We start from the raw sequence: 57,671 nt of genomic DNA on the forward strand, positions 1-57,671 counted from the left end.
AATAAATGACCTTAATCCCGGGATATGAAGGTTCTTATAACTATAAACTCCTAGGGCTCCACACATTACAGCCGAAAAAATAAGTGGGACAACAAATGGGGAGTTTTGGAAAATCATGATTGGCCTGTCCCTCACATCCTGTGAAGTACTTGGAAATTGTACCCTAATTCAGGAGATTATATTGAAAAATATTGCTTTACATTTCTGCAAGTTATTTTACGATTTCTTAAATTGTAGGGCATCTTTTCTGTATTGCTTCAGATGAATACGATTTTTTAATTCATACTGAAAGTATGTCTTCTAAATTTTGATTTTGTTCTTGATCTTTATTTGATGCATTAAAACAGTATTAAAGTTTCCAGGGTCATGACCCTGTTTTTGTTTAAATAAGAACGTCTCAAACGAATGAGATAATAAACTAAAAAAAAGAGGGTTTGAATAAGATTATCCGTTAAGCCTGGATACTGATTCATTAATCCTTGTAGCAACTGTTGAGAGATCGCTGATAATCGTAGAGACCTGGTTGAGTGCAGCCGAAGTCTCTTCTGTTGCAGCAGACGATCCTACTGCTTCCTCGGCAGTCTCGGTTGTCATGTTCTTGACTTCTGTGACACTGGCAGTGATCTCTTCAACTGATGCTGCTTCTTCCTCTGAAAGACCAGCAACTTCAGTCATATTGCTTGAGATATCTTCTATCTGTTCAGCAATTGTGTGGAAGAACTTGATCGTGTCAGTTATCGCCACAGATCCTTTTGAAACTTCACTGGTTGCAAGGTTCATCGCAGTTGCGGCACGCTCTGATTGTTGCTGCAATGATCTGATAATCTTAGCGATATTTTCTGCAGAACCCTGGGATTCCTGTGCAAGGGTCTTGACTTCGTCTGCTACTACCGCAAAACCCATACCCGCTTCTCCGGCACGAGCTGCCTCGATTGCAGCATTGAGTGCCAGAAGGTTGGTCTGATCTGCTATATCACTTATTATAACGACTATCTTATTGATCTCATTCATCTGGCTGCGAATTTCTGATATAATCGTTCCGACATCATTGACAGCACCATTTATTGCCGTTATTCCATTCTCTGCTACTGCAGCCTGGGCAACTCCTCTTGATGATGTTTCGTTTGCCTGTTGAGATAGTCTGCTTACTGCCTCAACTTTAGAAGCGACGACTGTCACTGATGTTGAGAGTTCTTCCATAGCTATCAGAACCTGTTCTATAGCTTTGACACTACTCTCGGCATTTGAACTTACTACACCTGAACTCTGTGCTACTGATGCAGATCCTGCGGTGATCTCTTCGACACTTGCTGCTGCTTCTTCAGAAGAGGCTGTCAGATTTCCTATCTGAATTGAAATTTCTGATATAGCCTTTGAAAGTTCCTCTCCTATGGTGTTCAGTCCGGTTTTCAGAGCGATAAGATCTCCTTTTACTGAAACGTTTTCATCGAACCTTGCACTGAATTTTGCATGTGAATAGAGGTTTGATACCCTTAATGCTTCATTGAGAGGAGTGGTTATTGCGTCAAGCATATTGTTGATGCCCACAATGATATTCTGGTATGCACCAGAGAACTGGGAAGTATCACCTCGTTTCTGCAGTCTTCCTTCTTCTGCCTCTGTGATAAGAAATCCGACTTCATCAACTATTCCATTGATAGCAGATGTCAGTTGATTTAATGCCGGTCCTATCTCATCCTTGTCATCATGGGCAGCAACAGAGAGTGAAATGTCACCGGATGCAATCTGTTTCAGTCCTGAAACAACTACAAATTGCAGATCATCCGAAAAATTGTCCATTGCACCTGCAAGAACTCCGATTTCATCTTTCCGATCCAACCTGAGTCTGTTGCTTAAATGACCCAGACTCATCTCTTGCATTACATGAGCACCCTTTGAAAGTGGCACGGTAATGCTTCTGCCGATGATGGTTGCCAGAGATACTGCAAGAATAATTCCGATAAGGATGGCAAAAATAATTATCAGGATAATGCTTGATACCGTTTTAACTCCTTCTTCTTTTAACGATTTAGCCTGGTTATGATTAATTAAGACGAGTTTATCTACTGCTGCAGTGAATGCTTTCCTTTCGGTTACAAGATCTCCTGTTGTTAATGCAGCGACTGCAGCCTTGGTATCTCCAGTGTCAACGATTGTATTGAAATTAGCGAAAGCAGCTTTATAACCATTCCAGGATTTGACTGCATTATTATATATTGCACGTTCATCATCAGATGCCAGATACGCTTCGTATCCCGAGAGGTTCGCATCAATGGATTTCATGAGATCATCACTTTCGGCCCTGCTTGCCGCCAGGGTTTCAGGGATGAGAACAAATCCGGGTGGATTTCCACGAAGATGCCAGATATTAGTCTGCATTGAATCCAGCATTTCAGTAGGAACGAGTTGCTGACTGTACATCTGTTCAAGGTAATTATCAGTTGTTGTCACCCCAACATAGCCGGTAATTCCGACTAGGGCCATAATAATTACCACAGCAAGAAATGAACCTCCCAGTTTCCTGCCGATAGATATATCATCTAATTTTTTCATAAAAAACCCCCTCCGATTTAGGTTAAACATATTTCTTTGAGCTGTGGTGATATTTATTTCACGTGCTCTGTATCTTAAAAATAAAAAGTGGGTTATACTAAAAATTGAAAATGAATTAAATTTTATCTTGAAATAATTGTGCTTTTTTAAGGATGTTCTATATTGGTTTTTCTCCTGTCATTAGTATTTTTGGAACATATTGATTGAAAGTTGAATCGTATTAATAGTACTCTGGAAATATTTATAAAAACGGAGTCCTGTGAATTATTTGATGTAGATTCTTTTATAAAATGAATATTTATTAAAATTAGGTCTCAATTCTGTGTTTTTTCTCATTGAGATCGATGCACCTATATAGGAACAGTTTAATAATCGAGGAGATGAAATCCAAAGTTGCTCTGTTTTTTGTATTCTTACTATTTGTTTGTGTTTTGATCATTCCGGTCAATGTTTCAGCCGAAGATAAGGCTTACAACATTCTGAATATCAACTCCTATCATCTGGGATGGGGCTGGTCTGACAGAATCACAAATGCTATCAGAAGTGAGGTTGCAACCCGGCTTCCTGGATCTGAAGTGTATGTTGAGTATCTGAATACCCGGACGATCCCATTAAATGAGACCAGAATTGCTGATCTGCAATCATATATGAAACAAAAATATGCATCAAAGCACTTTGATGCTATTATTGTCTCTGATGATGATGCGTATCAGTATATATTGAAAAGCCGGGACTTGTTATTTCCTGGGACCCCGGTTGTCTTTTGCGGAGTGAATAACTTTGATGATTCACAGCTTAAGGGAATATCTGGGTTTACAGGGATTGTAGAAAAAGCCTCTTTTAAAGATAATATTGATTTGATCTTGAAAAACCATCCACAAGCCAAAACGATCTATATCATCAACGAGGAATGGACTTCTACAGGGAAAGCATTCAGGTCGCAACTGGATGCCATCCTTCCTGAGTATAAAAATAAAGCAGAATTTAAAATCCTGAATAATCTCACAGTTGATGAACTGACAGATCAGGTCTCTAAAATTCCGTCAACAGATGCTATTCTCCTGGTAAACTTTGCCAAAGATAAGAATGGTAAAGTTTTAACATATGAAGAAGATGCTGACCTGGTCCGCAGATATCGTAGTGCCCCGGTATATGGTGTTCTGGATTCCACTCTTGGGAATGGTGTTATTGGCGGAAAGATGAACAGTGGGACTCAACATGGTAACACAGCAACCGATATGGCAATCAGGATTCTGAAAGGAGAAAAACCAGAAAATATCCCGGTGATGAAAGAAAGCCCTAATGTTTATATGTTTGACAATGTTGAGATGCGTCGCTTTAATATTGAACCTGGTATGCTTCCGGCAGGAAGTACCATTGAAAACAGACCTTTCAACTTCTTAGAAGCATACTGGCTGTATATTGTCGTTACAATCGTAATCTTCGTTATTTTTATTATTTTTATCCTCTATCTCATGCGAAATATCAAGAAGATCAAGAAATCTGAAATGGAAGTAAAAGAATCATCAGAGAAGATATCTGGTCTGATAAACAAAACCGAGACACTTATTCAAAAAAGCCCTATAGCAATTGTTACCTACAACCCTGAATTGAAAACAGTAGCGGTTAATGATGTCTGGATACAGATATCGGGATATAAACGAGAAGAACTCCTTACGATGAGTTTAAAAGACTACATGATTGAAACACGTGATGGAGGGAGTGCCGAAGATGCCATACAAACCTCAACAATTCAAAGAGGAAAGGTCAGTATTAAAACTCCTCTAGGTGTCCGGCATCTTGATTTTTATTATATTCCGATAACAGATGGAAATAATATTGTTATCGAACTGGTTGGGATGTATGATGACTTTACAGATCAGAAAAACCTGGCACTTAGTTTAGAAAAGAGTATTGCTGAACTATCCACGAATCTGTCTGCTGTTGCACATAGTGATCTGACTTCTTCTGCACCCATTTTTGAAGGAGATCCTCTTGTCTCAATTAAGCGTGATCTGAATACATCTCTTGAGTCACTTCGAAATGCACTGACCAGTATCAATGCAAAGATGGAACTGCTTGATGCATCCTCCGGTCATGTGGCCGAAGGGGCATTGAATCTCACCGGGCTTGCTGCCCATGTTGCGAATATTAGTGATGAGACCTCAAAAACCGTATACCGTCAGGTCGATCAGCTCGGTAAAGTAACTGAGGATATCACTCATTTATCAGCATCTATTGAAGAAATTGCCGGGAGCTCAAGAGAGATTTGTGATGTTTCTGCAGGAGTTGCAAAAGCCGGGGAAGAAGCTGTCTCGCTTGGTCAGGATGCCAGTTCGAAAATGAAATCTGTAGAAGTGATATCCCGGCAGGCTGTCGAGGAGATGAAGGCATTTAATCAGGATATCCTTGAGATTTCCAGTATTTTAAAAATCATCACTGATATTTCAGAACAGACAAATCTGCTGGCATTAAATGCAGCAATTGAGGCAGCGAGAGCAGGTGAATCTGGTAGAGGTTTTGCTGTCGTTGCAGATGAAGTTAAAACACTTGCCGGAAGATCGCAGGAAGCAGCAGGAAATATTGATCAGTTGATCACAAAAATTACCCGTAACAGTGTTACCACAAGCACTGCAATGCAAAACGCATATAATGAAATTCTTATCGGTATTGAAAGCGTAAATCAGACATTAGCCTCATTAAATGTCATTGTATCAGATGTCAATGGAGTAATCAGTAGTATTTCAGATATCACGAGAACTACAGAAAACCAGGCTGATGTTACTAACCAGATCAATACTGAAATTCAACTCATCGACGATGCTATGAATCCAATTAAAAAGGCCATTGCAGATCTTTCTGATCTTGCGAAAGAGACAGATCAGGCAACAGGAAAGGTTGCTGATGAGGCTTCACTTATGAAGACAATGGTTGAGGAGACCCAGAAATTAATCCATGTGTTTAAAACCGGATAACATTCTCCTATTTTTGAAATGACATGATTTGATAACATTATCCTGATATGTTATATATCTTCATGGGATGGATGATGTTTTGAAAGATGATCAACTCTGGTAATGGATGAAATGAAAACATCCCGATAAAGGGCATAAATGGATCACTCGATGGCACTGGTCAAGGTTGGAAACAGAAACTTGGTTTTGTGTAGAAAGGAAAACAAACTACGTGTGTATTCTGGAACACCAGTCCGAGAAATTTTATGGTTAAACTAGAAATGAATCCATATCTTGATCATGAGTACTTAATTACCCGCATGGATAGGATGTATCAAGAACTCCAGATGTCTAAGTGTAGCGTACTTACTTTCCTTATATCTGCCCGAAATTTGGGTTTCATGATGTATGAACCGCATAAATAAAAAGGGTCACGTATGGTTCTTAAAAGGGGGAGATGGACCGATCCATTTTTCCTATTTGATTGTAACTAAAGACACACCAAAAATTGCTTGTTATTGAGTAATATGGTTCTGATTTTCTTAATAATGCTCCTAATAAAACCTCGGATTTGGCACTGTCTTCAATCAAGTTATAATACCCAAATTGATTCGATAGAACCTATGACGTTTGATTCCGTATCATACAGTGGAGCAGCTTTTATCCGTATTGTTTTTAATTCACCTTTTATTAGTATTGAGGACTTTTCTGCAGTTATCACGAGTCCTTTTCGATGAATATTATGATAATTATTTTTTATTACGATAGACTCAGCAAAAAGGTAATCGATCAGAAAGGGATTTTTTTTTTTGTAAATAATAAAAGAGCATTCATCTTTATGTTTTCCAATTATATCTGATGCATCAAAGCCGCTCAGTTCTTCGATAGCATAGTTCCATGCTATCACAATCCCTTTAGAATCAACAACAAATGTTGCATCCGGAGAAAAATTTATGATATCAAGGAGCACTTGATTCATCTCCCGCAAAGATATTTCAGTCTGTTTTCTGATTGTTATCTCTTTACGAAGAGCCAGAGTTCTCTCCCAAATTGTTGATTCGAGAGTATTTCGGTACTTATCCAATTCATCAAGGAAAAGTTTTCTATCTGTTATGTTTCTGTTTACACCAACGATTTCAGATGGATTTCCTAGATCATCACACATATATTGGGCTACAATCTCAGTCCATACATTGGAACCATTTTTATGTGAGAGCCTGATCTCTACCCTATCAATAAGAGGTTTTTTGGTCCTTCTCACAGTTTCAATATTTTCCTGGATCATGTTCAGAATATACGGACAATATTTAGGGTGAACAATTTCGGGGATTGTCTTTGTTAACATTTCATCCTGATGATATCCAAGGAATTGAAGAACTGAAGGACTGATATAGGTAAATTTACCATTTAAATTCATCACCCAGATAACATCCTGAACATTATCAGCAATCATTCGGTATTTTTTTTCACTTTCCTTAAGATCCTTTTCCATCTGCTGATGTTCAAGTGCGATACCAATAAAATATGAAATACCTTCAAAGAAACTGAGTATGTCATTTGAAAAAATATTTTTCCTTTTATCGAATAATTGAAGCAGACCAATAACTCCCCTTTGGGATGTAATGGGAATAATGGCCAACGATTCATATTTGTCGTGGCTTTTCTGGTTCAGAATAGTATCCTGAAGATCAGGTCCCTTGAATGATATTATCAAATCATTCAACGAATTAATGTAAAAACTACCGCCGTTTGTAAAAAATGGATCCTCGATATCGGTTTCACCTCTACAAATACAGGCATACAACTCTGCTGCTATTCTCTCACCCAAAACCGATTTGAGATATTTATATGCTATCGTATTGGATGTGCCCTGATTGATATCTCCCAAAAAAAAGGGTAATTCTCTGGAATCGCTTAAAGGAGATCCATTATTTATTAATTCTATTTCTACTATTTCTACCAAAGAAGATTGCAGGATACTGAGCCGAATATTTTGTATAGCACTATTGCCCTCACTAAACCTGGAGTTTAGAATTTGGAGTACGGATATCATAAGTTCCTGACATTTCTGACCTATTTTTTGTGACGTGATATCTTCAGCGATAATGGCTATAGACATTGTGCCTGGTTTTAAGTAAAGACTGACAATCGATATTGAATACCAAAGCGATTTTTCATTCCATGTATATGGGATTTCTATACGGGATATTTTCTCAGGTGTAAACGATTTTAGACCTTCGAGAATCTCCCGGGAAGAAAAAAGATCAAGATTTAATGATTCCAACCGTACTCCTGCAATCTTTTGTTCTTCGATTCCGAGTTTTTTTTTGCTGAATGGTTAATGTATTCAATCCTGTGTTGGCAATTTATGATGAGGATAAGATCTGATGTAACATCTATCAATCCTAAAGCCGGAATAGAATTTATCAGATAATACTTTTTAGATCTGCCGATCTCGATTTTCCTGACTTGTCCTAATAGTTCTAGTATATCTAAATTCCTGGCAGTGGTGTGAGGATTCAGGTTACAGACTTCTGATATTTCTCTGATATTTAGCCCCTTTTTGTGTCCTGAAAGTGCATTCAGGATTGATTTGTGGATTGTGTCCATACCTTAGTTGGTTTTTATAAACCTTGTTAAATGTATGGAAATCAGCGCCGATACCCTCCTGCTAAAATAGGGGTACGGCCGATTGAAGGTTATCATGAGTATTGCGGGTGAGGTATGTATTCGAGTCTTTTGATAGAGAATGCGATTGACTTTAAAAAAATGGAATCTGGTTCATTTTTTTATTGTGATGGTTTTCTGGATCTGATCAACGTAAAATTCAGGATGGTTGTTTAAACAGGCGTTCAGATCCAGTTTTTGATAGATTATTGAATTTGTTAAATTAGATTTGGGATATATTTGGTGTAAAAATGATTAATTTTGACAATATCACGTTAAGTAAGAAATTGTACACTCTTGTAACGATTGGAATTATTGCTATTATTGTTGTCGGTTTGAGTGGGATGTATACGGCAAATCTCATCAATTCACAGTTAAATGAGATGTATGAGATAAAATACATTCATACAATGCAGGCAGAAGAAGCAAATTCAAATCTATTATATTTTGCAAATGGGGTTTCAGAGTACATACTTGAAGAAGATAAAACCAAGATGGACTCAATAAAAAACCAAAGCATCGATAAATCACTGGATTCCTTCAACAAAAAGATTTCAGAGTATGAAGCCATGAAGATGACTGATGAAGGAAAGGCTGCAATTCAGGAAATAAAGCAGACAATGCCCGAATATGTTCAGTCAATAGAGAAGGTTCTTGCATTAAGTTATGAAGGAAAGAATGATGAAGCCCGTACACTTCGTGCACAAGAAGCTGTGCCGAAACGGCAAGCGATTGAAAAGAAATTACAAAACCTCGTAGATATCAATAACCAATCTGCGTATCAGTTCTACAAAGATACTGATAGCCTGTATAATCAGATGCTGACATTATCAATAATCATTATCATTGTCAGTTTGGTGGCCCTTCTTGGCTTTGCATGGTTTATAATAAAGAATCTTACCCGTAGGTTTAACCTCCTCCTTAAAGGCATGGAATCTGTCGGATCCGGTGATCTGTCATACCGGATTAATATGATCGGTACCGATGAACTCAGTAAAGTTGGAAGTTCATTTGATTCTATGACAATAAATCTTGAAAACCAGAATCGGAAGATTAATGAAAATCTTGAAAAATCCAAAGCCACAAATGCTGCAATACTGGCAACTGCGGAGAAGATCAAAGATGGCAATCTGGATGTTCATCTTGATGCATCCCAATATGATGGTGAATTCAGGGTTATGGTACAGGGCACCAATGATCTGGTAGAGGCATTTGTCAACCCGAACCTGGAAGCAATGAGAATCGCCAATGAATTTGCGAGTGGAAATTTCTCGGTTAGATATGACGAAAAGGCAAATGTTAAGGGTGATTTCAAACGATTCAAAGATGCCCTTAATAATAGTGGTAAATCGGTATCTGATGCCATTTTTATAATTAAGCAACAGATGGCTGAACTTACAGCAAATGCTGAAGAAGCTAATGCAAGTTCAGAGGAGGTTGCTGCAAGTGTGAAATCAGTTTCTGATTCATCAATGAATGTAAGTGAAAATGCTGATAAATGCAACAATGGGGTAACACAGATCCTTAAGGCAATGGAAGATCTCAATACTACCGTAAACCAGGTTGCAATCAAGAGCGAACAGGTGAGTAAACTTACCAATGAAGCAGATAAATATTCAAAAGAAGGTGTCACTCTTGCCAGTATTGCTGAAAGGGGAATGGGTGGAATAACCACATCCACGAATGAAAGTAAGGAGATTATTGAAGATATCAGGGAACAGATGGAAGAGATTGGAAAAATTGTTGGCCTTATCCGGGACATTTCTGATCAGACAAGCCTTCTCGCTCTCAATGCTGCAATAGAAGCTGCACGGGCAGGGGAAGCAGGACTTGGGTTTGCTGTTGTGGCTGATGAGGTCAAATCACTTGCACAGGAGACCCAGACCTCTGCCGAAAACATTGCAACCATTATTGAGAATCTTCAGAAACGTTCTATTCAGGCATCGGATGCAATGGAAAAGACATCGAAGGATGTCGAAGACGGAGGAAAGGCACTTCAGGATACCCTGCAGGCTTTTACTCGGATTGTTGATCTCATTAGTAATATCAACCAGAATGTAACGGATGTTGCTGCAGCAACTGAAGAACAGGCTGCATCAGTTCAGGAGATTACTGCTAGTGTAACTGAGGTTGGTGGTCTTGTATCAGATACATCAAAAGAGGCTGACATGTCTGCCAATTCAACAAATGATGTTGCAGCAGCAGTAAATCAGATCTCTCAGGTGATAGGAAACCTGAATGGCATTGTCGAGAATGTACAGAACCAGGTGAATTTCTTTAAGATTTGACGGTGATTGTTGCATGCAGGAAAGTGTCATCACTAGTCAGAATGAATCTGGTTATCAAAGTTCGAACATTCATCAGGCAACAGGATCGAGAGACATCAAAGTAATTGAATTTATTATTGAGTCCCAACCTTTTGCAATCAATTTATTTGATACAAAAGAAGTTATAAATTGCCAGGAGATAACATTAATTCCAAATTCTCCTTCATATATCCGTGGAATCACTAATCTCCGGGGGGTTATTACTTCTGTAATTGATATCAAAAATTTATTATCAATTAATTCAGAGAAAACAGATCAGAAGAAAAAAGACAGAATTATCATTCTCGATCCCTCTATTTGTCAGAAACCAATTGGAATTCTGGTTGATGATGTTCGGTCAGTTCAGAATTATTCTCCACATGAGATCGATATTCATGAATCTTCTTCTGATCATTATCAGAAGGGTGTAATAAAGAGGTCATATCAGGATTTAATGGGGAAAGATATATCTGAATTGATACTTCTTCTGGATGTAAAAAAGATTGTACAGAATATTAATCTGGATTGGTAATATTATATTCATTAATTATCTTTTATGCTTAGACAATTTTATTGGAGATTAATTGTTTAAAATAATCTCATCACCGAAAAGTATGTGGAAGTCATTCTTTCTCGAATCGATATTTGAAGTCTGTCATTGAGGAAGTAATTCAAATTTTACACTGATCTAGTGGAGAAGAGAAGGATGCAACGAGTAGATAAAACCGTAGAAGCGGGTATGATATTTTCTTTCAATATTGGATACTATCTCTTTTAATTTTACAAATTGTTACATTACAGATTCTTTTTTTCATCGAACTTCTTATCAACTCATAGGTATCATTTGACGTAACGTGTAATGGTGGCATCTGCCAGATTCTGCAACCAGGATATCATAAAGCGGTGAGATAGACGATGGCAACAAACCAGAGTCGTAAAAATTGGTGTCAATCATGACTATCTTCGAAATTGACGATGTCAGGGGTCTTTCCAGTGAGCAGGTAACTGAGAAGATCAGAACTGAAGGATATAATGAACTCCCGGAAACAAAAAAACGTGGTATTCCCGGAATCATCCTCGAGGTTGTCAAAGAACCGATGTTCATCCTCCTGGTAGCAAGTGGGCTGATCTACTTCTTCCTCGGCGATATTACTGAAGGTATCATGCTGATGAGCTTCGTGGTTGTCATCATCGGGATCACGGTGTACCAGGAGCAGAAGACAGAAAAAGCCCTGGAAGCTTTACGAAACCTTTCAAGTCCACGTGCTCTGGTAATCAGAGACGGAGAACAGAAACGAATCGCAGGAAGGGAAGTGGTAACCGGTGATATTCTCATCCTTTCAGAAGGAGACCGGGTGCCTGCAGATGGTATTCTTCTTTCATCAAATCATATATCAGTGGATGAATCACTTCTGACCGGAGAATCAGTCCCGGTCAGAAAAATCCCCTGGACAGAAGGACAATCTGAACAGCATCCCGGAGGAGATGATTTGCCCTTCATTTATTCCGGTACTATGGTTGTTCAGGGGCAGGGTCTTGCGGAGGTCAAATCCACCGGTTCCCGGACAGAGATGGGCAAGATTGGCTCTGTTTTACAGACCGTCGACAGGGATGATACCAGGCTTAAAACAGAGATCTCCTGGATGGTCAAGACCATTGCAACTGTCGGGCTCTTTCTCTGCCTGATCATCGTGGTAGTGTATGGGTTTACACAGGGAGACTGGATATCAGGTCTTCTTGCCGGGATTACACTGGCTATGGCTATTCTCCCTGAAGAGTTCCCGGTTGTCCTTACAATATTTCTCGCTCTTGGTGCATGGAGAATATCACAAAAACAGGTATTGACACGCCATGTTCCGGCAATTGAAACCCTTGGTTCAGCCACCGTACTTTGTGTAGATAAAACCGGTACCCTCACCCTGAACAAAATGACAGTTCAGACCTTTTTTGCCGGTGGGGTGATCTGTGATCATGATCCAACCGGTGCAAATTCAGTTCCAGATATCTGTCATGAATTATCTGAGTACGCTATCCTTGCCTGCAAAAAAGATCCCTTTGATCCGATGGAGAAGGCACTCTTCCACCTGTCAGATGGCGATTTTGGGAAGACAGAACATATCCACACCGGCTGGAACCTGATTGTAGAATATCCCCTTTCAGCCGAACTCCTGGCTATGTCTAACGTCTGGAGATCCCCTGATGGAAATGAGTTCATTATTGCATCAAAAGGAGCACCCGAGGCAATAGCTGACCTCTGTCATCTTCCTGAACCTGACCGTGAAATGCTGGCCGAACATATCAACACGCTTGCATCCAAAGGACTTCGTATTCTTGGGGTTGCGAAAGCTTCGTTTGTTCTTCCTGAACTTCCTGAAATACAGCATGATTTTGAGTTTGAATTCCTGGGACTGATTGGATTCGCAGACCCGATCCGGCCTGGAATTCCTGAGGCCGTGGAAGAATGTCATTCAGCCGGAATACGGGTTATCATGATCACCGGAGACTATCCGTTGACTGCACGAAGCATTGCACAACAGATCGGTCTTCATCATGCTGATGAATGTATTACCGGATCAGAACTTGAACAGATACCGGAACCAGAATTAAAAGACAAAATCAGAACTGCCACCCTGTTTGCACGGGCTGTCCCTGAGCAAAAATTGCGGATTGTCAATGCCCTTAAAGCCAATCATGAAGTTGTTGCTATGACCGGTGACGGGGTAAACGACGCTCCTGCATTAAAATCTGCTGACATCGGTATCGCGATGGGAGGAAGGGGAACCGATGTCGCAAGGGAATCTTCGTCACTTGTTTTGCTTGACGACAACTTCACCTCGATTGTATCTGCGGTCAGGTTAGGAAGGAGAATCTATGATAATCTGAAGAAAGCCATGGCATATATCTTCTCCATTCATGTTCCAATTGCCGGAATGTCCCTCATACCTGTGCTTTTTAATCTCCCTCTCATTCTTATGCCAGTTCATATCGTCTTTCTTGAATTGATCATTGATCCAGCCTGTTCAATTGTGTTCGAATCTGAAAAAGAAGAATCAAATGTCATGAATCGTCCTCCTCGTCAGAAAGATGAACGACTTTTTACCAGGAAGACACTCTTTCTCAGTCTTCTCCAGGGGTTCGTAGTTCTTACAATTGTCTTTCTGGTGTATCTTTCTGCGATAAACAGGGGTCTTAATGAAGCAGAAGTGAGAACACTCACCTTTACAACGATTGTTATAGCTAATCTGCTCCTGATCCTGACAAATCGTTCATGGTCAGAGACGATGGTTCAGACAATCCAGACTCCGAACAAAGCGATGGGGTGGGTATTTGCCGGAACACTCATTGGTCTCACTCTGATTCTCATAATTCCTTCACTTCAGAATCTCTTCAGGTTTGCTCCGATATCTTTCGAAGAATTTATTACCTGTGTGCTTGCCGGAGTTGTGAGTGTCCTCTGGTTTGAGGTGTATAAGATCTGGAATTCACGGCAAAAGAGAAAAGAAGAAGCAGACCTCCTGATTCAGTAAAAAATCAGGAGATCTCCGGGTCAGAACCAGGTACATTTAGTAGAAGGTGTTCATCATGATCCTGAAATGAATCAGGAGCCATGATGGTAACCGCTGCCGGATCGATCGCAAGACGGATTGGTGTCCGTGTCATCTTTTCTCCCCCCATGATCACGTATTTCCCGGGTTTTGTCTCGATACATGCTGACTGTGCCTTAAACAACCGTGATTCAGGAAATACAAGATGCCGGCCGAGAAGGAATCCTATCCAGAACTTGAGTCCCTGCCATTCACTTTCCGAGTCCATTGCAAAAATGATGAGAGTTTTGTTATCGATATGAGCATCTGGAGTAATTTTACGAGTCCCATAAAAACTTCCGTTTGCAATGATCAATTGTCTTGTTTTGATACATTCAGTAACTCCGTCAATGGTGATAGAACAGGAAAACAGTTGTTGTGAAATGAGATAACTGGTTTCATACAATAGGTAAGATACCATTCCAAGGTATCGTTTCAGAAGTTTCGGAGTTGCCGAAACCACATCCCGGGAAAATCCTATCGTTGCGATGTTGATAAAATATTGATCATTTATCATTCCGAGGTCTACGTCAACAACTTTTCCATGAACGATAACCTCTATAGCTTTTTCAAGCGACATAGGGATCCCCATTGACCGGGCAAAATTGTTCGCCGTCCCCATTGGAAGAATGCCCAGAACAGAATCTTTGTGGACAAAAAGATCAGTAATTGTGTTAAATGTCCCGTCACCACCGCCAATGATAATGAGAGGATGTTTCTGATCCAGTACCTCGGTTACCACTTTTCTCAATCGTTCGGGTTTTCGGACAGGATATGATGCGATTACGTCAATACCCCGAAGATGGAGAAGATCAAGAGCCCTGAAAAATAACTTCTCCCCTTTACGGGAATGGGTATTGACGATGAGAACTGCCTGCCTTTTTTTCCTGATAAGATCTCCAAGTTCCCGCTTATTTGTCATGCAATTTCCTAAAAGAAGAGCGGATGAGATCTCGAATTGGATTTTGAATAAAAGAAAAGTGATTTTTCATTCTTTACCAGAAAGAGTGGACTTGAGTGCTGTATCGATTGCACTTGAAAGATAATCACCTGCAAGGTCAGGAATCACTGATTCGTTGAGTTCTGTAAGATTCTGAACTTTTTCAATGATTGTGTCCTGTTTATTAAGGGCTACGATGGCCTTTTCCCGTATTGGGATCACTTTTTCAGAAACCTGAAGCGAATTCAGATGATCAATCTCGGTCTTGATCACTCCCTGATATTCTTTCAGATCGGCTTTCACAGCATCCCACTGCTTCAGTTTTACATCAGCATTGATATGTCCTATCCTGGTTACTGACTCATTCTGAAATTCCTGAAGCGAGCTGAGGAATGTGAGATCGTTGGTGTTTATAACTGATGAACATCCGGCGACGAGAAGAGAACCGGAGATGACTGATATTAGCATAATTGATAGCCACATTTTTTTCATACAAATACCTCTGTTTTGATGAGAAAGATCATTTCTCTCTCGTACCATAGCATAATGCAAAACGTGCTGGAGCAATCCTGAATGATTGCTTCATACTATGAAGCGTATGTAGATTGCACGTTTAGAATTAATCCTGTTTCACTTCAATTATTTCAAACATTATGCTTTGTATTATGAGTGATATGATTGTGAATATGAAGTATCCGTTTTGCAATATCAATCTCCTCATGAGTGAACAGTTCTCATCATCACAAGATTAGGATCCATTATACGAAAGTAGTTGTCTGAAAGGGGAAAACGCGATTACTTGTTCAATAGCGGCAGGATAGATCAGTCTCTGTACTGTTCGGTTCGTTGGAAATGGTTTTGTTCTATTCTGGCAAAATCTCTGATGATAAGCATAATTTATGCCAGGATTACGCTTATTATGGCTATGATTAGAATGAGGAACAACATAACAAGAACCATTCTTTGATGATCTCTTCTGATGATTTTTTGTACGAAAAAATCCCTCATATTGAAGGTTTAAGAGTAATCTCACCTGTATCGAGTTTACATGAATAGAGATACTTGTCAAGTGGAATCCATGTTTCCGATTCCTTTCAGGTTAGCTCTTTTCTTTTGTAAGATCCAAAAGATGGTTATCGATTTAAAAAATTTCTATTAAGAGCCTAATTGATTCCTTTTCAATACCTGTCGGGGATGTTTTTCAGTATTCCTTATCTCTTTGTGAATCTCTTTGGAACACATTTTCAGATATCGGAAAAAAGAGAAATCCGTCAATAAAGGGGAATCATTATCCAATCTTTCTAAATTTCCCCGCAGGTACCAAAATCTCAAACCTTGCTCCATGACCCGGGACACCTGTCTCAATGATGCTTATTCCCGTGATATCAAGAATTTCTCGTGAAAGATTGAGCCCGAATCCGGTATGCTTATAGTATCCCCTGGTGAAAATTTTTGATTTATATTCAGTCGGGATTCCTACCCCGTCATCCTCAATGATGATGGAATATCCCTCTTTTCCTTCAAATCCGGAGAATCGAATCAAGGTGATAGTATCGCCATATCTCTTTGCGTTATCAACAAGGTTTAAAAAAACTTTCTCAATCAATGGGTCTGCATACACCTCAACCCCTGATATATCTATTTGAATCTGAATCGGGCTGATATCAATAGATTTGATCGAATGAGAGATCACTTTACTGACATCCTGCCAGATTGGTGAACGTACACCAATATCCTGGTAATCACGTGTGAATAATATCTGTACCTCAACATTTTTTGCAGATGCATATGCTTTTTCTAAAAACCCTTTCACCGGTTGATTCAGGTCTTCCTCCATTGCAAAATCAAGATAACCAAGAACTACCTGGAGATCATTTCCGATATCATGTCTGGTAATACTTGATAACAGGTTAAGTTTTGCATTTGCCTGAACTAACGCATCTTCAGCAAGTTTGCGTTGTGTTATATCGAGAAGCGAGATAATGACTTTTTCAAGAGTCTGTTCAAAGCCGGGTACAACGAGCATCTTCAGCAGGACCACCCTTTTATCACCGGTCATCGTCTGAAAAGGAAGTTCAGATTCAAACTCGGTTTTCCCGGATATCAGGGAAATAATCTCCTCTTTGAAGGATGTATAAGAGTCAGATTCAAAGATGGTTGAAAAGCCACTTGAAAAATCCGTTTTGGATTTAGCCTTAAATAACAGCAGTGTAGCACGGTTTATTCGGGTGACCTTTACCATCTTGGCACATAACCTGACTTCATCAGGGTGCGTTTCAAACCATCTTCTAAAATCTTCGATACCTTCTCCTTGTTTCTTATCAATCCAGTACCTGATCTTAGAAAAGTCTTCCTCCCATAGGGAAATTGGAGACTCATCAAACAAGACACGATATCGTTCCTCGCTCTCCCGTAAGGCTTTTTCTGCCCGTTTTCGTTCAGTAATGTCCCGGATCATGACAAGTGAGCCGGTCTCTCCCTGATACTCAAATGGTACTTCTTTTACCCCGACATAAACCGGGGTTCCATCCAGTTTCAGGTAAATCAGATCACGGAGTTCGACTATGACCTGGTCTTCGTTATTGTTTTGTATCCGGTCCCGAATATTCTCATGAAATGAGGGATCGATACGGTCAATAAAATCCGTTCCCAGTAGTTGATCTGCTGAAGCGGCGCCAAATAACTGCAAGGCGGCATTATTGAGGTACCTGAAACGATTATTTGTTTGTATATATATTGCATCAGGGGCGTTATCTACAAGAATTCTGAAGTTCTCCTCACTCTTTGCCTTTTCCTGATGAACTTTAACAATTTCTTCGAGTTGTGTTCGCAATTCCTCTTCACTCTGACGGAGCGCTTCCTCAGCTCGTTTTCGTTCGGTAATATCAGATGCGATTCCAATAAGACCATAGACCATTCCCTCTTCATCATAGATTGGATTGGTATAAACATCTAAAATTATGCCATCGATATTTACTTGTAATGATTGTGGTTTTCCACTCAAGGTTTCTTTACATGCAATAATGATATCGGGATATTCTGCATACAAATCATCAACCCGCTGGCCTAAAACCTGATTAGGTTCAAAATTTAAACTCCTCAAACCAAGTCCTTCAGAAAGGGTGAAACGCATCTCTTTATCCATTGCAAAGAGAACCACCGGGATATTTGCGATTATCGTTTCAAGACGGTTCTTACTCTCACGTAAATCGTCCTCTATTCTCCTGCGTTCAGTAATTTCATACGTGATTCCGAGGATGCGGTCTATATGACCGTCCCGGTTCCGAAGAGGGACCAGTGATGAATGGAAGATACGTTTTCCACTAGGCAGATCCAGTTCAATCTCATCTTCATAGGTTGTCCCTAACTCCAGACACCTGCGGTACTTGGCATTTACTGCCTGACCAACCTCCGGAGAGACTGTTTCATCAACATATTTCCCGATGAGGTCTTTTTTGGAGATTCCTACACTTTTCTCCAGGGCAGGATTAACTTCCAGGTTCTTAAAGCGGCTATCCTCTGTCACTTCCAGGAGATAGATACCTTCTGAAACGTTATCAAAAATCTCCCTGAATCGTTGTTCGCTCTTTTGCAGCGCCTCATCTGCTTTCTTGCGTTCGGTGATATCAAACGCAATGCCCATGAAATAACTAAAATTCCCGTCTATATCCCTTATAACATTTCCTCGGGAGACGTGCCAGCGCCATTCTCCAAAGGCATTACGGACACGATATTCCGTTCCTTGGGGAGTGCAGTCAACACTAATATAGCGCTGAAATACTTCCTGAAGGTTGGGAAAATCATCAGGATGGATGAGTGGCTGGAAAGAATGACCGGTAATTTCATCAGGATTGTAACCAAGAACCGTTTGAAAAGATGGAGATACATAGAGGAATTCTCCTCTGGAGTTAAGTGTGTAAATGAGGTCCTGGCTGTTTTCTACTATAAGCCGATATTTTTCTTCATTTGCCCGCAACGCCGCCTCTGCTCTTTTACGAGCAGTGATATCCCAACCTTCGGCAATGAGGAGAATAGTATTGCCCTGTGGATCTCTCACTGGTTTTAGTGAAAAATCGATATCCATCAGTTCTTTACCTAATGGATGGGTGGTTTCGAACCGTATCACCTCGCCGTTTCTGACCCGGGTGATCGCATTTTTTAATTGTTCCTGGCTGGCAGGATCGTGTGTCCACCATGAGGTAAGCCAGAGCGGTTTTCCGAGTTCTGATCGTGGATCTTTATGCTCATCCTGGAGATATTTGGTTACAACCGTGTTGAGTTCTATCAGGGTTCCCTGGGGGTCAAGGACGGCCATCAAATGAAATGTCTGATTAAAAACCGCCCGGAATTGTCCCACACTCTCCTTCAGGGCTTTTTCCTTTTCTGTTAAATCATGGAGGATGAGGTTATATGGCCTGGTCAGGCTGATGACGACAAATGCCCGGTAGAATAGATAGACTGATAAAAATCTGAAGAGGTGCCCGAGCATATTCGTGAAACCAAAAACTGAGACATAGGAGGTGAATGCCAGTTCTCCAAGAATGAGGAGTACCTGTGCAACGATGATATACTGCCAGACTTCATTATCAAAGTGTTTCCGTTTATGATACAGGATAATGATCGTGGCAATAAGGATGAGTGAAATGAGGTACTCACTTGTAATCTTAAACCGGGTGAGCCCGATACCTTCAATGTAGCAGGTTGGGAAGATTTGCCAGATGAAGATACTGGCAAATATCAATGTAATGGCTGCAGTGAAAACGGTAATGATGATATCTGCATCATACTTCCGGCCTTTTGTAATCGTTCTACCAATAAAAAGTGACCCAATAATGAATGAAATGCTCTGGAAGTATCGTGCTGCAATCCAGAGTTGGGTAGCATAATCCGCATCGGGACCGGGTACTATTCCCATCCCCTTATATGCAAGTGTATGTACAAGATCAATTCCTCCGATAAAGAGGAATGAGATCCCCAGAATGAGGAAAAATGTATCGTTGATGACACCACGGGTATTCCAGATGATGATGAAGATGGAGAATGCAACTGCAATACCGGCGAGTTCAACAACTCCATGAAAGAGAAGGTAATTTCGGAGACTTATGTAGAAGAGGACAACAAGGACAGTTGCGATGAAGGTAATCTGAAGAAAACCTGACGGGCTGGTGAGTTCTTTCAGGTCTCTTCGCAATGTGGTATAAATATCGGTCATCGTTTTTTCTTGCCTATTCCCAATATGCTTCTATAAGATTTTTACCAGATAAGGGTATTTCACTAGATCTATGGGTTGGGAAACTTCATGTTAGAGAGAGATGTTCGGGTTTTTGTTCCGCTCTCATGTACTGAATTACAGTTTTTTAAGTATATGCGTATCTTTTGGGATAAAATAAGATTGGCCAGCCTTGTGATCGGTTGAGACTGGGCACCAGGTCGTATTATAATTCCTGATATTTGAGTTTTTGATATAAATTATACTTTCATTCCACTCTTGAATTTTAATTTCCTGAGTTATGGTATCTTTTGCATGAATACGAATCAATATGATCTGTGTGGTACAAACGAGTGTGTTTAGGCATCTATAAATGTCTCCTTATGAAATATTGATCAGAAATCTCAAAGACCTGGTAATACGTGCTGCATGTTAAAAACTGTCGTAAATATTTAACATATTTCTTTCAGTTAAGGGGTTCGCTGGTATGGCATTTCAAAATTATCCGTTGTTTTACCTATTTTTTCTCTCTGCATTAATTACAGGATATCTATCCCTTTACACATGGAAGAGGAGAGAGATTCGAAGTGCAAAATCATTTAGCATTCTGATGGGTCTTATCTCTGTATGGTCTCTCTTCTATGGATTTGAGGTTATCACAGATGATCCCGCACTTCATGTCCTTTTTTTGAAACTTGAGTATCTTGCCATACCCTGGATTTCAGGTTTTCTGATTCTGTTTGCACTGGAATTTGGAGGATATACGAAATACCTGACAAATAAATTATTGTTTCTGATTTTTCTCATCCCGGTTATCGTGTTTATCGGGTATTTTACAAATGATTACCATCACCTGTATTATGAAAATTCAACATTTCTCCTGATCAATGACCTGGTGGTCATTTCCAATACTCCGGGGATGCTATACCGACTCCTCACTGTAGCCAATATTGCAGCTGCCATTTTCGGATTTTTAGTTGTTCTTCAGGTATATTATCATGCTCCGCCATTGCTCCGTCCTCAACTCAAATATACTCAATTATCCTTTATTGTGGGAATCGTGTGTGTATTATCATATTTCGTGTTTCCGAAATTGTATCCAGATTTTGATTTGTCTCCCATTTTTCTCGTGATAATTGGTGTTTTTTTACTTCATGCCATATTCAGGTACAAACTTCTCGATCTCATGTATATCCCGTACCGGAACATTTTCAGTTACCTTCATGAAGGTGTGATGGTACTGGATCCAAAAAACCGGATACTGGAGATTAATGAAGCAGCATCACTCTTCTTTGATCAAGATCAGGAAATATTGCGGGGAAGGAATCTGGAATCAATAGATTCGCCTCTCAAAGAGTATTACCCGGCCTTAACTGGAAATGACGGAACAAAGTTTACTATTCACAAGAAAAAAGACCAGACAGAATATTTTTTTCTTGTTGAGATGTATCCGGTCTATAATTTGAAAGAGATGATAACATGCAGGATGGTTATTTTACATGATATATCAGATATTACAAAGTCTAACAAGGCACTTGAAGAAGCAGGAAAAAAATTAAGTTTATTAAATTGCATTACCCGGCATGATCTTCTGAATCAAATCGCGATAGTTTCAGGATATTCAAATGTCATGATCGATTCATCATACAATCCGGACCTCTATAAACATCATTTAGAGATTATCAGGGATTCTTCTGATATGATGAAAGATTTAATTCAGTTTACCGCAGCCTATCAAAATCTTGGAGTCGGAAGTCCGGTCTGGTTATCAGTAGAAGGATTAGCAACCCGGGCATGGAAATCTCTTCCAAATGCTGATGGGATTTCGCTTGAAGTTCGCTCAAGCGTTGAAATTTTTGCTGATTTATTACTGGAAAAAGTATTTTTCAATCTTTTTGATAATTCAATCAGGCATGGAGGGGAAATACACAAAATCTCAATATTTTCATATGAACAAAATGGAATTCATTTTCTGGTATACGAGGATGATGGTATGGGAATCGAACCCGAAATTAAACCTAAAATATTCAGTCGCGGGTTTGGGAAAAATACCGGGTACGGATTGTTTCTGATTCGCGAAATCCTGTCGATTACATCTATTACTATTAATGAAACCGGGATATATGGAAAAGGTGTGAGATTTGAGATGAAAATTCCCGCCGGTGGTGTCAGGAAGAGATCAGATAATTCTGGCAGTGAGGAGAGGGAAGAGAAATAATTTTTTATATATCGTTATATTAATTGCCTTCATCTCTGGTTGTATGGAGGTTCGTGGTTTTCGAGCAGAGGGTGAGATCAAATATATTCACCCTCAAAAATGGGGTTTATTCCTGTTCTGAGTTACCTGGTGATTCCATTTTACGTCAGGTCATAATTTGGTTTTGAGAGAGTGCTATTTTTCTGATTAAACCAATTATTTGGTTAATATTGTAAATTGGAGTGAAATAATTTGATTTTGTCTTTGTAATATCTCCCAAAAAATCCTTTACATATCCTTTTTATATTGGCCTATTTATGGATGAGTTGATATAGACTATGTTGTAAATCTGGAGGGGAATTACGGGTCCTTATTGTGTGAATAGTGACACTCAAATCAAAGTTATTTTTATAAATCACGTGATTTGAGAGGGTTTTTTGTTGTGCATTGCAAAAAACCACGATATGGGGTTATTTAATGATCTCTTTGTTCATTACCTGATAAAATAAGGCTAAATTGGGCTTATTTTTACATGAAAGAAAAACAACCCATATTCTGATTACTCTCTTACAGAGGAATTAAACTACCCCGGATATCTCTATTCATATTATGATTTTTAGTCCCGAAGTCATACTCGAAAAACTAAATATTCTCCTTCCAATGTTTCAGAAAAAAAATTGAGTTGTCCGGATTGGATTATTTGGATCATCCATTCGCGGAGAGGCTTTTCCTAACAGTGACATTGACATTATTGTCGCCTTCCAGGAGAACAGGGAGATCTTTGATAATTATATGGACCTGAAGTCTTTTCTGGAGGATTAAGTCTATTTGAATTTTCTGAGTCTATAGCCTTGATAATATCTCGTAGTTTCCCGGGTGTCTATGATATATCTCTATTTTTTATAGGGGTTCGTGGCCTTGGATAGGTGAAATGAGTACGAGTGGTGTCTCTTACCCAACTTTATTCATTAATTGGTCTATCAAAAGTACTTTATAAAATTAGGTGAAAAAACACCGATAGAACCAATTTTAGAAGGAAATAAAGAAGCAAAATTCATTGCAATAAGATGTTGTCAACCTCCCGCTGGTTGTATTCGATGGACTTTCAACTCCTTTCCGAGCATATGATAGAATTTGAGATAACTGATAGTTTTTCTCTAAAAATTGTGGAAAAAGTCAAAAAAGGATCAAACCCGAATTATAAAATTCTGAGGTAATTCCTCCTCAACAGAACGCTGAATGTGTTGCTCATATTGAAGGATTGTCAATGTAAATCGGAAGAAGAAGAATCAAACTCCGTCACCTATTTTTAAAGATTGATGTGATGAGTGGCATTAGTAATTATCTGACAATCTTTAGTTTTAACAAGAAAAAACGCGTTCAATTTGACAAACCCTACCGATATTTATCCTTGTAAAGCTACCATTGATATCACCCTGCTTTGTAGGAGGTATGGGAATGGTTAAAAAAATTTTAAGCATTATTGTTGTATTAATTCTCTTTTCATGTCTGATTTCAAGTGCAGTCGCTGAAAAAAGTAGTAATGTAACAGCTTCACTTTCAGAAGCAAAAAAAGAGGTAACTCCGGCTGGTGTCTGTGATCAACCATATGCTCTCTGTGATACCGCATATTGTGTTCCTTCACAGGATGACCCCTCAAAAGTTATCTGCTCTTGTTCGGTTGAAAAAGGACCATCAATAGGAGCAAAGAATTGTTCATCCTGGGCCCCCATTGGCATGTACAAAAATGAGGATGGACAATGGATGATTAAGGCAGGATATGCTGTTGGACAGATTACATCGACGTACTCATTCCATAATGCTGCCCCTGTTGATGGGCGTGAGATCGACGCTGCTAATACATCTTCTGATTATACGGGTGATGTATATTTGAAAACCATCCAAAACGGAACCTGGGCAGATTGCTGGACTAAACCCTGTTCAGTGCTTCCACAAGATATTACAGCAGATGTTAATACAGAAAGAAAAGCATCAGACAACGCTGTATGCAATTGTGGACTGGTTGTAAATTCATCTGAATGGTATATCGGAGTTAATGGAGTAGAAAAATGTGAAAATGCTTCAGTTGGACATGATTATATCATTTCAGGAGCAGACCCGAAGACCACTGATGGCGGCATGAAAATGCTGGCAAAATACATTAAAGACCATCCTGGATCAGATCCAACCCAGCAGTATATGATGGGATACTGTGAAAATTGCACTACATCTGCAAACTCAACTTCTTGATAAGGGGATTTTTCCTCTTTTTTCTGATATTCCTAAAAAACATCTCTTCATGTCACTCAAATTTCCCGATAATTTCTGGTGCCACTCTGATCTCTCCACGAGTGTTCTGTAGCGGATTTTTTCCCTGACAGAAGAGACGTATTGTTTTTCAATAGATTTTAAGTACTTCTTGAAAGATATCTGAAGAAAATATAATGGGTGAAATTACCAGGGAGTTATATCGAGGCAAACAACCACTAATGTACTGACCAAATTTAACTCCTAAAGATCCTCTGCAATAACCATATCCCATATTGAATGGCATCCCACATCTTACCCCACTTGAAACAGCGAAGAGCCAAACTGCTTAACATGAGAATATGGCCGGGAAAAAAGAAAATGGATCATAATTCACTTTTTCCGTGCTACATAGAAGGTTACCATAGTATGAGTTCCCGAACCATCATCTGGTAACAGGTCATCACATGTGTCTTCTACAGAAAACCCCTCTTCACCAAGGATGGCAACTATACTGTTATACTGGTAATAATGGGTCCAGAAACGGTACACCGAACATTGATCCGGTTCTGAGCAGACAATATGTTGCTGGAGGATAACATTTGCTCCCTCATAATGAAATGATTCAGATAGGACAAGATATGTCCCCATTTTCCAAAACCCGTCATTTGCCATATCCCAAGATTTACCTGGAATTGTCATGACGGCGGGTGCTTTGGGATTGAGGGTATCAAAAATGAATAATCCCCCTGGTTTTAACGCTCGATAGATATTTTGCAGTAACCTGGTTCGATCATGTGGAATGAGAACATCAAAATCACAGAATATGATGATAACCAAGTCAAACTGGTTCTCAAAGGTGAGATCAAGATAATTGCTTTGAAGATATTCGATCGATAATCCTTTATGGGTGCTACTCTGGCGGGCATATTCGATTGAACGTTTCGAAAAATCTACGCCTGTCACTTGATATCCGTGTTCTGCTAGAAGTTCACAATATAAACCAGGTCCGCATCCAAGGTCAAGGATCGATTTTTGCTTGGTTTCCAGATGTCTCTCTATCCACTGAACTGTTCTTTCGATAGTAACTCGTTTTCTGCTAGCTGCATCGCAGTCCTGATTCAGGTGCAGTTGAAGTAGGTGATGGGAGATATAATCGTCTTCCCACATGCTTGCATTGCCTGGTTCATAGAGCGCCGGTTTAGTAATAGTTTTTAAAAGGCTGGATATCTGCATAGTAATCTCCAGATTTAGGATGCTTTCAAAAGACGTTTCCTGTTTTCACTTTCAGGTACCTATCCGGTAACACAATACCTCATATGAGATGTCACTAGTGATGGGCACATGAACAACTATCTATTCAGATAGTTCATATCTGGAAATTAGAGATTTCAAATCTCATTGATTTCTGCATCTAACAATAAATCCTTTCCGTTTTTCCCGTATCAACTCCAGGAGGCTGTCCTGTTAGATGATTCACGCTGGACAGCCTCCATACTGGGGATTTTTACTGTGCATATTTTTTTCCACCGAATCATCAGATAAACGAATTCATAGATGTTATTTTGGGTACCTTAAATTACGTAAATTTTTGGACTAATTTTTTTTAAAATTGGCAGTTACAGGATTCTTACTTTCTTAATCGAAAAATGCAAGAACATCAAATTTCTAGAGGAACGCTCAGCTAATAATAAGAAATTTCAGGGAGTTATGTCGAGCCATTCTACCCCTAAAGTGGTGACCGGATTGATCCGGTTCATCCGCTGAAAACAGTCCATGCATAATATCCAGAAAATTATAAACGCATTTTTCTGGCATAAGTGTTTCCTGGATCTTTATGGAAGTTAGTGGCTTTGTAGCGAAGGAGCGAAGCGATGGGGTGCAAACCGAACCAAGACACCCACGGAAGAAACGAGTTTCTCTCTCCTGGGGTTTGGCTTGGAGAGAGGGATTAGGGGTGAGAGGCAAGGTCACAGGGGTGAAATATGGAATTATTTTAATATTTTGTTAAAAGACTCAAAATCGTGATTTAAATAACATTTGGTTTTACTTTTTCATTTCTTATATATTACATTATCTTTTTCGAATCGATCTAATATCAAATCACAAATTTTTTAGTTTTCTGATATTGAGATTCTTTTTTGGTATGATAAGCGGCAAAATCCTATGATTTAAAAGTGGTTCAGCATAATTTTCATATGCGTAACATCCTCTGTCAAGTATTATACTATCGTTCTCTTTCAAAATGCTTCTTCTCATTAATTCAGCGATTATTTCAGAAAAAATTTTCGAATCATTTGGAGAACCTGAATGTAGCAAAAAAAGTTAATGGCAATAATGATTTTGAATCTATTGCCAGTGTTAGTTTATATCCGATGTAATACTCTTTTGAAGGCGAATATCCCCAGGAATAAGGTAATGAGTCAAGCTTTGATTTTGAATATTTCCTTCGAAACCAATTCAAATCAATGGATAATGCAGAACCGTCAATTATGATTGTTTGTGACTTTTTAGTTCTTTTCCTCGGTTTTATAGAATTTAATATTCCATTGGTTAATGCAATGAATTGTTCATCTGAAAATTGACTCGAAAATTGGTAAAGCCAATCGGCAGATGGAATCGCCCTAATATTTAGAAATTTTCGTTATTAGGGACGTTTCTTAATTTCACTAATGACATACATGATGTCTATAGAGAAAAACATAGCAACAAATATTATTGAAAGATAGAATCGGGCAAATGGACCCGGATTTATACCCGCTTTAGAGATTTCTTGTCCAAATCTGCGTTTATCAAAATTACAAATGACAGTTTCAAGCAATAACCATTTATGATCGTTAGGATCAACTATAAGTAGAGATTTCATTGTTATAACCAAAAATAAATGTCCTTCTTGTAGCTTAGTTCTTTCGGTTTGAGTTTCTCCTTTTATCAGAATTAAGGGACATTAGAATACACTTTTCATGAGCCAGTGATATTTGGAGTAGTTAGGGTGAATTGGGGCATATTCATCCGGCTCAACCTAATTCATTTGTAATATTGCGTGCATATGGGCGATTCACTCATCGCCATGAACATTTTTTCCTGGTTATGGCAAAGCCGAGATACAATACTCCCTACCACCCTATCGATCAGATATTCCGTAAAAAACGTTTCAATCCAATCTGGCTGATAAATATTAGGATATCCAACAATCCGATTAATGATCAACAGATCATCTTCATCAAAAAAACCGTTTCGACGGGGTAAGATCAATTTATTCGTGCAATGAGCAGAAGCTAGCCCACCGGTGCAGTGTCACAACCAGGTGTTCTATACGATAGTGACCCAACCGGCGACCGCATGGTGCGGGCTCTATTCCCGTGTAATCTGCCAAAATTCTTGAATATTTCATCTCTCATGCTTATTTGAATCTCCTCAAGAACCATATGTGGGAACAGCCATAAAATACAGCAGAATTCCGGAGCATTCTGGCCCATGACACCAACACTAATCCAAGGCGTACATAAAGGAAAAGTTTCATCAGCAGTTAATTCCATTGCTGCCAGTGAGGGTTTCTCTCCTGAATATGTTCAGGAATGTATAGGATCCGGCAGCATCGTCATCATGCAGAGAGACGGACACTACACTGGTATCGGAAAAGGGCTGCGTACAAAAATCAATGTCAATCTGGGAACCTCATCCTCGAAAGTCTGTCTTGATGATGAGATAAAAAAAGCACAAATCGCTGAAAAATTCGGGGCTGACACGATCAGCGATTTATCAATGGGTGGGGATATAGATCGAATCCGGAAGACAATCTTCTCTTCGACCAGCCTCCCCATCACCACTGTTCCCGTATATCAGACTGTTTCGGAGATTGGCCTGAAGAAGATGACCGCAGACGATATTCTTGAAACGGTCAGGTCTCATGCAGAAGAGGGTATGAGTTCACTGGTCATCCATACTGTCACTTCAGCAATGCTCGCACAGATCCGGAAAAGAAAGCGTATCCTGGGGGTAGTTTCCAAAGGAGGATCTATCACCAGTGCGTTCATGGCGATCAACGAATGTGAAAACCCATTCATTGAACATTTCGATACTATCCTCCACATCTGCCAGGACCATGATATTGTCCTCTCGCTGGGCAATACGGCACGGAGTGGCTGTATCAATGACCAGCGTGATATGCTCCAGCGGATGGAGGAGAAGAACAACGTATATCTTGCAGAAAAGGCCCATGCTGCCGGGGTTCAGGTTATTATCGAGGGTGCGGGTGGCCACATCCGCCTGGATCGGATCGCCCCGATGATCCGACGCTATAAAAAAATGGCAGACTTCCCCCTCTTTGTTGCCGGCCCACTCCCTACAGATATTGGAGTCGGGTATGATCACATCGCTGGCTGTGCCGGAGCAAGTACGGCAAGTGCTGCCGGTGCTGATTATCTCTGCTATATCACGCCGGCTGAACATCTCGGTCTTCCGACAGTGGATGCTGTAAAAGAGGGGCTGATTGCGTTCAGGATCGCTGCCCACATTGGCGATACTGTTAAGTCGGGAGTTATGGCTGAGGACCGGTCCGTCGCCATGCTCCGTTCCGTTCTTGACAGAGAGGGACAGGTAAGGTGTGCCATCGATCCTGAACGGGCCTCCTCACTTTCAGATGGTGAGCCGGAATGCACAATGTGTGGGGATTTCTGTGCGATTAAGATCATTCAGGAACTCCAGTGACGATGTTACCTGTTCCGGACAGGTATTATTTGAACCAGAATTTTGACAACTATCTTCATCATGAGTTGATTCCATCAGTTTGGTTGAAACCGTAATGGAGACAGGTAGATGGCAGGTCTGTTTATTGTGGTGGTTTTACAATATAAGATATAATCCTCCTTTAATAGGAATTAATTTGTAAACACTTCATCAATAGACTCCATTTATTATTTCATCTGTCCTAATTGGATGAGTATTCAATATCATGAGATTCATGAATCACCCCCGTATTCTCCGTACTCACTCACATTCATCCTGCCTGCTGCAACAGACCGCTCTTCCTGTGTCCAGTTCACGGTCCCGATTTTCTTACTCAGTGAAACCAGCCCGGACCCGGTGATATCAACACCTCCGGATGTCAGACCCTCTGACATTCCCCGGACTGCAGTATAATTCCCTGACTCAAGAATTCCCCGGGTCTCGATCTCGGCACAAGGGTCTCATCATCTGACCTGGCAAACATACATCGCCAGATCTCAGACTCCGGAGCACTGGTCTGTCAGAATACTCCTGGATCCCTGCCGGATCAGTTGACGAGATCCGGGTATGAGTAACAACTTGAGTTGGTAAAATCTGATTGCCATGAACCGTTTGATCGAAATATATATATATCCAATATATTTCGTTGTGTTGATTTTTACAGCATAAGAGGTAGTCTCACTGCAAAGGAAATTGAATCGTGTGCTGCCAATCCGAAGTCCTTTTTAGAGAGATGTGGATATGCTCCACTATTCACAAACAAGACTAAGAGTGTATTTCACCATGCGGTGAGTTATATTTCCGGTTTCTTGACTCTGCTATGTGGCTCATATATGAGTAGAATATTCGAGAATATTCCCGAAAGTGGAACTTCTCGAGATTTTAGCCATTTTATCTCTTCTTCTCCATGGTCTCCCGAAAAAGTGATGAAATTGACACGAACAAATATTATTCACCATTTAGAGCCTAATGGAGCCGTAATTTTTGATGAGACTGGTCAACAGAAGTATGGATCTGATTCAGTTGGAACATCACATCAATATCTGGGCACTCTTGGACACACATGTACTGCCCAAGTGGTGGTCTTTGCGTCATATTGCGTAGATAATGTCTCAAATTTGATTGATTATCGGTTATTTTTACCAGAATCATGGGTTCATAATCACTTTAAAAGTCTAAAAGCAGAAATTCCTCTTGACCGAATTGAGCACAAAACAAAGTCTGAACTAGCTTTAGAGATGTTAAACTCATTTATCTCTGAAAAAATTCCATTCTCTTACGTACAGACGGATGGGTTGTATGGCAATGATTCAAATTTCATTTCAGGCTTATATCAGAGAAAAGTCTCATTTATCTGTGATATTCTTAGCGATACACTTGTTTACATCACCGAGCCCATACAAATAATTCCGGAGCGACAAGGAAACAGAGGTCGCTTTCCTTCAAAGCCAAAGGTACTGAATAATTTTCCTATTCAAGTGAGGTGGTTAGCCGAGATTCAACAATCTTGGGTTCGGTACCTATCAGATTTACAGATAGAGAAGAATAACTAAAACCCCCTGTTTTCAGTACCGAGTTTATAAAGAGTTTTTTAACTCAAATTTTTCGAAAGGGGTTTTAACTATCCTCGAGGATAATCTCATAAAAGTATAGAATATTTGAGAGTATTTTAGAATTAAATCATTTCTCTATAAGTAGTACCTTTTACAATATTAGTTAAGATACAGAATTTTCGATTCAGTTATGGGCAAATTGGGAATTATATGAATTTATCACACTTAGGTTTGTTGGGAATTATTCTATTTTCATTAATTTTAACATTTAACACAATTTCTGCAGCAACCACGGAAAATTGGGAGGAAAACTGGGCCCCATGGGTAACAAATACCTCACTCACATCAGCTACGATAAACTGGCGGCAGGATACCACTGGTCCTGGTATTGTTCAGTATGCAAAAACAAGTTCATATGAAAAATCCAAACAATTCGATGAAGTTGTAACGGATCTAACAGAGAAATCGATGCACCATGTGCTCATATCAGGCCTTGAGCCTGAAACATCGTATACGTACAGGGTACGACCTCTGATGAAAGAAGATACCTTTTCACCCAGGAAATTCAGGACATTACCACAGAAAGGACCCTTTACGTTCATTGTTTTAAGTGATACCCAGGAAGGATCCCGATATTCTGAAGACAAACGATTTCATTTTGTTGCAGATGCAATAGCTGAGGAACCTGATGTTCTCTTTATCCTTACCGGTGGCGACCATGCAAGTTATGATGATTTTAACAGATGGGGGATTTTCTTCCATAACGCTGAAGGTGTTCTTGGGAACACAACAATCTATCCCACTATAGGAAATCATGAGTACCATGATATCAATCATGGCGATGCACCACTTTCAGCAAGCAACTATCATGATGCGTTTAATATGCCACTCACCTATAGTTTTGACTGTGCCGGTATCAGATACCTTATTCTGAATTCACAGGATCCAGAAGAGGCATTACTTGTTGGAAGCGATGATCCGCAGCCATCGATGAACACAACCTCAAGCCAGGTTCCCTGGCTCCGGGAAAAACTTACCGACCCTTCACTTAAAGGAGTGTTCACGATACAGCATTATCCAGACTGGATGAACGGGAGAAAAGAGGTAGATCCCAGACTTGCCTCATGGGATGAATTATTTAGGGAACACAATATTAGTGCATCGTTTGCCGGTCATGTCCATGCATATGAACGTTTCCTAATCAACGGGACACCATACTTTATTGTTGGAAATGCTGGTGGTCCGGCAGTTACAGTTAATCGTACCAGGACGGAAGGATACCAGTTTGGAACAACAAAAAGACTCGGGTATCTGAAGGTCACGGTTAATCCTGATGCAAATACTGCAACAGCTGAAGAGAAGGTTGTAGGATATGTAAAAGAGGATAATGACGACGAAACACCGGTAATCTATAAAAAACCAGTCGTTGATGAAACGGTAACATTTCCACTAAAACGATAACCACTTTTTTTTATTGCTGGCATAGTGAATCTCATTGTTATGTATAATTACTAATACTCAACGATGATGGAGATATCGGAAAATGATTATGGAATTTTTGAAGAAATTAAAGAAAAAGGAGGGGAATATCGTTATGTGTTTCGGGAATCAAGGATTCCTACGAAAGAAAGGTCCGTTCATCGGGACACCGGAAAGGGATTAACAAACCAGACAAAAGTATCCCTATGTATTCCCGGATACCGGCCATTCTCATACTGCTCTTTATCACGGTTCTCCTGGCTGCTGTTACCTGCCAGGGGCAGGTTGCCGGAATATTCCTTGCCGTATGGACAGCCGTTCAGAACACGGGAAACAATACCAGCACCCTGCAAGGACCGGATGTCATTCCCAGTTCTGATACCGGTTTGTGTGTCGCTCCAGGCGATGAAGAATCATCCATTTCCAAAGGGAACGCCTATATGAAACAGCAGAAGTTCAATCAGGCGTATAACGCATTCAATCAGACATTACAGTGTAATCCGGCAAGTATCGAGGCATGGTACGGGAAGGCAGCAGCATTACAAACCTTGTGGAGAATCAGCAAAAAATTCGCAGATTATGCGGGTGATGCTGATGACTATCATGGTGCCGTCCTCTGTTACCGGGAGGCGAAAACCACCCATCCTGACGATCCGTCAGCCTGGTACGCGGAAGGAAAGAAGATATGTTTCCAGTACAATCAGGATCCTGAACCCGAGGATTCCCCGTATACCCAGGGTCTTGATGCATATCTTACCGCAGCAACACAATTTCCCCAGGCAGATGAAGGGGTCTGGTATGGGAAAGGAAGGGAGATATATCGGCAGAACCTGAACGCAGAATCAGTCAGGCAGCATGAGGAACAGTTCGATGCCTATGCACAGATTATGAAGATCGATCCCAGGAATGCCGATGTGTACCGGGTGATGGGGAATGCCCTCTATGATGAGGGGAAGGACAACGAGTCCTATGATGCATACCAGCAGGCGATCAGTCGCGATCCGGAAAATGCCGGAGCATGGTATGGCCTCGGGAATGTATTGCCCTCTTTTAAGCGATATGACGAGGCCAAAATAGCACATGAAAAGGCATTAGAGCTGGATCCGGAGCTGGGAAATACCTCATGGTACCCCCGCAACGGCTGTGCGATCGACCCCCGGAACAGCAGGGCTGAAATATGTGTTTCATCGGCTAATGTGCCGGAGAGTGGGTTTCGGGTGTGAGGGGGTGAGAGAAATTCTCTAAATGATACAGCGTTCTTGAAAATACTCTTCTGAAAAATCAGCTCTGTTGAAACCTATTTGATCTGTTTTGTGTGAGAATGCGTGCAGGAGTAGGTATTCGGCGAATCTGATTTACAGCGACATTCACCGGTATTCCCGTTATAGCATCCCATACTGACCACCTCCGGGTGACAGAAAGAATGATGACCTCAGAAAATTATACGAGTAGCATACCCCCGCCTGCGTTCCGCGTCCGGCAAGATTAAGAACTGTAGTGCGGGTTTTATCTATTCTAGAGTTTAGCATGTTTCGCCTCGAATTATGAGAATATCACCAATCGATTCTGGATACTCGCCCGATTCCATGAAACCTGGTCCGGCGTTCGTATGCCTGAATGATATCTTCTGAAACGGTCCTTGGCTCTGGCATGGAAGTTGTGATATCACCCGTGGACAAAGCCATATCACAGATAAGACCGGTGATATAAAAGAGTAGTGGGAAAATATAGGTGATCTAAACTAAGTATTCTTCATCCGGATCTTCTAATAAACGTCTACAATGTTCGAATAGAGTTACATCTTCGATTTCTCTTGCAGCTTGTTCACACTTTTCGAGCCAACTAACTTGCTCTTCTCGATTACCTAACGCTTGACAAATTCTTGAAATAAATAAAAATAATTGTGGATCGACTGTTTTTGATTGAGTAAAGGTGGTATAAATTTCCTTTAAGTCATCTAATTTATGATATTTTGAGAAAATAAAAATCAAAGATTCATCTAAAAAATATGAACTAATCGGCTTTTTTTCTTTTATTTCATCTAATATCTGATCTATCTTAATTTGCTCTCCTATTTTTATACATTCTTTGGCTGCATAAATTTTATCTGAGAAACTCCAAAATTTAAAATCACTATTTGAAACTTCATGATTATTTGAAAAACCAGTAAAGTCAGGAAATAATGTTTCCTTATTAATATTGAAACAGAGATCTAATTTCTCTAAAATTGTGTTTTTAATTGAATATGGTATGATGATCTTTTTATCATATTCTAAATCGGGCTTCCCGAATAAAAAAATGGATTGTTGAATTGGTATTCTCTGATTGATGTGAGGGGCTTCCCAATACCAATTCCTTGGATAAATAGTATAATCGTATGGATTGGTACGATTATCCTTACCTTCATCATCGGTAATATATTCATCCTCTTCAGGAGGTCCCCTCTCTATTCTAGGCAATTGAACTAAAAAGGAGTCAATTTTTTTCGTGGACAGTGAATAGTAATCTAATGAAGCATATTTTATGTGATCCTTAATATTGATAGCGAAAATTGCCCCATCTTTACCCTCATTTGAACAACATGCAAAATATAATGGGGGGAGACAATTTAATGAAAAGTCAACTAAACATGTGGCTGCTCCAAAATGTTGTAGTTCAGCCAGTATTTGCAAATCGTAAGGTCCAATATTTTTATCTCTATCGAATCCTTTTAATTTGTAATCATCTAAAATAGAATGAATATATTGAATATATTTTTCCATTTGTATTGGAAAATTTAGATTTTCAGTTTTGTATAGTGTTTTTCTAATTCGACGTGCTGCTGATGATGTTAACGGGTATTTTTTATTTGATTGCCCACGAAATGCATATCTTTGTGATTTGTCAGTAGTTATTGTATTTATTAAAGATATGTAATCTGTAATATTCTCAATGGATACTTCAATTTGATTGTTTCCATTTAAAACTTCATTAGCCATTATTAAGTAAATTTCTTTAAAAAATTATAAATTAGTTCTGGTTTTCATTTGCATATCGCAAGAATTCATCATCAGACTCAATCGTTGCTTTATCCAATCCATGACCGCAAATATGGCAATGCCGGGATATCGGGCTGTTCATCTCCTTACAATGAGGGCAGATCTTCGGCTCAAGTGCATCACCGGATACCTGGGTTGTCGTTGGTTCAATTCCATACAACTTACAGATCTCCCGGTCTATATCGGCCACGGTCAGATGAGCATAACTGATGAACATCAGGGAATCTATAGACCCCCACATCATGAGTTTGATGACAGATTCCCCGACACCCTGTTGAATGAAATGGGTGATCCGGGAATGTCTGAATATATGAGGGGTGATATGTTTGGTGATACCTGATCGCTGGCAGATTCGGCCAAGTTGCCTGGCTACAGCCGGATAGGTGAGAGGGCATCTTCTCTCATTGAGAAATACGAAGGCATCATCAGTGATCTCTTCCGGGTAATCACTCTTCCATTTGATCAGGTGTTCTTTTGACATGACCAGTCTGATGTACCGGGGCTTTCCGGTCTTGAACGTGACATTCACGATTACCCCGGTCCCATCGAATTTCAAGGCTCCCCATTTCATCTCTCCGATTTCTCCAACTCGAAATCTGCCTTCATATAATGTGATGAGAAGTGCCCTGTCTCTGGGGGTCATGCAGGCGGTAAGGAGTGCCTGAAGTTCATCATTTGTCAAGAGATCTGATGCTTTTTTTGTGCTGACCTTTCTTCGAAGTTTTATTGCTCGGATTTTTTCTCAGAAATGGATATCTCTTTATTTTCGATGAGCCAGAGAAAGAACCGCTTGCAGATATGGATGATATCGACCCGTGAATTTTGAGAAAATGGACTGTCACGTGCTGATAATGCCGAATTAAGTTTGTCTATTCCCGGTATATGTCTGGAATTGTATTTTCCCGGTAGGGTTTGATGAATCGGCGAAGAGTGATAAGGTTACATGTGATCTTTTGAGCCCGTCTTATACTAATATTGTTGGTGATCTTTCGCTCAGTAATGAAGGCAGAGATGAGGAGGGCATCATCCTGGATAATATGATCTTCACGAATTACACGAGCGAGAGCCCTATCAGCATAATCTATTTTGACACAATGAAACCTGCCGTTATCAGACAGTAAACGGCGGGGTACATGAACAGGCATCTGACTGGATCGAAAAAATGATTGTTATCGCGATACACGCGAATTTATGCGATAACCGGAAACTCAAACAACGGGTTCAATACCCTTTTATGTTTTATATATGCCTGAAATCGCAGCACACCTCGTAATTATTTGAATTATTCTATATAGATATGATAATTATGGTACCCCAAGTTTTGATAAAAAGAATCTGTAGATAATTTTTTTCCAAAATTTAACTATGGTATGTATAAAAGATATTCAATCGAGGAACAATTATTTGAACGTCACTATCTCAAAAAAAAGAAACATCACTGATCACTCTTTCTTTTTATTTTCCTTACATACAGGATTTTACAGATTGAAACTGACAACCCCTTATCCTTCGACTGGGCATGAAACTTCTGAAGTTGTCTGATATCTTCTTACATCAATGAGTGTTCCCTGATGCTGTATCTCTTCAGCCATATTATAGAGCCGCTTGGCAACCTCGCCCTCTATATAATCCTCGCCACAGACCTCACAGATCTCAGCCGGCACATCACGCATAACCAGAGTAAAATCATCGCGAGTGAGAAGTACTGACGTAACTCCGGGCTTTGTCTCTCCCCGCTTACACATAATACATTTCATAGTTCCCTCCTGGTTTTCCCTGAAACAAAGTGATCGTCATCAGGTTCGTATGCGGTAATAACTATGATATCACCAGCATCACAGTTAAACGCAGCGACAACATGAAGCATCCGAGCACGGGCAAACCCACAAATCAGATAACTTGGCAAAGGATAATCATCAGGATACTGTTCAATTACCTTTCCGGTGAGGATGATCTCTTCAATATCGTCCTCCGAGATACGCCGAATATACATTTGTTCGAATGCATGCCTGCGGATAGTTATTTTGTGAAAACCAAAATCCGGAATGACTTCTGACAAAGTCCTGGATCTATTTGAAGGACTATCCATATGTTCTCCAGATTTTAATACAAACCAAGATGAACGATCTATTCATCCTATTATCCATTACTTTTCTTTTACAAGGTTTATTATTTCTGGATATCATTCCGTATTCATTTCTCCATCCTAAACATCGCCGTTTTTTTCCTCGGTCATTTATCGAGTATATTCCTCACCTGCTCTGCTATGAGCAAATATACCTGACCATCCACCGGAATCGTCACCTTCACACCCTGAGTTGCTTCCGAAAATCTGCCCGGAAATAATAATAAGATATATAAATAGGTGTATCAATCAATATATTTCTGATAATTATGGCCCATGCACCAGGTTATTCAGTTCCTTCAAAGGAGCACATAAATCAATAAATTAAAACACGTTCACGAATATCTTGTTCAGGAATACCGGATATCAGAGATTGGACTTTTTGGATCGGTAGTCAGGGGAGAAGCCACTTCACAGAGTGATCTGGATATATTAGTGTCATTTTCTGAAACCCCGGATATGTTTACCTTTATGAGACTGGAGCAATATTTAACAGATACACTTGGAATAAAAGTTGACCTCGTACTTAAAAACTCATTAAAACCCCATATCGGCAAGAATATTCTTTCTGAAGTTGTGGACGCATGAATCGGGATTACCTGGATTATCTGCTGTATATTTGTCAGATGATAGATAAATCACGAAATTTCCTCGGTCATATCTCCAGCAGATCCCTGCGGGAAGACGATCCAATTGCGGCTATCTCATGCTTTTCGGATTCATTACGGAATCATGAGTAATAAAATACGGGCTCTATCCTTTATTTGGCCCATAAATCTCTATCAAATAAGAGTATTGATCCCTCCTTGCGGACAAAAAAATTTCACATACACACACACTCGCACACCTTCACAAAGATGATATCCTGCACTATATGATTTCACATATTCCGTAATAAGTACATAAAAAATTATTATTATTACTATTATTATGATCTAGGCCCGGATATTACGTGAATTCATCACGGAAATATTCTGCATTATGTCCGAAACATTCCGAAACTTCGCATCAATACTATGTTCATCAGAATAATTGATTAGAAAGTTTTTGAAAAAAAGTAAACCGGCCAAAGGCCGTTTGTTCAATGCGATAACCGGGGATTGAACCCGGGCTAAAGGCTTGGGAAGCCTCTGTCATGCCACTAGACTATTATCGCAGATGCGATATTCTATTGGACTTTTATTCATTTAAAGATTTATTAGTCGCACCTACTTCTTCCCGGAGATTCTGGATCTCATGAAGCATCTCCCGCTGGTATGCAAGCAACATGTCAGACTGAATACCAAACATGAAAATCTGAAGCCCGGCGATGACCAGCATCATGGAGAGGATGGTGAGTGGAATATGATCGATCTTTTTGAACCACTCACTGATAATATACAGTCCCATGACCACACCGGACATGGTAATCACAGCACCAATAAGCCCGAAATAAAATATCGGATTATTCAGTTTGGCAAGCCGGTAAATTGTCCGTCCGATCTTGATACCATCATGAATGGGATCAAGTTTCGTGACAGTCCCAACCCTCACCCCGTACTTCACCGGGATGACAGCAATCCGATCTTTGTTCTTGACTGCCTCTGATGAGATCTCGGTCTCAATACCGAACCCTTCTTCATACAAATGCATTCGTTTAAGCGAAGAAAGGGTGAATGCCCGGTACCCGGAGAGAATATCATACAGGTACCGCCCGTGAGCCACCTTAAAGAGCCAGTTGAGAATGCGATTCCCGGTAAGGTTCAGCCGGTGAAATGATGAGTAATTATCCTGTACGAGCCGGTTCCCGATTGACTGATCATGCCCCATTAAAAGAGGCTTCAGAAGAAGCACTGCATCTTCAGGATCATACGTGCCATCACCATCAAGGAGCAGGATATAGGGTTTTTCCAGGACTGAGAGTGCCTGAATAAATGCATTGCCTTTTCCTTTTCCGGTCTGAACAACGACCCGGGCTCCTGCAGTTGTTGCAATCTCCCGTGTTTTATCTGAACTTTTTCCATCGATCACCAGGATGTCAGAATATCCCAGTTCAAAAAACCGATGAATCAGGCCGCCAATTGTAGGTTCTTCATTCAGAGTTGGAATGAGCACACAGACCTGATCCTTCTCGATATCCATTATGTACATATTATCGCATGGATATATGGTTCTTTCATGCAACTCCAGAAATCAGGTATCCGGGTTTTAGGGATTGCAGAGAGCTGTTCATCACGGGAGAAGTCCCATCTCTGCGGTGTCGTGATGCGTCGTGACCTCCATGTTGATGGATTTGTCTTTGGAACCGTAACCGTCGGAGGTGACGACGCAACCAAAGAGATACTCAGAATGATCAGAGAACTAAACCGCCAGGACCTGAATCTGATCATGCTCAGCGGATGTGTCATCGCCTGGTATAATATTATCAATCCGTCAGAAATTCACACATCGACAAAAATCCCGGTTATCTGTGTCTCATATGAAGAATCTGAAGGACTTGTGGATCACATCCTGCTTCATTTCCCGGGAGATGTTGACCGAGTTGCCAGGTACCAGAATCTTGGAGAACGAACTCAAGTTGCACTACCTACCGGGTATTCTCTTTTTGCCCGGGGATGGGGACTCACAGAAAAAGAGATGACAAAGGCTTGCAGACTTTTCACTCATCATGGTAAAATCCCTGAACCACTCAGGGTTGCCCGCATTGCAGCCCGGAGTATGACAGAATATCTCAGGCACGAAACTGATGCTGCGATATGATCCGGTAACCTGTATGGTCTGAATAAAAATTCTCTTTCAGCCAGTCCTGCATGTAATATGAGTGAAGAAGATTCCCGGTCAGGGGAGTCAGAGAATGATCATTGGATTTTTGAAAAATCCGGAGCTCCACAAGATCTCCAGGGCGGTAATATCCATTGGTCAGATCGATCCCGATCTCTTCATTCGGCGAGAAAAAATCACCTCTGCATCCGGTTCCTCCAATCGTTGCGACACCAAAATGCCTGGTTGGGATAAAATCCGTTCCGTGTAGCGTATAAATTTTCGCATAGAGTTTTTCGTGACCGTTATAAAACTCTGCCATCAGATCACTGTTCTTATATTCAACAGTGCCTTTATTTTGAATATTAACCCGGCTGGCATCATTCATAGTGCCCGAGGGGGTCGTATGAAGAACGGAGGTTACCTGAATTATCGGAGGTGCAAGGTGATCCTGGGAATTAAAGGATAAGAAACTCAGCAGAAAGATGAGAACAATCGCGACAAGAATGAGCGTAACTGCCACCAGGATGATTGCTCCTGTCGTAGAGGAGTCTCCTGGTTCTTTATGCATAATATAAAAACTGCACAAAGTCCTATCAAGATTACGAAATTACTTTCAGAAGTTAAAGAAAAAAAGTTAGAAGTTGTTGATGTACCGCTCGATTTCCCATGGGTGAACGGTAAGGCGGTAGTCATCAGTCTCTGCAATTGCGATCTCGGTGAGGTTATCGACAACGTGCTTTCCGAGTGCGTCACAGATGACCTTGTCCTTGAGAAGCTCGTCGTTTGCCTCTTTCAGTGAACCTGGAAGCATCTCGATACCGAGCTTGACACGCTCTTCTTCGCTCAGGTGATAGATGTTGACATCGGTTGGTGCCGGTGGCATGATCTTGTTCTTGACACCATCGATACCTGCTGCAATCATTGCTGCGAAGAGAAGGTATGGGTTACAGGTTGGGTCCGGGCTACGGAGTTCTGCACGGGTACTGTTGCCACGTGCTGCCGGGACACGGATCATTGCTGAGCGGTTTGCTGCACTCCAGGTGATGTAGACCGGTGCTTCGTATCCTGGAACCAGACGCTTGTATGAGTTAATGGTTGGGTTGCCAAGACGGGCGATTGCCTTTGCGTGCTTCATCAGACCGCCGATATAGTATAATGCAGTCTCTGAGAGCTGCTTGTCTGCCTTTGCATCAAAGAACGTGTTCTTGCCGTCTTTGCTGAGTGAACCATGGCAGTGCATACCGGTACCGTTGATTCTTGCAATCGGTTTTGGCATAAAGGTGATATGCATGTCATTGAGCAGTGCAAGGGTCTTTGCTGCAAACTTAAAGGTGATTACCTTATCTGCAACTGCGAGTGCGTCTCCGTACTTAAAGTCGATCTCGTGCTGTGAGTCTGCGACTTCGTGGTGTGATGCTTCGATCTCAAAGCCCATGTCAGTAAGGGCAAGAACGATCTCACGACGAAGGTCTTCTGCCTTGTCATTTGGAGCGAGATCAAAGTATCCACCATGGTCTACGAACTTGGTCGTCGGGTTGTCTTCCTCATCACGCTGGAAAACAAAGAATTCAAGTTCAGGACCGGTGTTAAAGGTGTATCCGAGTTTTTTGGCTTCTTCGAGATTCTTCTTAAGAACGTATCGTGGGTCACCTTCGAATGGCTTGTCACCATAGGTGTACACATCACAAATGAACCGTGCGACCTTCTTCTCTGATGGTCTCCATGGGAGGATTGCGTATGTGCTGATATCGGGCTTGAGAATCATATCTGACTCATTGATTCTGGTGAATCCCTCGATGGATGAACCATCAATCCAGATTCCCTCAGTGAGTGCCTTCTCAAGCTGGAAGGTCGGAATTGCGACGTTCTTTGGAATACCAAGAATATCGGTGAACTGAAGTCTGATGAATCCTACATCATCAGCCTTTACCCGAGCGATCATCTCGCTGACCTTTGCATCTGACATTGAAACAAGCTTCTACCTTGCAATATAAAAAAATAACTTTTGCGATAGAAATAACTAAATGGCAATAGGCAAAAAACGAGATCAGGTTGCTCAGTAATACAAGACAACCGGTTTTACCTTTCCTATACTGAGCGGTATGATGTGTATATAGTTTAGGTACATGATATTTATCAGAATCTGATAAACACTGCCGGTTATCACACACTTATTTTCTTGCCGGATGGTTTATTCCATCTACTCATGTTAATATGATCGAAGAACGTATAAAAGAGGTTACAACAAAAAAGCCTCCAGCCGGGGAATCATATCCGGATGTAAATGGCAGTATAATTGCCGACTTTTTGGTGTATGTGGTGATATGTGCGGAATAATAGGCGTGATTGATAAGACTCGCGAAACGATGGATGGGTCTGCAATCAGAGAAGCCCTCGCGATTATGGATGAACGAGGCAATGGTGAGGGCGCGGGATATGCTGCATACGGAGTATATCCGGATTACGCAGATCTGTATGCAATACATGTATTTTATGATAATATTGTCGAACCCAAGGAAAAAGTCGAGGAACTGCTTGAAACCTGGGGAATGGTTGAGCATGATGAAGAGATCCCCACCCATGAAACCGGCCGTATAAAGAAGGTCCATATCCCATGGCGATATTTCTTCAGGCCAAACCGGAAACTGATGCCACAGAGTGACACTCCTGAAGATGACATCGTCACTCAGCTGGTGATGCATGTTAATACGAAAATACCCGGGGCACTCGTCTTTTCATCAGGAAAGAATATCGGTGTCTTCAAGGCATCAGGATGGCCTGAAGAAGTTGCAGACTTTTACCGGGTTGAGGATTATGAAGGATATCTCTGGATAGCTCACAACCGGTATCCAACAAATACAGCAGGCTGGTGGGGAGGAGCTCATCCATTTAATCTTCTGAACTGGAGTGTCGTCCATAACGGTGAGATCACATCATATGGAACAAACCGGAGATATATCGAGAGCTTTGGATACATCTGCCGGATGTACACTGACACTGAAGTAGTTGCATACCTGATGGACCTGCTTGCAAGAAAGCACAGGCTCAGCCCTGAGCATGCAGTCCGTGCACTCGCCCCTCCGTTCTGGGAAGAGATCGAACGGATGGAACCCTCAGAGCAGGAACTCAATACTGCAATCCGCCTAACTTACGGCCAGGCAATGATGAATGGGCCATTTGCAATAGCAGTGGCATCCCACGACTCACTCGTAGGATTCTCAGATAGGATCAAACTGCGGCCTCTCGTCATCGGTGAACATGATCAACGTCTGTATGTCTCAAGTGAAGAGGCAGCAATCAGGACCATGGACCCTGATGTCAAGAAGATCTCAATGCCCCGTGCAGGTCAGCCTATCGTTGGGAGGGTTGTGGCATGATCATCGGATCACGCCCGCTCAAATTCCAGGTAACCCTTGATCATGATCAGTGCATGCTCTGTGGCCGGTGTGTTGATAACTGTTCTTACAATGTCTTCCGGATGGAAGATGGAAGAATAAAAGTCAACTCCCGGAATTGCGTTGCCTGTCACCGCTGTCTATCCCAGTGTCCCCGTGATGCAATCATGATCACAGAACGGCCATGTGATTATCGAAGTCACCCGGTATGGACTGACCGTGTTCGTGAAAATGTCTATAAGCAGGCTGAATCAGGAAAAATTCTCTCCGGTGGAATGGGTAACACCGGGGATTATCCTATTATATTTGATAGGATAGTTCTGGATGCCTGCCAGGTTACCAACCCAAGCATTGACCCTCTTCGCGAACCGATGGAACTCCGGACATATATTGGTAAAAAGCCACGAAAGCTCGATATTACCTATGGTCCGGGCAATGATGTCGAGTTGAAAACTAAGCTTGTGCCAAACCTCAAACTCGAAACCCCGATCATGATCGGGCATATGAGTTATGGAGCAATCTCTCTGAATGCCCAGATGGCAATGGCTAAAGCGGTTTCACGAATCGGATCATTTATGGGAACCGGTGAAGGAGGACTCCATGAGGGACTCTACCCGTATCAGAACCATATGATTGTTCAGATTGCATCTGGTCGGTTTGGTGTTGATGTTAATTACCTGAACCGGGGAGCAGCCATTGAGATCAAGATCGGACAGGGAGCAAAACCCGGTATCGGTGGACACCTTCCCGGTGAGAAAGTCTGTGCAGATGTCTCATGCACCAGGATGATTCCTGAAGGCAGTGATGCAATCAGTCCGGCTCCTCATCATGATATCTACTCAATCGAGGATCTCAAGCAGCTTGTTCTCAGTCTGAAAGAAGCAACAGAACATCAGAAACCTGTATTCGTAAAAATTGCAGCAGTTCATAACGTCGCAGCAATTGCAGCCGGTATTGCAAGGTCAGGTGCTGATGCTGTGGTTATCGATGGATTCAGGGGTGGAACCGGTGCAGCACCGGCTGTCTTCAGAGACCATGTAGGTATTCCGATTGAAGCAGCAGTGGCAGCAGTAGATACCAAACTCCGTCAGCAGGGAATCAGGAACGAAGTTTCAATCATCGCTTCCGGTGGTATCAGACACAGTGCTGATGTCACCAAGGCGATATGTCTCGGTGCAGATGCAGTATATATTGGAACGGCTGCACTGGTTGCGATGGGATGCAGGGTCTGTGGAACCTGTTACCGGAACCTCTGTGCCTGGGGAATTGCAACGCAGCAGCCTGATCTTGTTGCCCGTCTCAACACTGATGAAGCATCGAGAAATGTTGAAAACCTGATTCATGCATGGACACTTGAACTGGCAGAACTGATGGGAGCAGCCGGAATCAACAGCATTGAGTCACTTCGTGGAAACCGTGACCGGCTCAGGGGATACATGCTTGATGAGTCGATGCTGAATGTTCTTGACATTAAACCGGTGGGGGCCTGAGATGTCTGTTGTTGAGATCGATGCAAAGGGCATGCATTACACCCCTTTGAATAAACTGATCAGGCAGGCTGTCGCAGATGGTGTAGACGAGATAGTGCTGAAGAATGTGATGGGCCAGCGGTTCATCGGTGACGGACTTACCGGGAATGTCAAGATAACAGTTGAAGGCGTTCCCGGTGGCGACCTGGGCATGTTCATGAAAGGGCCCACTGTCATCGTGAAAGGCAATGCAGATCATGCTCCCGGTAACACGATGGATGAAGGTCTTATCGTCATTCACGGAAGCAGTGGTGATGCGACAGCACACAGTATGCGAGGAGGCCGTGTTTATGTCAGAGATGACATCGGATACCGTGGTGGAATCCATATGAAACAGTATATGGAGAAAAGACCGGTCCTTGTTATCGGTGGTAATGCACGGGCCTTCCTTGGTGAATTCATGGCAGGAGGACTTATCGTCCTGCTCAGACTTGGCGAAAAAGAACCTAAACCATTTGCCGAGATGAGCCTAGCAAGTGGTATCCACGGCGGGGCAATCTACATCAGGGGACCGGTAGAGAAGTGGACACTTGGGATCGGTGCATCTGCACGTGAAGCAACAACAGAGGATCTTTCTGTAATTGAACCGTTTGTCAAAGAGTTTTCTGAGCACTTCGGTTATAATCCTGCAGATATTTTATCATCTTCCTTTACAAGGATAGCACCGGTTAGTGCCAGACCATTCGCTAGTAAGTATATCTGGGAGTGAGCAGATGGCTGATACAAAGAGTTACAAGGATCTGAGCAAGGAGGTCTGGGACGCAGGTACTTGCAGCGGATGTGGAGCATGTGTGGCTGTATGTCCTGCTGATGCACTGTTTTTCATTGAAGAGCCCGGAATTAATCATCCCTCCTCATCAGGGTACTGTAAGATGGCAATTGATTCTGTCCCCTGTGGGGCATGCTATGATGCTTGTCCCCGGACACGTGAACAGAAAAAAGAAACCCTCGGTTCATACAAAAGCCTGCTCAAGGCCAAGGCAACAGGCCCTGTTCCTCACCAGCAGAACGGAGGTGCTGTAACAGCAATTCTGATGGCAGCACTGGAGAAGGGTTTGATTGATGGTGTTGTCACACTTACAGAGGACCGGTGGAGTCACCGCCCACGTTCGATCCTGATAACAAATGAAGGTGAACTGGTTGAACATGCGGGCTCACGATATAACTGGTCTGTGCCGGTTCTCCGATCACTTAAGGCAGCAGTTGTTGACAGGAAACTGAAACATATCGCCGTCGTGGGAACACCCTGTGTCGTGCAGGCAGCACGAGGCATGAAAAATTCTAAAAATGATCTTCTGGTTCCGTATGGAAGATCCATTCGTCTGATTATCGGGCTCTTTTGCACAGAGAGTTTTGATTATCATACCCTGATGGAAGACATTCTGAAACGTTCAGGTCTTGCACCTCATCAGATTGCCAAGATGGATGTCAAGGGAAAACTGGAGCTTACTCTTACAGACGGTTCATCCAGCACACTCTCACTTGATGAGGTAGCAAAAGCAGTACGGCAGGGATGCCATACATGTGGAGATTTTTCTGCCCTTGATGCAGACATTTCTGCAGGTTCAGTAGGAACTCCTGCTGGATACACTACGCTGGTGGTTAGGACTGAAGATGGTGAGGGATTTGTTGAGAACGCTGTATCGACTGGCAAACTAACTACCGAACATGAAGTCGATACCGGAATAATTGAAAAACTTGCAGCTTCAAAACAGAAGCGATTGAACTAATCTCTTTTTATACATCTTTTGATTTGATTGCGAAACGATCATGAATATATAGAACTATTAAGAGATAGATAGTAGGATACCAATATCTGATAGCCAATGGACGATAGCAGTTCTGAAGATATCCCCCCTCACAGTCGGCTCAGTGCTGGCTGCACACTCTGTTTTGAGGGGGCTAAACTGGTTCTTTTTGTTACCGGCCTCTGCCAGAGAACATGCTGGTACTGTCCGTTATCCGGGCAGCGAAAAAACAAGGACGTCATTTTTGCAAATGAGCATGCGATCACTTCTCCTGATGAGATGATTGCAGTTGCTCATAAGATGACCGCACTAGGCACCGGGATTACCGGAGGCGAGCCGTTTCAGGTTATTGATCGACTGGTCACCTATGCAACAGCGTTAAAAAATGAGTTCGGGCCTTCCCATCAGATTCATCTTTATACAGGAATTGCCCCATCTCGTGATCAACTGATGCAAATCCGGGGCCTGGTTGATGAAATAAGGCACCACCCTCCCCATGAAACCTGGTCCTCTATTAAAAACAGCGATTTTCATGAATCCATCAAAACTGCCAGGGAACTGGGATTTGATGTAGGGGTAGAAGTTCCATCCCTGCCTGGAATTGAGGCATTTCTTGCAATAATCGATGACCTTGATTTTTTGAACATCAATGAATTAGAATGGGGAGAGTCGAATGCCTCTGAAATGCGGGGTCGGGGTTTTGAACTCCGGGGCGATGTATCAAACGCTGTCAGAGGTGGAAAAGAAGCAGTCGCACCGATCCTCTTTCATTCAAAAGTTCACTGGTGCTCATCTGATTTCAAAGACCGGGTGCAGCTCCGGATGCGTCTGAAGCGGATAGCATCTAACACGGCACGGGAATTTGATGAGATCACCCCTGACGGCACAATCGTGTACGGCGTTTGTGAATGTGACGGCGGGACGTCACCGGTTCCTGATGATCTGGATACAGATCTGTATTCCCGGTTTGATGATCGGATAGAGATGGCCTGGTGGGCTCTTGAATCACTAGTTGAAGTTATGCCTGGCAAAAAATATGTTATAGAACGATACCCTGATAACGGGCTGGTTGTTGAGGTGACTCCTCTATGATACGGTCTCTCATTGAACCTCTCTATGAGTACTTCATCACTCGTCAGTGTCAGCATATTCCTACGCACATAGCAATCATCCAGGATGGTAACCGTCGTTTTGCCAAAAAGAAAGGACTGACTACATCCTATGGTCACCGGGTTGGGGCAGACCGGACTGAAGAGGTTCTTGACTGGGCACAACAACTTGGAATCCGGTATATCACGCTGTACATATTTTCAACTGAAAATTTCAATAGGACTGATTCAGAAGTCTCTGATCTTTTTACCCTGTTCAAGGAAAAACTGGCAAGCATCATCGATGATGAACGGGTTCACCGATATGGGATCAGAATCCAGATGATCGGTGATCGGGAATTGCTTCCAGAAGATCTCAGAGATGCAGTTGAGCGTGCAGAAGCAGCAACAGCTCACTATGATAATTTTTATCTGAACATGGCCCTGGCGTATGGTGGCAGAAATGAGATTCTGCAGGCTACAAAGAATATATTAGGCGATGTCAGGGATAGTAAAATAAAAACAAGTGATATATCTGAAGATCTTCTTGAAGAATATCTGTACGGTAAGAATATAACAATTCCACCAGTGGACCTGATTGTCAGAACCGGTAACGAGTGCAGGATGTCAAATTTCCTTCCATGGCTTGCAAATGGTCATGAATCGGCAGTTTATTTCTGTGCTCCGTACTGGCCGATGTTTAGAAAACTCGATATGCTCAGAGCTATCCGGGTTTATTCACAGCGAAAGGCAATGCTCAAACAAGTAGAAGCATAATGATATTTTTTTAAAATTTCGATTTAAGATATTATCACCTGATTTTTCTTTCTTATCTGAACCAGGGTAAATGTAATGATTATTTAAGAAGTTTAATACTGACTCGGATTCTACCCATCCGATATCAAGTTGGTTTACGATCTGATTGATCTTTATAATCTGGTTTTCGAATTCGGCAAATTTGTCAGGACAATAAGATTCTGTCAATAAAGCAATAATTGTGAGTGGATTTCTGATTCCATTATGAAGTATGGCGAGTTCAGCAAAATTACGCTTGATTTGAGTTAATGCTATAGTTTTCTCTACCTCAAGTTGCTTTTCCCTGGTGATATCTTTCCCTGGGTTATGACTCCAATAGGGCATCCGTTTGATCATTTATCGTTGTAGCATTCCAGATAACAGGGATTAAAACTCCGTTTGGACGGATAATTGGCATCTCTTTTTCTTATATTCTCCCATGAACCATATCAATATTAAAAAGGAATTATTTGGTGATGCTGGGTACCTTAATGGGTTAATTGTCAAAACAACCTGTGATTTGATAAACCATCCAAAAGTCCGACATAGCCGAGGGTTACAGAAATTGATGCCCAAATAATTAGGATGTATCCCTAATGTACGGCTTCTGAAGTGAAACGATAAAGGGATAATTTTAACCACTTGAAATATCTATTATCACTTCTAGGTATCACATGATTTCACATTATAAATCGATTTTTGACTTGTCTCCAGGATTTAAAGTAATAGGCAGAAAATAGGTGACGGTTCAAGAAATTTTGTCGTTTTGTATTAAATTTCCTATAAATAGCATCTCATGTTTGAGTGCCGATTATTATGCGCCAAACCGTCGTATACGAGACTGGAAATCACGAAAAGACCTTAAGATATCTACTTTTCTGAGTTCTCGCCAGTTCAGGTCCAGGAAAAATAATTCTGAGTACACTGATTGCCAGATCAGAAAGTCAACCAGGTGCGAACCCCCAGTCTTTATAACAAAGTCCGGCTGATGCTGAAAAGTCAGGTACTCTTCAAGCTTCTTCTCATCAATATCCTGTGGATCGGTGTGTTCATCTGCCATCTTCCTGATGGCATCAATGATCTCTTCACGTCCTGATTTCCCTACTGCCACTGCAATAGGTATTCCTGATCCTGAATCCTCGGTAGTTTTTCCATAATGCAGGATCAGATGTGCCTTACTTGAAATGGTTCTTATTACATTGAGATAAGGTGGATTGGGTTCAGGATCCCTGGTACTGATATGAATTGTAATACTTATAATTCCAGAATCATTTCCATAATGTCTAACAACATCTGATGATATTGAAAGACACCAATCTACCACCTGATTTATCTTTCCCGGGTCGTCCCGCATCTCCTCATCAGAGATCATAAAGCAGAGGTACCGGGGAATACGCTCCAGGTTTCGCGCGATCCACCATTCATAAAACCTGTATAACATGGGCGTATTCTCCAAATATGGGGGCAATATTATCTGATGCGAACCAAATAGCCGGAATTTGAATCATTCATCCCGCAGGTTGGTTCTTGGACCAGCCTTATTAGTTTTTTTCATGAAGTATAAAAGGATTCGATCAACCTCTTTCTTTTTTCTTTCCTTTGATCTGGCACAGTTAATATAATTGCAGGTCAACTGATAAACAGAGCGATGTACAAATACCTTACCGGTATCGATAATATTGACCAGCGGACAGGTGGTTTAAACCCGGGTACAAATCTCCTCATCCTCGCTCCAGCATTTACGAATGGTGAGCAAGTCGCAACGTACCTTGCAAAACCCAGGAAGGGGGAGTATATGATAGTCCTGACTACCGAGAATCAGGCAACAGATTTGCTTGATTTTTTCAAAGGAAATAATATAGATACAAATTATATTGGAATTATAGATGCAATCAGTAAAAGTAGTTCAGGTCCGGGGCAGGATAGTCAGAAAGTAAAATATGTGGGTAGTCCGAATGACCTTACCGGGATGGATATCAGATTCTCTCAGCTTACTGAAGAAATTATGAAAGGAGAGTTCACTGAAGATCTAAACCAACTCTTTCCTACTCCAATCAGATATTGTGTTCTCTCACTTACATCCCTTCTGATGTTCCGTAAAGTAGATGTTATCTACCAGTTTCTTCACATCATCACTTCAAAACTAAAGAAGATGGGTTCTATTGGGGTATTTCTGATAAATAGTGAGTCATTTGATCAGAAGACCATAGCTATCGTAAAACAACTGATGAATATGGTTGTTGAGATAAAGAGTGACGACAACGGTACATCAATGCGAATTCAGGGAACGATGGGAGTTGCAATGAACTGGAAACAGTTCCAGGTGGAGAATGGGTCAGTCATCTTCACGTCCTGATTTTAAACAATTAACGTTAATCTGACCCGAAATTATAACTGAAGATACTATGTTGACATTTGTAGGCCTTGGCCTCTACGATCTTGATGATGTTTCGCTTAAAGGTATGCATGCCATAGAAGAGGCTGACCATGTTTACCTTGAATCATACACGTCACGTCTGATGGGAACAGACCTGGCAGCAATGGAGAAACGGTACGGAAAACCGGTCCATATCCTAAAACGTGAGGATGTTGAGCAGCATCCTGAATCGGTTCTAGCCGCTGCAAAGACTGGCAATGTTGTATTTCTGACTGGGGGGGATCCCATGGTCTCAACAACTCATTCTGATATCAGGATACGAGCTGCAGAGCAGGGTATTTCAACCCGGATTGTCCATGGAGCATCCATTGCAAGTGCAGTATGTGGTCTTTGTGGACTGCAGAATTACCGGTTCGGTAAATCCTGTTCCGTTCCGTATCCTGCAAAGAACTGGTTTCCAAAAACTCCGTTTGAAACAATAAAGGCAAATCAGAAAGCAGATCTTCATACCATCGTCTTTCTGGATATCCAGGAAAATAGATACATGAGTATCAGTGAAGCTGTTGAGATTCTTGAGAAACTCTCTGCTGAAGATGGCACTCGAATTCACTTGTACGTGGGAATAGCACGGGCTGGATCGCCTGAACCTGTTGTGATTGCAGGATCTGCAGAAAAGATGGTAAAAGCAGACTTCGGATCTCCACTTCATATTCTGGTTATCCCGGCTCAGTTACATCCAGTTGAAGAAGAGTATCTTAGAACCTTTGCGGATCTGTGAAAGTTATGAATCCAGGATCGTTAGAGCAGTACAGATCTGATCTATCTCTGGCATATTCCAATGCAGGATCATTTCAACTACCAAAAACCCCGCTTGGTGCTGTTACTGCTGGCATCAGAGAGATGATATCTTCCTATCTCACTGATTCAGAGGTCTTTTATCAACGGGAGGACCTCGTAAATGAATACGCTGCCCTTCTCTATGCACATGGCTGGTTTGATGCGGCTATCTATCTCGGTTATCTCACTGGCCTGACTCCGCCAATCTATCTTCCTGAAGATAAATCCATCCCTTGTGATCAACATGAACGGCTTTTAGAAAAACGTAACCGGTATGAATTGATGTTACATGATGCACTTGGATCTATAGAAATTGCACCTCCATCCGGTTCACCGCTCTATACTGCGGCAGTTTATATCAGAAAAAAAGGTGAAGATGTATTTTTGAATAATCCTGTGACTGGATATATGCAGGAATTAGGACTGATTAGTTATGGCTATGGGTGGATAGATGCCGGACTCCGTGCAGGGTTATTCAACATTGTGGCAAATCCCCATCTTTTTACAACTGAAACTGATCCTGATCTGTGATCAGGGTTTTCTCCGTGATTCAAGTTCTGCATAAACCGCTGATGGGTCGACCTCTGCAGCCTTGAGAGCAAGTAGAGTGTGGTATAGCAGGTCAGCAGCTTCGCTGGCAATTGCTTTCGGTTCTTTATTTTTTATAGCGATGATAAATTCAACCGACTCTTCACCCACCTTTTCAAGAGCCTTGTCAACTCCTTTGCGGTGTGTTAAAATATGGGTTGTATATGACCCTTCAACAGGATGAGCAGCCCGATCTTCAATAATCGTCCAGAGTTCTTCAAGAATGGCTGAACTGGTCATGCGGCCTCTCCTTCCGGAAAGACCTCTCCGACCTCCATTCCAAAAAATCTTCTAACCAGAGCACGTGCTTTTTCAATTGTACATCCATTCTTTCCGATGGCGATTCCTACTTCACTACGGGTAGCCACGAATGTATTGATCTTGCTGGTGTCAGGATCGATTTCTATCCTGAGGATTTTTGCAGGTTTGAAGATATTTGCAAGAAAGTCATCAAGCTTCTCGGCATACTCAACCATCTCTACTTTTCTGCCAAGAACATTCTGAAGTCTTCTGATATTATCTCCTTTTTTACCTATTGCGTATCCCATGTCACCAGCTTTTATTACGTAAATAATGCGGTCAAATTTTTCGTCGATGACACAATCGAGTGCAGTGGATTTGGTGAGGATGCGGATCTCCTCGATATATCTACGCTCTTTAAATCCAAGTGTACGTTCCATGAATGAACAATCTCCATATTCGCTGAGAGAAGTATCCGATAGATGGCTTTCCGAAATAACAAAAGATCCATACCCTCCCCTGGCATATAGTGAAAATACAGGGGCTGGAATATATTGAACATTTCTTTTGACTGGAAGACCGTTTTAATATTGCCGATATAATACTTAATAATTACTTTTTATTCGGTTGTTACTATCTAAAATTACTACAGAAACGGAGATCTCAAGTGAGAGATTAGAAGTGAGGCAGTGCCCGCTGGCCGCTGCCTACCCGGGGGTGTGATCCGAGTGTTGTACTGATGGGGAGCCGTGCTACCGGTGCGTAGGATGATCGCCTAGAGAGTAGTGAACGAAGTGAGTCTATGGATGTAGTAAACTTGGTCCCATCTACAAATTCAAAATTCAGTGCCTTGCCTGAACTTGAAAGATATGCAATTCCTGCAAGAGCACCGACATATTGTTTCCAGTTGGTACGAAGTTTGTATGTACGGGCTGATATTGATCCACGTAGTGCCTGGACAAGTTCATCAACCTGAATACCATATCTTCTTCCTTCGATTACTACTTCTACAATCTCGGTTGGGTTTCCTGTTTCATCAATGGTTACCATGCGGCTTTTCTGAATAAATCCTGCTTTTTCCAGCATAATCTTCACGTTCCTGTCTATTGATACCATTCGGGAACGTGGTATATAAAGGCTAAAATAACAGGGTGAAAGTGTTTGGAAATATTATTGATTTAAAAAAATATTTGATATAAATTCATATTTTTAAAAAAATTACAATAATTCGAGTGAATAATGTGGGTGGTTCACTTTCGCAAAACTCAAAATTATCTTTCCCTGACTCCGGATCGAGGGGTCAGGAATGATCGTCCCATCTGTTCAAGTTCCTCCATCTCCAGAAATGACGGGATAATAAATGAGGTATTTGTCATAACTGCTTCAGCTAGTTCACGATACCTGCCTGCCTGATCAGACTCCGGCTCATATTCGATTACTGTCATGGTGTTGAGCTCAGCATGCTGGACTATTTCATCCCTAGGAATATACGTGAGGACACGTGATCCAACTGATTTTGCGAATGCCTCAACCAGTTCTTTCTCCCCCGGTGTATTACGGGCATTACAGATAATTCCTCCAAGACGACAGATTTGTCGGGAATTTTGGGATATTCTGGCGATGGCTTTACAAATATTGTTGGCTGCGTACAGTGCCATCAGTTCGCCTGAAGTCACCAGATAGATCTCCTGGGCATATCCTTTTCTCATTGGCATGGCAAACCCGCCACAGACCACATCTCCAAGAACATCGTACAGGATAACATCCCCTTTGAATGCATCAAGCCGTTCAAGGAGTTGGAATGTGGCAATTATCCCCCGACCTGCACAACCAACCCCTGGTTCCGGTCCGCCTGCCTCGACACACCGGATCCCCCTGTAGCCCTCAAAAATGACATCTGAAGAACCAAGGTTTGCTTCTCCCTTTTCTCTGATCAGGTCCAGAACTGTAGGGATCAGCCTTCCCTGCATCAGCATCCGTGTGCTGTCACGTTTAGGATCACACCCGATCTGCATCACGGCAAGGTTCCGATCTGCCAGAGCTGCAGAAAGGTTAGAAGAGGTGGTAGATTTCCCAATACCCCCTTTGCCATAGATGGCGATCTGTTTCATTGCTCATACGTGGGAGTGGGAGTGGTATAAGGATTTTAGTGTAACACGGTATGATTTGATTATGTGAAAGGAAATGTCAGGTATTCTAAAGTATACAATTGAATCTCTTTCATTTCATCAGGCATTTTTTAAAAAAGGGTTTTCTGAATCAATCAAATGTTGCCATTATCCTTTCAATTGTTTAGAATCAATGTGTATCCGGTGATTGATGATTTGCCAGGAGATGATAAGTCGCACGAGATCTGAACCTGCAATGACCTCCTTTCCTGTAAAAATATCTATCGGATGAACATCTGTCTGTTTTTCGATGTTACGTTCAATCCTGTGAATTGTCTCGTGGGAGAGTTCTCCATCTATGGTCAAAGATCTGATCCTGCGATTATCGAGATCAAGGGTCCCACATTCCAGTAAGAAATCATGGGTTGAACGGGTAAAAAGTCCGCACAGATCGATATTGAGTTCGACATCTTCAAAGCAGGTTTCGGGAGGTTTCATGCCAAGAGTAATTCGGTAGACATTACGGGAAATCCCGAGTGCTTTGCTATATCCAGAATAAGCGATTCTGATGACTGTTCCCGCTGATGCACGCTGTGGGAGGACAAACCTTCTGTAATCAGGTTCACGTTTCTGGATCTCCTCAAGGGCTGCCTCGGGAGTGTAGTTTCTTTTGCCAACATCTCGTCTTAATTTCCAGTCGTACTTTACTTCATTATCAGGATCTACGAAGATGGTGTAATCCATGTGCTGTAATAGAGCAGGTGTGGCAAAGGGATGGAGCCCCTCAAGAATAATAAATTTTGTCGGGTAAAATGTAATCGGATTTTGAAATGTTCCGGTTGCATGCGAGTACACCGGTTTTTCTATAGGTTTGCCCATTTTCAGGGTTGCAACATCACGTGCCAGACGGTCTAGATCATTTGCTACCGGATTGAGAGGAGTGATCTTCCGTTGCGCCCGTTCGTTCCGGTCATAAAGATGGTAATCATCCAATGTAATTGTTGAAACAATATCAGGTCCGAAGATTGCAGTGATAGCATCTGAAAATGTGGTCTTTCCGGATCCTGAATCACCTGCAACGCCAATGATATAGATATATGACGATGCCTGAATGCTGTCGTGAAAAGTAACCCGTGTCATTTGGTTTGTAAAAAAATGGAATATTCTGGCAGATATCTGCTTTAATAGGATTATTTTGCACTGGTCCACAGACCATGGACTGTGCAGTATTCTCTTGCAACTACGTCAGTTGTTTCACAGGGGAATTCTGCTTCTGGTTTTTCACCGGGAGAGAGTCTTTTGATGAAGTAATAGGCTCCACCATGAACCTCGATCCATTCAATGTAGTGCTTTTCTTCCATCGGATGAGGCACTTCACCACACTTGACAAGGATACCTGTTGCAGTTTTCTCAATAACTGGAACATGTTTTTCCTTTCCCTGATCTGCAGTTTTTTCTACCTGTTTTACCATATCAGCGCCGCAACAAACCAGGTTGCCGGCAGCCGGGTGAAAAACAACGGTAATATTTCCACACTTCTCACATTTGTATACTTCATAGAGTTCTGTCATGTTCTCCTCTTTGCAGACTGAAAGGATTCTGCACGTACTGTTGATTTAGCAGACTGTGAGATAATGATTGTTATCACCGAACGTTCGTAATGACAATAATAAATGAAGAGCGGAAAAGCGGGATATTGGATAGCATATTCAGAGTAAAGCGGAAGGTCCCGCCTGGAAAAAAAGGAAAATCCGGGTCTTTATAATACAAATAATAATAATTATTATATTATTATGTACTTAAAGCGGGAGCTTACGTGTATGTATTATCTTCCATACCCGTTATCCTTATACTCCATATGCATCTAACTCCCGCCTTCCCGCTCTCTTTATGTATACGAGGAATAGATCAGTTCATTATTCAAACGAAAAAAGAATTGCTGGTCGATTTCTCCCGAATATATATCCGACTTTCCGCCCTGAATATTTCACGTTGACAATGGTGGTGATATCTGAATTAAACCAAGGAAAAAACTGAGAAATATTATTTAATTACCAATGTGTCCTGACTGTGTTTTTCTGCAATACTATTAGCAAGTGCTTGTAACTCGACCTGGGCTTTCTCATTCGGTGCGCCCTGAATATATACCGGGCTTAACAGTTCTGCCTTGATATGTGAGATCATAGATGTAAGGGTATCCACTGTCTTTCCTCCCCACCCGTATGACCCGATGATTGATGCATATCTGGTTTTAGGTTTGATAAGGTTGGCAAGATAGGCAACTGAGACCATGTCAGGATGAGGACCGAAGAGAACCGTTGGTGTAGCAAAGACCACTGTTGCAGCATCGACCAGTTCCATTGCAAGCGCTCCTGTATCCGGATTTGTAACTTTGAATGGTTTCACTCCGACTCCACGCTCTAGAAGCAATTCGGTAAGGAAATTCATCATCTGGCTGGTACTTCCATGCATGGAGACATAGGGTATGAGAACAAGATTTTTCACCCGGTCACTGGTCCATTCTTCATACAGATCCAGAATCAGTGATGCCGGTTTTACCAGGGGACCATGACTCGGTGCAATGATCGAGATCTTCATCTCCTTCAGCTGGCTCATGTACTTGACGATACTTGACCTGAAGGGC

General features: G+C 41.4%; 49 protein-coding genes and 1 tRNA gene (2 of these 50 cut by a window edge). 23 read left to right on the forward strand and 27 right to left on the reverse strand.

The features are described 5' to 3' along the window. On the reverse strand, nucleotides 1-117 hold the 5' portion of the coding sequence (locus DK846_RS02000) for a histidine kinase N-terminal 7TM domain-containing protein (RefSeq protein ID WP_109967239.1). The gene continues 1,599 nt to the left of window position 1, outside the view; the window shows 117 of its 1,716 coding nt (coding positions 1-117); it begins with the start codon at nucleotides 115-117; its stop codon lies off the left edge, out of view. Between the two features lie 327 nt (nucleotides 118-444). Beyond that, nucleotides 445-2,553 (reverse strand): HAMP domain-containing methyl-accepting chemotaxis protein, encoded by a 2,109-nt coding sequence (locus DK846_RS02005; RefSeq protein ID WP_181391574.1) that lies wholly within the window; start codon nucleotides 2,551-2,553, stop codon nucleotides 445-447. Nucleotides 2,554-2,933: 380 nt separating this feature from the next. Here DK846_RS02005 and DK846_RS02010 point away from each other — a divergent pair, with 380 nt between their 5' ends. After that, on the forward strand, nucleotides 2,934-5,528 hold the full coding sequence (locus DK846_RS02010; protein ID WP_181391575.1) for an ABC transporter substrate binding protein: 2,595 nt from the start codon (nucleotides 2,934-2,936) through the stop codon (nucleotides 5,526-5,528). Nucleotides 5,529-6,099: 571 nt separating this feature from the next. Here the strand turns inward: DK846_RS02010 and DK846_RS18190 are convergent. Both DK846_RS18190 and DK846_RS18270 read right to left on the reverse strand, forming a co-directional pair. Further along, a complete protein-coding gene (locus DK846_RS18190; RefSeq protein WP_342769646.1) occupies nucleotides 6,100-7,626 on the reverse strand; it encodes a PAS domain S-box protein in 1,527 nt (508 codons plus the stop codon). Between the two features lie 152 nt (nucleotides 7,627-7,778). Next, nucleotides 7,779-8,117 carry a winged helix-turn-helix transcriptional regulator gene (locus DK846_RS18270; protein WP_109967243.1) on the reverse strand — a complete coding sequence of 113 codons (339 nt, stop codon included), beginning with the start codon at nucleotides 8,115-8,117 and terminating at the stop codon, nucleotides 7,779-7,781. A 308-nt stretch (nucleotides 8,118-8,425) separates the two neighbouring features. On the opposite strand from DK846_RS18270, the gene DK846_RS02025 reads away from it, so the two are divergent. From DK846_RS02025 to DK846_RS02035, 3 genes are all read left to right on the forward strand, one after another. Continuing rightward, a complete protein-coding gene (locus DK846_RS02025) occupies nucleotides 8,426-10,462 on the forward strand; it encodes a HAMP domain-containing methyl-accepting chemotaxis protein (RefSeq protein WP_109967244.1) in 2,037 nt (678 codons plus the stop codon). Nucleotides 10,463-10,475: 13 nt separating this feature from the next. Then, on the forward strand, nucleotides 10,476-11,012 hold the full coding sequence (locus DK846_RS02030; RefSeq protein ID WP_109967245.1) for a chemotaxis protein CheW: 537 nt from the start codon (nucleotides 10,476-10,478) through the stop codon (nucleotides 11,010-11,012). 421 nt (nucleotides 11,013-11,433) lie between these two features. Next, complete coding sequence (locus tag DK846_RS02035; RefSeq protein WP_109967246.1) at nucleotides 11,434-14,007, forward strand: cation-translocating P-type ATPase; 2,574 nt, start codon at nucleotides 11,434-11,436, stop codon at nucleotides 14,005-14,007. A 4-nt stretch (nucleotides 14,008-14,011) separates the two neighbouring features. Here DK846_RS02035 and DK846_RS02040 read toward each other — a convergent pair whose 3' ends face one another. The 3 genes from DK846_RS02040 to DK846_RS02050 all read right to left on the reverse strand — a co-directional run bounded on the left by DK846_RS02040 (nucleotide 14,012) and on the right by DK846_RS02050 (nucleotide 20,216). Continuing rightward, the gene (locus tag DK846_RS02040) at nucleotides 14,012-14,986 is read right to left on the reverse strand and encodes a diacylglycerol/lipid kinase family protein (RefSeq protein ID WP_109967247.1); all 975 of its coding nucleotides are present in this window, start codon (nucleotides 14,984-14,986) and stop codon (nucleotides 14,012-14,014) included. A 66-nt stretch (nucleotides 14,987-15,052) separates the two neighbouring features. Continuing rightward, entirely contained in the window at nucleotides 15,053-15,496 is a 444-nt protein-coding gene (locus DK846_RS02045) for a hypothetical protein (RefSeq protein WP_146201099.1), read from the reverse strand. A gap of 796 nt (nucleotides 15,497-16,292) precedes the next feature. Next, complete coding sequence (locus DK846_RS02050; protein ID WP_109967249.1) at nucleotides 16,293-20,216, reverse strand: PAS domain S-box protein; 3,924 nt, start codon at nucleotides 20,214-20,216, stop codon at nucleotides 16,293-16,295. A 484-nt stretch (nucleotides 20,217-20,700) separates the two neighbouring features. Here DK846_RS02050 and DK846_RS02055 point away from each other — a divergent pair, with 484 nt between their 5' ends. The 3 genes from DK846_RS02055 (at nucleotide 20,701) to DK846_RS02065 (ending at nucleotide 24,660) form a co-directional block, all read left to right on the forward strand. Continuing rightward, on the forward strand, nucleotides 20,701-22,431 hold the full coding sequence (locus DK846_RS02055; protein ID WP_109967250.1) for a histidine kinase N-terminal 7TM domain-containing protein: 1,731 nt from the start codon (nucleotides 20,701-20,703) through the stop codon (nucleotides 22,429-22,431). A gap of 669 nt (nucleotides 22,432-23,100) precedes the next feature. After that, complete coding sequence (locus DK846_RS18100; RefSeq protein WP_109967778.1) at nucleotides 23,101-23,232, forward strand: nucleotidyltransferase family protein; 132 nt, start codon at nucleotides 23,101-23,103, stop codon at nucleotides 23,230-23,232. Nucleotides 23,233-23,868: 636 nt separating this feature from the next. Continuing rightward, nucleotides 23,869-24,660, forward strand: coding sequence for a hypothetical protein (locus DK846_RS02065; protein ID WP_146201100.1), 792 nt, complete (start codon nucleotides 23,869-23,871; stop codon nucleotides 24,658-24,660). A gap of 390 nt (nucleotides 24,661-25,050) precedes the next feature. Here DK846_RS02065 and DK846_RS02070 read toward each other — a convergent pair whose 3' ends face one another. Both DK846_RS02070 and DK846_RS18275 read right to left on the reverse strand, forming a co-directional pair. Continuing rightward, nucleotides 25,051-25,893, reverse strand: coding sequence for a class I SAM-dependent methyltransferase (locus tag DK846_RS02070; protein ID WP_109967252.1), 843 nt, complete (start codon nucleotides 25,891-25,893; stop codon nucleotides 25,051-25,053). A gap of 867 nt (nucleotides 25,894-26,760) precedes the next feature. Then, complete coding sequence (locus DK846_RS18275) at nucleotides 26,761-26,976, reverse strand: transposase (RefSeq protein WP_109967253.1); 216 nt, start codon at nucleotides 26,974-26,976, stop codon at nucleotides 26,761-26,763. A gap of 1,158 nt (nucleotides 26,977-28,134) precedes the next feature. Here DK846_RS18275 and thiC point away from each other — a divergent pair. Beyond that, on the forward strand, nucleotides 28,135-29,367 hold the full coding sequence (gene thiC, locus DK846_RS02085; RefSeq protein ID WP_109967255.1) for a phosphomethylpyrimidine synthase ThiC: 1,233 nt from the start codon (nucleotides 28,135-28,137) through the stop codon (nucleotides 29,365-29,367). A gap of 251 nt (nucleotides 29,368-29,618) precedes the next feature. On the opposite strand, the gene DK846_RS17530 is transcribed toward thiC, so the two are convergent. After that, on the reverse strand, nucleotides 29,619-29,780 hold the full coding sequence (locus DK846_RS17530) for a hypothetical protein (protein ID WP_181391576.1): 162 nt from the start codon (nucleotides 29,778-29,780) through the stop codon (nucleotides 29,619-29,621). Nucleotides 29,781-29,969: 189 nt separating this feature from the next. Between DK846_RS17530 and DK846_RS02090 the strand changes: the two genes are divergently transcribed. The 3 genes from DK846_RS02090 to DK846_RS02100 all read left to right on the forward strand — a co-directional run bounded on the left by DK846_RS02090 (nucleotide 29,970) and on the right by DK846_RS02100 (nucleotide 33,640). Further along, nucleotides 29,970-30,938, forward strand: coding sequence for an IS701 family transposase (locus tag DK846_RS02090; protein ID WP_109967256.1), 969 nt, complete (start codon nucleotides 29,970-29,972; stop codon nucleotides 30,936-30,938). A gap of 210 nt (nucleotides 30,939-31,148) precedes the next feature. Beyond that, entirely contained in the window at nucleotides 31,149-32,399 is a 1,251-nt protein-coding gene (locus DK846_RS02095; RefSeq protein WP_109967257.1) for a purple acid phosphatase family protein, read from the forward strand. Nucleotides 32,400-32,623: 224 nt separating this feature from the next. Then, nucleotides 32,624-33,640 (forward strand): tetratricopeptide repeat protein, encoded by a 1,017-nt coding sequence (locus DK846_RS02100; RefSeq protein WP_109967258.1) that lies wholly within the window; start codon nucleotides 32,624-32,626, stop codon nucleotides 33,638-33,640. A gap of 513 nt (nucleotides 33,641-34,153) precedes the next feature. Here the strand turns inward: DK846_RS02100 and DK846_RS02105 are convergent. The 5 genes from DK846_RS02105 to DK846_RS02125 form a co-directional block, all read right to left on the reverse strand. Then, entirely contained in the window at nucleotides 34,154-35,395 is a 1,242-nt protein-coding gene (locus DK846_RS02105; RefSeq protein WP_109967259.1) for an FRG domain-containing protein, read from the reverse strand. A gap of 31 nt (nucleotides 35,396-35,426) precedes the next feature. Beyond that, nucleotides 35,427-36,137: a site-specific integrase gene (locus tag DK846_RS02110; RefSeq protein ID WP_109967260.1), complete on the reverse strand. Its 711-nt coding sequence runs from the start codon at nucleotides 36,135-36,137 to the stop codon at nucleotides 35,427-35,429. Between the two features lie 187 nt (nucleotides 36,138-36,324). After that, nucleotides 36,325-36,600 carry a hypothetical protein gene (locus DK846_RS02115; RefSeq protein WP_109967261.1) on the reverse strand — a complete coding sequence of 92 codons (276 nt, stop codon included), beginning with the start codon at nucleotides 36,598-36,600 and terminating at the stop codon, nucleotides 36,325-36,327. A 357-nt stretch (nucleotides 36,601-36,957) separates the two neighbouring features. Beyond that, nucleotides 36,958-37,212 carry a type II toxin-antitoxin system MqsA family antitoxin gene (locus DK846_RS02120; protein WP_109967262.1) on the reverse strand — a complete coding sequence of 85 codons (255 nt, stop codon included), beginning with the start codon at nucleotides 37,210-37,212 and terminating at the stop codon, nucleotides 36,958-36,960. Next, nucleotides 37,209-37,544: a DUF4258 domain-containing protein gene (locus DK846_RS02125; protein ID WP_109967263.1), complete on the reverse strand. Its 336-nt coding sequence runs from the start codon at nucleotides 37,542-37,544 to the stop codon at nucleotides 37,209-37,211. The genes DK846_RS02120 and DK846_RS02125 overlap by 4 nt, the downstream gene beginning before the upstream one ends. Before the next feature lie 351 nt (nucleotides 37,545-37,895). Between DK846_RS02125 and DK846_RS02130 the strand changes: the two genes are divergently transcribed. After that, the gene (locus DK846_RS02130; RefSeq protein ID WP_109967264.1) at nucleotides 37,896-38,168 is read left to right on the forward strand and encodes a nucleotidyltransferase family protein; all 273 of its coding nucleotides are present in this window, start codon (nucleotides 37,896-37,898) and stop codon (nucleotides 38,166-38,168) included. A 497-nt stretch (nucleotides 38,169-38,665) separates the two neighbouring features. On the opposite strand, the gene DK846_RS02135 is transcribed toward DK846_RS02130, so the two are convergent. Continuing rightward, nucleotides 38,666-38,736, reverse strand: a tRNA-Gly gene (locus DK846_RS02135). Nucleotides 38,737-38,759: 23 nt separating this feature from the next. Further along, nucleotides 38,760-39,701, reverse strand: a complete 942-nt coding sequence (aglJ, locus tag DK846_RS02140; protein ID WP_109967779.1) for an S-layer glycoprotein N-glycosyltransferase AglJ — start codon at nucleotides 39,699-39,701, stop codon at nucleotides 38,760-38,762. Between the two features lie 36 nt (nucleotides 39,702-39,737). On the opposite strand from aglJ, the gene DK846_RS02145 reads away from it, so the two are divergent. Then, entirely contained in the window at nucleotides 39,738-40,319 is a 582-nt protein-coding gene (locus tag DK846_RS02145; RefSeq protein ID WP_109967265.1) for an endonuclease dU, read from the forward strand. On the opposite strand, the gene DK846_RS02150 is transcribed toward DK846_RS02145, so the two are convergent. After that, entirely contained in the window at nucleotides 40,291-40,890 is a 600-nt protein-coding gene (locus DK846_RS02150; RefSeq protein WP_109967266.1) for a type IV pilin, read from the reverse strand. The two genes, DK846_RS02145 and DK846_RS02150, sit on opposite strands and share 29 nt — an antisense overlap. 66 nt (nucleotides 40,891-40,956) lie before the next feature. Further along, on the reverse strand, nucleotides 40,957-42,288 hold the full coding sequence (glnA, locus tag DK846_RS02155; RefSeq protein WP_109967267.1) for a type I glutamate--ammonia ligase: 1,332 nt from the start codon (nucleotides 42,286-42,288) through the stop codon (nucleotides 40,957-40,959). 248 nt (nucleotides 42,289-42,536) lie between these two features. Here glnA and DK846_RS18105 point away from each other — a divergent pair, with 248 nt between their 5' ends. The 7 genes from DK846_RS18105 to uppS all read left to right on the forward strand — a co-directional run bounded on the left by DK846_RS18105 (nucleotide 42,537) and on the right by uppS (nucleotide 48,859). Then, nucleotides 42,537-42,659, forward strand: a complete 123-nt coding sequence (locus DK846_RS18105; protein ID WP_281269807.1) for a hypothetical protein — start codon at nucleotides 42,537-42,539, stop codon at nucleotides 42,657-42,659. Further along, a complete protein-coding gene (locus DK846_RS02160) occupies nucleotides 42,647-43,699 on the forward strand; it encodes a class II glutamine amidotransferase (protein ID WP_109967268.1) in 1,053 nt (350 codons plus the stop codon). Before DK846_RS18105 ends, DK846_RS02160 begins: the two co-directional genes overlap by 13 nt. Further along, complete coding sequence (locus DK846_RS02165) at nucleotides 43,696-45,207, forward strand: glutamate synthase-related protein (RefSeq protein ID WP_109967269.1); 1,512 nt, start codon at nucleotides 43,696-43,698, stop codon at nucleotides 45,205-45,207. The genes DK846_RS02160 and DK846_RS02165 overlap by 4 nt, the downstream gene beginning before the upstream one ends. Nucleotide 45,208: 1 nt before the next feature. After that, nucleotides 45,209-45,955, forward strand: a complete 747-nt coding sequence (locus DK846_RS02170) for a GltB/FmdC/FwdC-like GXGXG domain-containing protein (RefSeq protein ID WP_109967270.1) — start codon at nucleotides 45,209-45,211, stop codon at nucleotides 45,953-45,955. Between the two features lie 4 nt (nucleotides 45,956-45,959). Beyond that, nucleotides 45,960-46,976, forward strand: coding sequence for a Coenzyme F420 hydrogenase/dehydrogenase, beta subunit C-terminal domain (locus tag DK846_RS02175; protein WP_109967271.1), 1,017 nt, complete (start codon nucleotides 45,960-45,962; stop codon nucleotides 46,974-46,976). 96 nt (nucleotides 46,977-47,072) lie between these two features. Continuing rightward, a complete protein-coding gene (locus DK846_RS02180) occupies nucleotides 47,073-48,086 on the forward strand; it encodes a radical SAM protein (protein ID WP_109967272.1) in 1,014 nt (337 codons plus the stop codon). Then, nucleotides 48,083-48,859: a polyprenyl diphosphate synthase gene (gene uppS / locus DK846_RS02185; protein WP_109967273.1), complete on the forward strand. Its 777-nt coding sequence runs from the start codon at nucleotides 48,083-48,085 to the stop codon at nucleotides 48,857-48,859. The genes DK846_RS02180 and uppS overlap by 4 nt, the downstream gene beginning before the upstream one ends. A gap of 832 nt (nucleotides 48,860-49,691) precedes the next feature. Here uppS and DK846_RS02195 read toward each other — a convergent pair. Continuing rightward, on the reverse strand, nucleotides 49,692-50,318 hold the full coding sequence (locus tag DK846_RS02195) for an undecaprenyl diphosphate synthase family protein (protein ID WP_109967275.1): 627 nt from the start codon (nucleotides 50,316-50,318) through the stop codon (nucleotides 49,692-49,694). A gap of 207 nt (nucleotides 50,319-50,525) precedes the next feature. On the opposite strand from DK846_RS02195, the gene DK846_RS02200 reads away from it, so the two are divergent. Genes DK846_RS02200 through DK846_RS02210 form a run of 3 tightly spaced genes read left to right on the forward strand, consistent with a single transcriptional unit; the run spans nucleotide 50,526 to nucleotide 52,622 of the window. Further along, nucleotides 50,526-51,233: a DUF7504 family protein gene (locus DK846_RS02200; RefSeq protein WP_109967276.1), complete on the forward strand. Its 708-nt coding sequence runs from the start codon at nucleotides 50,526-50,528 to the stop codon at nucleotides 51,231-51,233. 49 nt (nucleotides 51,234-51,282) lie between these two features. Further along, nucleotides 51,283-52,032, forward strand: a complete 750-nt coding sequence (dph5, locus tag DK846_RS02205) for a diphthine synthase (RefSeq protein WP_109967277.1) — start codon at nucleotides 51,283-51,285, stop codon at nucleotides 52,030-52,032. 5 nt (nucleotides 52,033-52,037) lie between these two features. After that, nucleotides 52,038-52,622 (forward strand): DUF357 domain-containing protein, encoded by a 585-nt coding sequence (locus DK846_RS02210; protein ID WP_109967278.1) that lies wholly within the window; start codon nucleotides 52,038-52,040, stop codon nucleotides 52,620-52,622. On the opposite strand, the gene hisE is transcribed toward DK846_RS02210, so the two are convergent. The 7 genes from hisE to DK846_RS02245 all read right to left on the reverse strand — a co-directional run. Then, the gene (hisE, locus tag DK846_RS02215; protein WP_109967279.1) at nucleotides 52,623-52,919 is read right to left on the reverse strand and encodes a phosphoribosyl-ATP diphosphatase; all 297 of its coding nucleotides are present in this window, start codon (nucleotides 52,917-52,919) and stop codon (nucleotides 52,623-52,625) included. Then, nucleotides 52,916-53,359, reverse strand: a complete 444-nt coding sequence (locus tag DK846_RS02220; RefSeq protein WP_109967280.1) for a NusA-like transcription termination signal-binding factor — start codon at nucleotides 53,357-53,359, stop codon at nucleotides 52,916-52,918. Before DK846_RS02220 ends, hisE begins: the two co-directional genes overlap by 4 nt. 235 nt (nucleotides 53,360-53,594) lie before the next feature. Then, on the reverse strand, nucleotides 53,595-54,005 hold the full coding sequence (locus tag DK846_RS02225; protein WP_109967281.1) for a hypothetical protein: 411 nt from the start codon (nucleotides 54,003-54,005) through the stop codon (nucleotides 53,595-53,597). 185 nt (nucleotides 54,006-54,190) lie between these two features. Further along, entirely contained in the window at nucleotides 54,191-55,030 is an 840-nt protein-coding gene (gene cfbC / locus DK846_RS02230) for a Ni-sirohydrochlorin a,c-diamide reductive cyclase ATP-dependent reductase subunit (protein ID WP_109967282.1), read from the reverse strand. 165 nt (nucleotides 55,031-55,195) lie between these two features. Then, nucleotides 55,196-56,167 carry a phosphoribulokinase gene (locus DK846_RS02235; protein WP_109967283.1) on the reverse strand — a complete coding sequence of 324 codons (972 nt, stop codon included), beginning with the start codon at nucleotides 56,165-56,167 and terminating at the stop codon, nucleotides 55,196-55,198. A 50-nt stretch (nucleotides 56,168-56,217) separates the two neighbouring features. Then, nucleotides 56,218-56,598: a desulfoferrodoxin gene (locus DK846_RS02240; protein ID WP_109967284.1), complete on the reverse strand. Its 381-nt coding sequence runs from the start codon at nucleotides 56,596-56,598 to the stop codon at nucleotides 56,218-56,220. Nucleotides 56,599-57,070: 472 nt separating this feature from the next. Further along, nucleotides 57,071-57,671: the end of an FprA family A-type flavoprotein gene (locus tag DK846_RS02245; protein WP_342769638.1), read on the reverse strand. The gene runs 707 nt beyond the window's last position; the window shows 601 of its 1,308 coding nt (coding positions 708-1,308); the start codon falls outside the window, past its right edge; its stop codon occupies nucleotides 57,071-57,073.

It is taken from the genome of Methanospirillum lacunae (assembly GCF_003173355.1).
Classification (GTDB): Archaea; Halobacteriota; Methanomicrobia; order Methanomicrobiales; family Methanospirillaceae; genus Methanospirillum; species Methanospirillum lacunae.

Coding starts and splice junctions, on each gene's coding strand:
- DK846_RS02125 (WP_109967263.1), bottom strand. CDS start 37,544: ATGGATAGTCCTTCAAATAGATCCAGGACTTTGTCAGAAGTCATTCCG.
- DK846_RS02175 (WP_109967271.1), top strand. CDS start 45,960: ATGGCTGATACAAAGAGTTACAAGGATCTGAGCAAGGAGGTCTGGGAC.
- DK846_RS02145 (WP_109967265.1), top strand. CDS start 39,738: ATGCAACTCCAGAAATCAGGTATCCGGGTTTTAGGGATTGCAGAGAGC.
- DK846_RS02105 (WP_109967259.1), bottom strand. CDS start 35,395: ATGGCTAATGAAGTTTTAAATGGAAACAATCAAATTGAAGTATCCATT.
- DK846_RS02160 (WP_109967268.1), top strand. CDS start 42,647: ATGTGCGGAATAATAGGCGTGATTGATAAGACTCGCGAAACGATGGAT.
- cfbC (WP_109967282.1), bottom strand. CDS start 55,030: ATGAAACAGATCGCCATCTATGGCAAAGGGGGTATTGGGAAATCTACC.
- DK846_RS02050 (WP_109967249.1), bottom strand. CDS start 20,216: ATGACCGATATTTATACCACATTGCGAAGAGACCTGAAAGAACTCACC.
- DK846_RS02065 (WP_146201100.1), top strand. CDS start 23,869: ATGGTTAAAAAAATTTTAAGCATTATTGTTGTATTAATTCTCTTTTCA.
- DK846_RS02070 (WP_109967252.1), bottom strand. CDS start 25,893: ATGCAGATATCCAGCCTTTTAAAAACTATTACTAAACCGGCGCTCTAT.
- DK846_RS02195 (WP_109967275.1), bottom strand. CDS start 50,318: ATGTTATACAGGTTTTATGAATGGTGGATCGCGCGAAACCTGGAGCGT.
- DK846_RS02005 (WP_181391574.1), bottom strand. CDS start 2,553: ATGAAAAAATTAGATGATATATCTATCGGCAGGAAACTGGGAGGTTCA.
- DK846_RS18270 (WP_109967243.1), bottom strand. CDS start 8,117: ATGGACACAATCCACAAATCAATCCTGAATGCACTTTCAGGACACAAA.
- DK846_RS02115 (WP_109967261.1), bottom strand. CDS start 36,600: ATGCCTGTTCATGTACCCCGCCGTTTACTGTCTGATAACGGCAGGTTT.
- thiC (WP_109967255.1), top strand. CDS start 28,135: ATGACACCAACACTAATCCAAGGCGTACATAAAGGAAAAGTTTCATCA.
- DK846_RS02150 (WP_109967266.1), bottom strand. CDS start 40,890: ATGCATAAAGAACCAGGAGACTCCTCTACGACAGGAGCAATCATCCTG.
- DK846_RS02220 (WP_109967280.1), bottom strand. CDS start 53,359: ATGGAACGTACACTTGGATTTAAAGAGCGTAGATATATCGAGGAGATC.
- DK846_RS02095 (WP_109967257.1), top strand. CDS start 31,149: ATGAATTTATCACACTTAGGTTTGTTGGGAATTATTCTATTTTCATTA.
- DK846_RS18190 (WP_342769646.1), bottom strand. CDS start 7,626: ATGTCTATAGCCATTATCGCTGAAGATATCACGTCACAAAAAATAGGT.
- DK846_RS02100 (WP_109967258.1), top strand. CDS start 32,624: ATGTATTCCCGGATACCGGCCATTCTCATACTGCTCTTTATCACGGTT.
- DK846_RS02240 (WP_109967284.1), bottom strand. CDS start 56,598: ATGACAGAACTCTATGAAGTATACAAATGTGAGAAGTGTGGAAATATT.
- DK846_RS02035 (WP_109967246.1), top strand. CDS start 11,434: ATGACTATCTTCGAAATTGACGATGTCAGGGGTCTTTCCAGTGAGCAG.
- DK846_RS02170 (WP_109967270.1), top strand. CDS start 45,209: ATGTCTGTTGTTGAGATCGATGCAAAGGGCATGCATTACACCCCTTTG.
- DK846_RS02210 (WP_109967278.1), top strand. CDS start 52,038: ATGAATCCAGGATCGTTAGAGCAGTACAGATCTGATCTATCTCTGGCA.
- glnA (WP_109967267.1), bottom strand. CDS start 42,288: ATGTCAGATGCAAAGGTCAGCGAGATGATCGCTCGGGTAAAGGCTGAT.
- aglJ (WP_109967779.1), bottom strand. CDS start 39,701: ATGGATATCGAGAAGGATCAGGTCTGTGTGCTCATTCCAACTCTGAAT.
- DK846_RS02180 (WP_109967272.1), top strand. CDS start 47,073: ATGGACGATAGCAGTTCTGAAGATATCCCCCCTCACAGTCGGCTCAGT.
- dph5 (WP_109967277.1), top strand. CDS start 51,283: ATGTTGACATTTGTAGGCCTTGGCCTCTACGATCTTGATGATGTTTCG.
- DK846_RS02235 (WP_109967283.1), bottom strand. CDS start 56,167: ATGACACGGGTTACTTTTCACGACAGCATTCAGGCATCGTCATATATC.
- DK846_RS02055 (WP_109967250.1), top strand. CDS start 20,701: ATGGCATTTCAAAATTATCCGTTGTTTTACCTATTTTTTCTCTCTGCA.
- DK846_RS17530 (WP_181391576.1), bottom strand. CDS start 29,780: ATGTCAGAGGGTCTGACATCCGGAGGTGTTGATATCACCGGGTCCGGG.
- DK846_RS02045 (WP_146201099.1), bottom strand. CDS start 15,496: ATGAAAAAAATGTGGCTATCAATTATGCTAATATCAGTCATCTCCGGT.
- DK846_RS02010 (WP_181391575.1), top strand. CDS start 2,934: ATGAAATCCAAAGTTGCTCTGTTTTTTGTATTCTTACTATTTGTTTGT.
- DK846_RS02025 (WP_109967244.1), top strand. CDS start 8,426: ATGATTAATTTTGACAATATCACGTTAAGTAAGAAATTGTACACTCTT.
- DK846_RS02165 (WP_109967269.1), top strand. CDS start 43,696: ATGATCATCGGATCACGCCCGCTCAAATTCCAGGTAACCCTTGATCAT.
- hisE (WP_109967279.1), bottom strand. CDS start 52,919: ATGACCAGTTCAGCCATTCTTGAAGAACTCTGGACGATTATTGAAGAT.
- DK846_RS02040 (WP_109967247.1), bottom strand. CDS start 14,986: ATGACAAATAAGCGGGAACTTGGAGATCTTATCAGGAAAAAAAGGCAG.
- DK846_RS18105 (WP_281269807.1), top strand. CDS start 42,537: ATGATCGAAGAACGTATAAAAGAGGTTACAACAAAAAAGCCTCCAGCC.
- DK846_RS02120 (WP_109967262.1), bottom strand. CDS start 37,212: ATGAAATGTATTATGTGTAAGCGGGGAGAGACAAAGCCCGGAGTTACG.
- DK846_RS02200 (WP_109967276.1), top strand. CDS start 50,526: ATGTACAAATACCTTACCGGTATCGATAATATTGACCAGCGGACAGGT.
- uppS (WP_109967273.1), top strand. CDS start 48,083: ATGATACGGTCTCTCATTGAACCTCTCTATGAGTACTTCATCACTCGT.
- DK846_RS02225 (WP_109967281.1), bottom strand. CDS start 54,005: ATGCTGGAAAAAGCAGGATTTATTCAGAAAAGCCGCATGGTAACCATT.
- DK846_RS02030 (WP_109967245.1), top strand. CDS start 10,476: ATGCAGGAAAGTGTCATCACTAGTCAGAATGAATCTGGTTATCAAAGT.